Below are 44,404 nucleotides of genomic sequence, written 5' to 3'. Positions count from 1 at the left end.
CGCGCTCGAGGCGCGCCCAGCGCACCGCCGCGCCCAGCGAGATCGCCATCGCGATGACCACGATCACGGCGGCGATGATGGAGCGCGTGGCGGGGTCGATCCCCGGCAGGTCGAAGGCCTCGAGCGCGATGCCCCCGGCCAAGAACGCGAGGGCGGTGCGGGTCCAGGCGAGGAAGGTGCGCTCGTTAGCAAGCGTGAAGCGGGGGTCCGGCTCGGTGCCGTCCGGGAAGACCCGGCGCGTAAACCAACCGCGCTGCGTGTCCTGACTCATGCCCCCTACCCTAGGCGATGAACGCGGCCAGCTGGTTCGCGCCGAGCGAAAGATACGGCACGAGGATGACCACGGCGCAGGCGTTGAACAGCCACATCGCGGTGGGCGACTTGTGCAGGGAGGCGGCGGCAGCGCCGATGAGGCCGCCGGTGGTGTTGAAGATGAGGTCGTCCATGTCGCTGTAGCCCGCCGCGAGGAGGTATTGCAGGGACTCGACGGTGAGGCTGGCGAGGAAGCAGAAGCAGGTGGTGGCGGCGACGGAGCGTCGATAGGCGAGATAGCCCACGGGGACAAAGAGGGCGAGATTGCCAAAGAGGTTGAACCAGGGGCCCCACCACACGCGGTAGTGCTGGAAGGAGACGAGGGGGTCGAGGCGGATCTGCTGGATCTGGTGCGCGGCGGCGTCCCACAGGCCGGGGACGGAGATGTAGGCCTTGCCCACCGTGAAGGCGAGCACGAAGGCGGCCGCGACCGTGAGGCTCAGCGTGTACAGGGCGGGCGAGATTTTCACCTGGGCAACCCTAGCGCCCCGCATTGCCCTGCTACTGGGGGTTGGCTGCGTGGTTGCTGGGGACCTGGCCGCCCGAGGCCTGCAGGTACGCGTGCGCGAACGCGAGCAGCGCCACCGGCAGCGTGACCAGCAGGCCGACGCCGGCGAGCAGTGCGCCTGCGGCGTTGAGGAGCGTGAGCAGCACCGCCAGCCCCAGCAGCGGGGCGTAGTTGCGCGAGCCCGCGACGACACCGGGCCGGGTGGCGTCCCACATGGTCATGCCGCTTGCAGAGTAGTAGATGATCTGCGTCAGCCACGGCGCGAGCACGTTGAGCAGGACGATCGCGCCGCCGCCCAGCCACAGCGCGCCGGACGGGAAGAAGCCGTCCACCCTGCCAGAGAACGCCACGACCGTGGACCAGAGCGTGAAGCAGGCGACGAACACGAAGACGACGAGGAGCGCGGTGAGCAGCGTCTCCTTGTACAAGAGGGTGGTCATCTTCCGCAGGCGAGGGGCGCGCTCGCGAGTCTGGCGCAGCGCCGTGACCGTGGCGAATGGGATCACGAGCGCCGCGACGACCAGCGGCGTGACGTAGTAGCACAGCGCGAGGCTGGCCGCCGTGATGAGCAGCGCGACGGCGGTGCATGGGACCCAGAGCCGCCAGTTGGACGTCGCCGCCGCCCACCCCCACGTCAGCGCCGGGCGGATGCGGACCGTGCCCGCGCGTGAATGTTCCTCCTGCATACACCGCACGCTACCAAAGTTCCCAGGGTTTGCACGGGTACGTCCCCTATTAATTTCTGCCGCGGTATGTGCTGTGCTTATCGACGGGAACCGGTCCCCGCGACGCCTCCCGGTACGCGTGGGCGTACGCCAGCAGTGAGAGCGGGATCGTCACCAAAAGGCCCAGGCCAAGAACCGCGGCGCCGAGAATGTTGAGGACCGTGCACACCAGCGCAAGGGCGAGCAGCGGGAAATAGTTGCGCACGCCGCGCCGGAACCCGCGGCCGATCGCCTGGCCGATCCCGCTGCCGTCCGCCGCGAAGAACGGCATGAGCGCCCACAGCGGCGATACGGCAAGGTAGCACAGCAAACCGATGCCCAGCATGATGGGACCCATCGGCGTCCCCTCCGGCACGTCCCACGGCAACGTCTGGTGAAGCGCCCAGCGCACGGCGGAGGGCACTGGCCACGAAATCGCGGCGGCGAACAGCCCGGCCACCACAGTCTGCGCGAAGTGCAGGGGCTTCACTTCCCCGAGGGAGAACGTCACGCGGTCCGTCTGCCGCAGCGCCGCAGACACGGCAAACGGGACCACCACGGCAAACCACACGGCGGGGAAGAGGAACAGCGCGGCGATGAAGAGCAGCGGGTTGCCAGCCACGACACAGATGATGAGCAACGCGAACGTCAGCTGCACGCACGTGACCCAGTTTCCGGTGAACGCGGCCCACGCCCAGGAGAACGCGCGACCCACTCGGACCCGCCCGGTGCCGGGTTCGGTGGGCCAGGCCTGCGGGTCGATGTACGTGTTGCTGGCCTGGGCGTACGGGTTTTCGCCGGGGGCTGGTGTGGGGTCGGGTGTGGGTTTTTCGGGTTCTGTTGGTTCCGTGGGCTCTGTCGGTGCTGTCGGCTCTGTGGGCTCCTCCACTGTGCGGCCCACGGCCTGGCAGTACGCGTGGGCGAACGCACACACGACGATCGGCACCGCCACCAGCAGCCCGACGCCGATGCAGACTGTGCCGATGAGCAGGGTGAGCAGGGACAAGGCTTCGAGGGCCATGAGGCGCAGCCAGTTCGCGGCGGCGCGCTTCGTCGCGGCCAGCAGGCCGTACCCGTCAGCGGCGGCGAGGGGCAGGAAGCTGCACAGGGGCGCAAGCGCAAAGAAAGCCACGAATCCGCCGAGGATGAACCAGGCGGCCGGGTCGGCGTAGAGCGGGGTGGGTGGTCGCTCACCGTACGGGTCCACCAACGCGGCGAAGGAGGGGGCTGCAATACCCAGCCAGAGGGCGAAGCTCAGGAAGCCGATGAGCTCCACCACCGCCGTCGCGCCGAGCGTCTGGAAGGCGCGGGGGAACTCCAGCTCGGTCAGGCGCAGCCGGGGGTGCTGCGTCTGCTGCAGTGCGACGATGGCAAACAGGGCCGACGCCAGCATGAACACGAGCAAGTAGCCGTAAAACTGCAGCAGCACCCACAGGACAACCGACACGAGGAAGGTGGCGAGCGTGAGCGGCACCCACATCGCCCAGTTGTTCAAGACGGTGCGGATTGACCACTCGAAGGCGGCGCGGGCGTTGATGGTTTTGGGGTTAGCGGTCATTGTGGTGTGCGGTGGTGTCGATAAGCGGGAAGCCCCCGGTGACCTGACGGTACCCGTGCGCGAGGGCGAGGAACAGGAGCGGGAAGACGAGCGCGGCGACGCCGCAGGTGAGGTACCTGGAGCCGGGGAACATGGTGAGATCATTCCACACCGCCACGATCATCAAGGCGTAGGGGGCGGCGACCGCGATAAATACCTTGAACCAGTTTCGCACCGACGCGCGCAGGCCCAGTGTGACCGCGGAGCCGAAGCTGGTGCGACCGTCCGCCGCGGCGAACGGGACGAACGCGACGAAGGCTGTCGCCGCGGTGAAGATGAGTACGCCACCGAGCAAGACGTATGTCGTGCCGGCCTCGTACCAGGGCTGTTCCGGCGTATGCCCGCTCGGGTCGAACCTCCACATCGACGCGCCAAGGAACACGAAGAACAAGGTGATGGCGAATCCGCCGGCAAAGAGCCCGAAGAGGAACGCGAGGACCAGGAGTTTGGCAAAGCCGGGCACACCGATCTCATCTAGCTTGAGGCGCCGCACCGTGGTTTGCTGCATCGCGAGCGAAATCAACACCGGCACCGCCAGGACAGTAAACGTCTGCCAAAACCGCGTTGACAACCCGATGAAGCAGATGAGGCTCAGCGGACCCCAGATGATCAGGTTAGTTCCCCAGGCGCGCACCGCCCACGCGTAGGCGGGCAGGAGGCGCAGCCCGTCCGCGGGCTGCATCGGCGGCGGGTTGCTGTGCTCCGCGTACGGACTCTGCCCACCATTCGGGGTGCTCATGCGCCTGAGACTAGCAGCGATTGGGGGAAATGTTTGGGGTCGATACCAATCCGTGACCTCAGCCCTTTGCCGTTAGCGTACAGAGAGCGTGCTTTTCGACGGCACCGGGCCACCCGAGATCTGCCGGTAGGCATGCGCCCAGGTGAGGATGATGACGGGCACCGCGACGATGAGGCCGACGCCCACCGCTACCCCGCCGAGGACGAAGATGAGGAACGAGGCCACGATGAGCCCCAGCAACGGCAGGTAGTTGCGCTTCGCTGCCTTGAACCCCCTGACGATGCAGCCGCCGAAATCGGCGCCGTTGTCCGCCGCGTACCAGACCTGCAGAAGGAAGAATGGCAGGGTGGCCAAGAACAAGAAGGTGGCGACGTAATCAAAGGGGGTCAACTCCGGTTCCACAACCGGGTAACCCGCAGGTAGAGGAGGCGCAGGATTGCCAGTGGCCAGGCGCAGCAGCTCAGCAATGGTGACGATCAGCGCGAGGGCGCCAAGCGACATGATCCCGGTCAGCATATACATGCCGAGCGTCACCCAGTAGGTGGAAGTGCCCTGCTCCGGTGTCTCGTTCTTGTACACCAGCGTCTGCTTCAGCCCCAAGGAGAGGCAGAGCGGGTACAAGGCGGCTATGACTAGCCACCCGACGAACGGGATCGCGCCAGCCAACAAGGCCAACAGCAGCCCGAGCCCGCACGGAATCCAGAACTTCCAGCGGGAAAACGTGGTGTTCACGCCCCAGGTGAGCGCCTCGCCGATATTGAGCTTGCCGGTGCCCTTCATGTGGATCCACCCGTTGCGCTCAGGGGCGTTGATGGGGTGCGCGGTGCGGCCGTCGCCAAAGGTGTCGTCAATAAGCCGCTTGCCGTGGAACTTCATGGCGTTCACGGAATGGGAGAGGACGCTGGGCTGCGGTGCGTTCGCACCGGTCGCGGGGTACTGGTCGTAGCCGTGGAACGCTGGGTTGTTATCGGGGTTGTTATCGGGGCCGTACGGGAGTTCCGGTCTCGTCATAGTTCGGAGCGTAACAAGGTGCGGACCATTGCGCGACCGGAAAATGAGCGTTGTATCACATTGCAATATGAGTGATACATAGCGAACACCCCGCGCGGCCGGCAGGCTGCGCGGGGCGTTGCGGGGTTAAACGCTTAGAGTTGCGCCGGGAACTCGTCCTCCACCGGGACCGGGCCGCCGGAGATCTGGCGGTACGCGTGCGCCTGCGCGAGGAGCACGACCGGGGTGGCAATGATCATGCCGAGGAACGCAAGGACGTAGCCCACGAAGCTGAGCAGGCCAGCAAGCACAGCCAGCCCCAGCAGCGGCAGGTAGTTTCGCTTGCCGTCGGCAAAGCTCTTGCTAAACGCCTGACCGAAGGAGCCGTTGTTCTCAGAGGCGTACCACACGGTCATCATGAGGAACGGAGATACGAACCATGCGATGAGCATGAGCAGGCCCATGGAGCCGAGGAGCGGGCCGAGCAGGGGAAGCAGCGCCTCGAAGTCCTCCGGGCTTGTCGGGTTCTCTGGCAATGCGTTGAGGTCCACGCTGCTGAAGCCGGCAACCATGCCAATGGTGAGGAACACAAACATGCCGACGGTAACAACTGCAAAAAAGACCGCCAGAACACCCAGGGTCTTCCCGTACGCGGGAGTCTTGATGTCGCCCCACCCGAACGAGCGGGCCAGCGTCTGCTGCAGCGCGGCAGAGAAGAACACCGGGTACACAAACAACGGGACAATGCCGAGTACCCCTGTCGGGACGATCATCGTGAGCCACTGCCACGCACACGCAATGAGGCCGAGGACGATCCAGACCTTCCAGTTGGAGAACGTGGTCTTAAAGGCCCAGGAGAACGCGTCGGTAATGTTCAGCTTGCCGTTGCCCTTGGTGTGCGTCCAGCCGTTGTTGGCCGGGGCATTGATCGGGTGCGGGGTCGCGCCGTCGCCGTAAGTGCCGTCGGTGAGCTCCTGGCCGTGGTAGCGCAGCGCGGTCGCGCCGGCGGCACCAGCCGCGGCGTTCACATCGAACTGTTCGTACCCGTTCGGGCCGAAGCCGCCCTGGCCGTACGGCTCGGAACCGCTGGCGCCGTAGCTGTTGGAGCCGTACTCGTTGGAACCGTAGCCGTTCGCGCCGTAGGCGTCAGCGCTGTTCTGGCCGAAGTCGGACTGACCGGAACCGGTGGTGCCGGCGGAGCCGGCGCTGTCCGGGTTCCACGCGGAGGAGCCAGTGTTCTCCGGGTGGCTCCCCGCCGGGTTGTCGGGGTACGGCTCGTAGCCGTACGGGGAGTCCCCGCTCGGGCTATTGTCGCCCGGGGTGTTTCCATTGTTCGGTGTAGTCATGCGGCCGATGATAACAGCCGCCCCACCGATAACGCCCGCCTCGGCAGGGGACGGACAGGACTTCCCTACTTCACCACCAGGTTGACCATGCGGCCCGGCACGACGATCGTCTTGACGATCTGCTTGCCGCTGGTGAGTTCGGTCACGCGGGCGTCGTCAAGCGCTGCCTGCTCCATGGCCTCCTTGGAGGCGTCGGCGGCGACATTGATGCGAGCCTTGACCTTGCCATTGATCTGCACGGGGATCTCCACGGTGTCATCGGTGAGCAGCGACTCGTCGAAGGTGGGGAACGGCTCGAACGTGATCGTGTCGGCGTGACCGAGCTTGGCCCACAGTTCTTCGGCGATGTGCGGGGCGACCGGCGCAACCATCTGCACCAGCGGGGTCACCGCGGCGCGCGGGGCCTGCTGCGGGTACGCCTTGGTGAGGTAGTTGACGTACTCGATGAGCTTGGCCACCACGGTGTTGTCGCGCAGGTGCTCGTAGTCGTCGCGCACGCCGGCGATGGTGCGGTGGAGCTGCTTCGCGTCGTCGTCGGAAAGCTCCGCGTCGGTGACGTTGGCCTCGCCAGTCTCCTCGCTGACCACCAGGCGCCACAGGCGCTGCAGGAAGCGGTGCGCGCCCACGACGTCCTTCGTCGCCCACGGGCGGGAGGTGTCCAGCGGGCCCATCGACATCTCGTAGACGCGCAGGGTGTCCGCGCCGAAGTCGGTGGCGATGTCGTCCGGGGCGACCGCGTTCTTCAGCGACTTGCCCATCTTGCCGTACTCGCGGTTGACTTCGGCTCCGTCGAAGAAGAACTTGCCGTCCTTCTCCTCCACCTCGGCGGCCGGGACGTACACGCCGCGGGCGTCCGTGTAGGCGTAGGCCTGGATGTAGCCTTGGTTGAACAGGCGGCGGTACGGCTCCCTGGAGCTAACAAAGCCCAGGTCAAAGAGCACCTTGTGCCAGAAGCGGGCGTAGAGCAGGTGCAGCACCGCGTGCTCGACGCCGCCGACGTACAGGTCCACGCCGCCCGGGTCGTTCTCGCCGCGCGGGCCGGTCCAGTAGCGCTCGTTCTCCAGGTCGCAGAAGGCCTCCGAGTTGGTCGGATCGATGTAGCGCAGCTGGTACCAAGAGGAACCGGCCCACTGCGGCATGACGTTGGTGTCGCGCCAGTAGGTCTTCTCCCCGTCGCCCAGGTCCATGCGCACCTCGACCCAGTCCTTGGCCTTGGCCAGCGGCGGCGAGGGCTCGGAATCCGCGTCGTCCGGCTCGTAGGAGACCGGCTTGTAGTCCTCCACGTCCGGCAGCTCGACCGGCAGCTGGTCCTCCGGGATGGAGTGCGCCTGGCCGTGTTCGTCGTACACGATCGGGAAGGGCTCGCCCCAGTAGCGCTGGCGGGCGAACAGCCAGTCGCGCAGCTTGTACTGGATCTTCTCCGCGCCCTTTTGCTTCTCGACGATCCACCGCAGCGCCTGCTCAATCGCCTCGGCCTTACCCAGACCGTTCAGGTCAAGGCCATCGTTGTTGGCCGAGTTGATGTGCGTTGCATCGCCGGTGAACGCGGCCTCGGAGACGTCGCCCTCGATCACGGGGACGATGGGCAGGCCGAAGGCGGTAGCGAACTCGTAGTCGCGGTTGTCGTGCGCCGGCACCGCCATGACCGCGCCCGTGCCGTAACCGGTGAGCACGTAGTCCGCGATGAAGATGGGGACCTGCTCGCCGCTGACCGGGTTGGTGGCGTAGGTACCCAGGAAGACGCCGGTCTTTTCCTTGTTCTCCTGGCGCTCCACGTCGGACTTGGCGGCGATGGAGCGCTTGTAGGCGTCCACGGCCTCGCGCGGGGTGGCCTGGCCGTTGGTCCAGCGCTCGTCAGTGCCGGCGGGGTAGGCGTCGGCCACGAGGGCGTCGACAAGCTCATGCTCCGGAGCGAGCACGACGAAGGAGGCGCCGAACAGCGTATCCGGGCGGGTGGTGAAGACGGTGATGTCGCCTGCGACGGAGTTGAAGTTGACCTCCGCGCCGCGCGAACGGCCGATCCAGTTGCGCTGCATGCTCTTGACCTTCTCCGGCCAGTCCAGCAGGTCAAGGTCTTCGAGCAGGCGATCCGAGTAGGCAGTAATGCGCATCATCCACTGGCGCAGGCGCTTGCGGAAGACCGGGAAGTTGCCGCGCTCCGAGCGGCCCTCCGCCGTGACCTCCTCGTTGGCCAGCACGGTACCCAGGCCGGGGCACCAGTTGACCATCGAGTCGTCGAGGTAGACGAGACGGAATTCGTCGATAGCCTTGTGCTTCTCTGCCGTGGTGAGGTCGCGGAAGTTGCGGCCGTCTTTGGTCGTGCGCGCGCCGGTCATGAGGTCGCGCACCAGGTCCTCGATCGGGCGAGCCTTCTGCTGCTCCTCGTCGAACCAGGCATTGTAGATCTGCAGGAAGATCCACTGCGTCCACTTGTAAAACTCCGGGTCCGTCGTGGCCACGGAGCGGCGCTTGTCGTGCCCCAGGCCCAGCTGGTCCAGCTGGCGGGTCATGTTGTCGATGTTCTTCTCCGTGGTCGTGCGCGGATGCGTACCCGTCTGGATGGCGTACTGCTCCGCGGGCAGACCAAACGCGTCGTATCCCAGCGTGTGCAGGACGTTCTTGCCCAGCATGCGGTTGTAGCGGGCGAACACGTCCGTCGCGATGTAGCCCAGCGGGTGGCCCACGTGCAGGCCCGCGCCCGAGGGGTACGGGAACATGTCCTGGACGTTGAGCTTCTCCTTCGGCAGCTCCTCGCCGGTGGCCAGGTCGCCGACCGGGTTGGGGGCGTTAAACGTGCCGTGCTCGCGCCAGTACGACTGCCATTTCTGCTCAATGTCGTTGGCCAGCTCCGCGCCGTAACGGTACGCGGGGCCGTTGGCCTGGTTGGGGTTCTGCGTGGAGTCCTGCTCAGTCATAGGTATGCAGTGTAGTAGGCCCGGCGCGGTCAGGGGCCATTGCTTATCTGCGGCTTATCGACGCCCGGTGCTCCCGCTCCTGCGACGCATTTCCCCAGGGAATTCTTTTTGGCGTGATTTTTGGGGCCGAAAAGATATCGGAAAGAGATAGGACGGTTTTTGGGGTTTGTTTATGGCGTTTTGACTGGTAGACGAATTGTTTCGATATCTTTTTTAATTGTTTTTACGTCTTTGGCTGCGCCGCCCACGCCACGATCTCGTCGAGAAGCGAAAGATCGACCCGATCGGTGTCCTTCTTATACATCTCGATCATCGAGTGCTCGTTTTCCGACTTCCGTGGCTTCAACTTGAGCGCACCAATGATTCCGCGCATCACGCCCAGGTGTGCAGTGGTGAGCTCCGAGTAATTCAGTCGGCCCGGGAGGTAGAAACGCTGTACCTGGTCCGCCCGGTCGCCGAGCAGTTCCGCCGTGGGGTCTGCCTCTCTCACTACATGGTCGAGCGTCATGCCGACCGTGACCACACAGATGGGACGTGCCTGGATCGTTGTTTCCGGGAGCGACTTTACGAACTTGGCCGCCGCGTTCATCGGGCCGTGCGCCGGCGCGAGCGCAATGATCGGGCCTTCCGCGGCATCATCGGGCACTTCGGCAGGATCTGGAATCTCCTGCGCGGTCGTACTGAGACGACGCGCGAGCTCCTCGGCGTACTGCTTCGTGGAACCGTAGACAGAGGAGAAGTAGATGTGCATATTTACCTTCATTATTTCGATTCGGATTGCTCTAGCAGACCCTGAATGCGCATGCACCGAGGGCATGCGGCAAGTTTCTTTTGATCAAAACGAGCTGCGGCTGCCCCATCTCCGTCAGACCATCTTTCGACCAGCCTTTTGCCCTCTGCGTTGACCATCTTAACCACGGAAGATACCTGAGGGAAGTCCCACAAAATCGACAGGTAACCAGAGTTCTCTGCGCTTCAGTCGAAAGATGTAATCTAGCCCTAGCCATGCGGCCTTTCATTGAGGATCTCTCTACGCATAGCGAATCCAAGGGCCGAGCGGTTTGCCGCATGGTCATACTCATTATTTTTCTACTCTCTCTTCGCGTAGCGTCACTCGAACAATATGCTACTCTTGTACCCAAGCCAAGAACATTGGCCACGGTTTCAATCTAGGCACCCGACCGAACATCCGAAGCCGCACACCACACACTCATTCGAAAGGAAGAATCACAATGCAACTTCAGGACCTGCTCGACGCCTGCACTCCTGGCGGAGCGTCGGTACTCACTTCCGTCACCGAACTTTCCGCAGCTGCCGGTCCACACGCCTCAGTCACTCCCGCAAAATTCATCGATGGCAACACCCCTTGTTTCGGCTACGAACCACGTTTCATCGACGGCGCCCCCGCAGAGAGCGTCATCATCGACAGCATTCCTTCTTCAGTAAACCGAGGAGAGCAGGCCATCACGCGTGCGATCGAGGGCGGTGACCGATTGCTGTCTCGCATCCCACGCATCCTCGTCCACTATGGGAATGAGAGCTATACAGACATCGAACTTCCCCACCGCTTCGCCGACGGGCACATTCGCGCCAGCAGCTCAGAGGGGAAGCCGGTCACCAAAGCTGACTGGTACCGCGACATGAGGAATTCGACACCGCGGGATTACCGCGCAATCCTCAACACTTCCCCAATCGCGCTCCTCAACGGCGTTTGGGACTCGACACGCCCCTCAAATCAGGTCCGCATAAGGCGGTCAATCACCGGGGAGACCATTGGTATCCTCGCGGACCAGACGCGTCCAGGCAGTGAGCAACAGGGTGCCCGAAGCGGCGCTCGCGTCGACCCTGTCGGGGCAGCTGTCCACCTTGATCCGGCCTCGTTCCAGGAGATCATCGCTGGCCAGGGAGATGATCTTTCGAAGAAAAAACTCAAAGACATCAACGCCAAGATAAAGAAGGCGAAGAAGGGCGAAACTTTCTCCGGTGCAGGAGTAGGTGTGGGAGCACTTCCTCCGACCTTAGACCCTCTCGGAGGCGTGTCCTGCTCTCGCATCATCCGATCCTGGGTGATGAGCTTCACCGCTCTCCGCCAGCTGAACTTTGGCGACGACCCGGAGCAGAATGTTGCTGCAAGGGCGCTCATCGCGGCTCTTGGCCTGGCCCTCATTGCCAGGGCAGAACAGGAACTGTACTACCGCTCGAATTGCGACCTCGTCGAAGTAGCAGCTCCCGTGGTCAAGATCGATAAGCGATATGGCAATTTCCAGGAGCTACCTCCACTGAGCATCGAAGCTGCTGATGCTCTCTTTGAAGCGGCGCTCGAACACGCCGAAAAGCTGGGGGTTGCCGATTGGCACGGACAGGTTCGCGAAGTAGTCGGAAACCCTGCCATCATCGCCGGCGCGGTGGACGAAGCAGAAGATAAGGAATAACCAAAATGCCCCAATTAGCGTTGACTGCAACGTTCCCGTTGGGCACCTACTATGGGCATCGCAGTGATGGTTCTGTCGAGGCTTACCCTTCTCCTCTGCGGTTACACGCAGCCCTTCTTAGCGCTGCAGCCCTGGGCCACCTCTCGGAGGATGGAGAGCCTTCACAGGCCTCGCTCGATGCCCTTCAATGGCTTGAAAGGCATCCACCAAACGGGATCTATCAACCGGAAACTCGCCTCCTCAATAAAGGGAATCAGAGAATTGGGTACCGGGACGTCGGAACCGTCAATTCAGAAAGTATGCGAAAGAAAGTAGAAGCCCGCCCCATTTCAAATGGTGTGGCAGTGCAATCTTCTTACGGCTATATGTGGCACGACGTGCCGGAGGAGATTGCTGCCACGCTTACTCAACTCGCTGGAGATGTGCCCTATTTGGGGGAAAGCCACAGCGTTGTCACGTTAAGGGCGCAAAGTTTTACACCGAACCTGTGGTTATCCCCAACTGCGAACTGCTTCACCAGGGAGGCTTTCGCCCGGCAGGTTGCCGCAGAAGGACGTACGGCTGCCCTGATCGCTAACCACAAAGCGCGCCTCACGGCGAAACCACCGACGCCGGCACGCGACGCTTTCAAGAAGAGCCAAGTCCCCCACAGCGAACGCCCTACCGAAATTGGCATTGCGGAGACATGGTACGAGCCCGCAGAGACTCCCCCCGAAGATGCACCATGGGGCACCGTTTACCTTTTTGAGCTAGATCGTGAGGTTGAAAAACGAGACCGCGTCGCGTTGGCACTGAGCATGCACAAGGCACTCATTGCTCGTCTTGGCTACGGCGCTGCGCCCCTCATCACGGGTAAGTACAACGACGGGATCAAGCAGCCTCCAAATCGGCTTGCTATCCAGTATCTGCCACCACGTCTCGCTCATTTGCTGAACAAGGATGGCCCTCTTCTTGGATTATTCGTGCCGTCTGATGCAACTCCGGAGGAGCTCCTCCAAGTCCAGCGAGCAGTGGATATCCGCGAGCTCTGGTCGAGGCATCTCGGCAAGATCCGCATTCAGTTCTCCAATGAGACACGCTCAGGAACGCGCTTTTGGCCAGCGCCAGAACCTGGCACCTACCGGCTATGGGAAACGGAAATGCCAATCGTGCCTGAGGTGCGACGAATCCGTCGCAGTGGCAACGAATGGTCGCTGGGCGATTCCGCGTTGCTCTCCGCTGCTTACGTATGGCGGAACGACTTCGCCCTTAGCGGAAGCGGACCGACGCGATACATGAACCTCCGCGATCAGGCTGCACGCAGGGGAGTCGTTGCTCTCAACACGCACGCAGTTACTCGGCACGTTCGTGACTTTGCGCATCATTCGCACGAAAGCGTTCCTGTGCAGCCTTACCGCGCGGTGCTCGATTTAGGTGATCTGGCAGGCCCTCAGGCCGCAGTCATGCTAGGCCAATCTAGGCACCTTGGCGGCGGCCTGCTCCGTCCATTGGATATCAGCCTCAATTCGTCAGAAATCCTAGGAGAAAAGCCATGACGAAGTTATCTTTGAGTGATTTCGACGAGTTTTTCGCCGCCATGAATGACGGACACGTCCCCTTTACATGGCAGTGTGAGCTCCTCGAACACATTGTGCGTACCGGGCGGTGGCCAGACCAAATCATGGCCCCAACTGGTGCAGGAAAATCTTCTGTTGTCGACGTCCACATTTTCGCAAATGCTCTGTTTGCCGCGGGGGAAGCTCCACGCCTCCCACGCCGATTGCACACAGTGGTGAATCGACGCGGTCTCGTGGACAACCAGTACCAACGTGCCCTCGAAATACTGCAGGCACTGAGAGAAAGCCTCGCCGGTAACAGTGACCACCCAGACGTCGTACGCAAGGTCGCAGATGCATTACGTAGCCTGGTGCCCGCTGGCGGTAACGCGCCGTGCATCGTGTCTATATTACGCGGCGGGCTCAGCTCACGGTCGTTACCAGTAAGTGACCTTGCCAGCTGCGCTGTCATTGCCTCAACACCGGACATGTGGGGTTCGCGCGCACTCTTTCAAGGGTATGGTTCAACCAGGTACGCCCGCCCCAGGGAAACCGCTCTTGTCACTAGCGACTCGGTGATTGTGCTTGACGAGGCGCATTTGAACCGTCAACTACTCACCACGGCACGCCGGATTCGGGAAATTCAACTGACTGGTGCAGACACTGGTCTCCCTGCACTCCAAGTAGTCGAGACAACAGCAACTCCCGCAAACCAGTCTGAAGATTGGTCGGTAATCGGGGCTGATCCCGATGCACTCGACGAAAGCCGAGACTCAGCGCTGCAGCGCAGGCTCCATGCGACGAAGCAGTTGAAGCATATCCAAACCCCCAAGTGGAATGGCAAGAAGGCAAACCGTGGCGTAGTGGACGGTGCGCTCGAGCAGATTCACGCATGGCTGGAAGAAGACAATCGCGTCGGCCCGATTGGGTGCATCGTGAATCATGTTGATACAGCGCTAAAAGTAGCCAGCGCGCTCAAGAGGAAGAAAGTACGATACATCCTCCTCGTCGGCCGTATGCGCCCATTTGACCTCAAAAAACTCGAGGAAGACTATCCGGGCGTGCTTACTACTGCTGGAAACAAGCAGGTTGACGTCGTTGTTGCAACACAGACGCTTGAGGTTGGAGTAGACGTTGATTTCCAATACATGGTCACCGAGCTAGCTCCCGCTACTGCAATTCAACAGCGCAGCGGACGTGCCAACCGTCTCGGAAAATACGACACATCTGAGCTAGCAATTCTTGAGCCGGTTGCTCCGCCTGCGGCGAACAAGGAATTCGCACCATACAAGGGTGCCGATCTCCACGCAGCCTTTCAATGGCTTGCGGTCTTCGAAAGCGGCACTGACATGAATCCTGCGCTGCTCGCTTCGAACCCAGCCCCTGCGACAACTCCCACTCGCCTGCTGTACCAGCGTTTGGAGTACCGAGATGTAGAGCTACTCGCTAAATCAGCTGAGCGGCGCGCAAACCCAATCGAGCTTGATTTCTGGCTCCGAGACTCTCTAGAAGAAGAAACCCCTACCGCCGGTGTAGTTCTGCGCAAGAAGTTACCGCAAACGCAGGAAGCAACCGTAGAGCTGCTTGAGGCCTTGCCGCCTCGAGCTGAAGAGGTTTTCCCGGGCTCGCTATCTACCGTCAGAGAACTCGCCGTCAAGCTCCAGCAAGACAGCGAGGAACGTCACTCGACGACGTTGCTGTTGGTATACCGCGCGGGCGACATAGAGCTCCTTGACGAGCCGAATGAAATCAAGCCTGGCGATATCCTCATCGTAAGCGATCAACTACCGTTTACTACCCAGGGTGTACTGACAATTCCGGCTGAAGATGCTCAGCTCCCAGATGAAGTTCCAGCGGACGGGGTTACTGTTTACTTGCCCGATGAAGAAGATCTTGACCTGGATCTCTTCCGAGCCGCAAGCTCGATGACCCCCGCTGAGATTCTGGAATCATGGTACGACCGCTTTCCTGATGACGCCGAAGCCGGGATGAGCATCGAAGTCTCTGCATCATCGATCGAGGATCCCCGGGGCGATCTTGCCGCTTGGATTCTCCGCCGCGATTCCAAAACGCTGCGTACTGATGCGGAGGCGGTGCAAGAATGGACGCCTCGTGTGATCAAAAACGCCCCGCCCCCATCTCTGGCACAGCACCAAGCTGACGTAGCTGAGCGGGCACGGCTTATCTGCGACTCCCTGGGTGTCAGTCCAGCTCTTGCAGACCGGGTGGTTACAGCAAGCTTGCTTCACGACGAAGGCAAGCGCGATCCCCGCTTTCAGCGGATGTTGGGAAACCTCGATCTTGTCCAACCATGGGCTAAGAGCCGTACCCGGAGCCGACAAGAGATCCAGCGAGCAAAGGCTGGAAGTGGTTTGCCTGTTGGGTGGCGACATGAACAGCTCTCTGCAGCTATAGCTGAAGACCTTCGTCTCCAAGGAGACGAGCGCATCGATGAGCTGGTCGTACATATTATTGGCGCTAGCCACGGCCGCGGACGAGACCTATTCCCCCAAGTTGGAGAAGAACTCCTTGTTGGATCCGCAACCGCACAGAAGTTGTTCACGCAGGGTCAGTGGGAAAGCCAAGTACGCAAGCTCACAAGAGAATACGGTGCCTATGCCCTCGCTGCTTGCGAAGCGCTCGAGCGCGCAGCGGACGCGCAGATTTCAGGAGAAGGACGATGAAACACAGTCTTGTAGTTGGAGGGAATGTATATTCCGGATTATCCCATTTTGCTCTTGCTGGGCTTAGTCTCCTCGCACGGTCAATATGTGACGGTGTCGTTACCACTCACTGGAGCGACGAACCAACACCCCGCGGTGTCCTGGAAACAGAGGACATTACTCCCGAAGAGATAGCCGGAGAGATCAAGCGTCTCAGCCAGTCGTGGGTCCAGGGGTGGACGAGTATCCGAGTCCAATACGCAGAAGGAGAGTTTTCCCCCTTCAGCCCCAGATTCAAGCAGATTGACCCCCTTAAGAACCCAGGTGATTGGTCTAAGCACCAACAAGCGCGTACCGCAGCTCTCGATAAACTGTGCGTCGAGGATGACCACTTGGCACTGCAACTCATTCAGTCTTTAGGCGAAGCTGCCTATTGGCGATTCCTTGGAACAGATCCTCGCCCTGATCACGGTGCTTCCCGGTGGGAAATGAAGACCCGCAATCGAGGTGAAGAGTTTGTTTCGCAGAAACTCTTCAAGTATGTCGACGCTCTGAGCGATTGGGATAGCAATGATATTTTAGCCGGGTTGACAGGCCAGCGCGTTGAAGATCCTTTCGGTGAAGATGCTTCCAGGACGCCTTCGGGCTTTACTCCCCCGGCGCGTACAGACTTGGCTCTTGCGTTTGCAGCGCTGATCGGTATTGGTCAATTTCCGGTAAGCGCCCGAACACAGCTCATGGCGCTCACTCCATGTGCGTATCCGGACACGGCACTGCACACGAAGGTAGCCGTGCTTCCCGTGCCGGCCGCTCCTCTGACCCCCGAGAGATTCGAAAGCATTGTGCTTTCTCAGGAGTGGGCGTCCGTGGTCAACGCTTTTGGTGCCGACGAAACCGGTCGAACACCGGAGCGTTTGCTGCACGAGAGCGCCATTACCGCTCTCCAGCAGTTCAACGTACCCGCCGCAGCCGTATTCCGTGTCCACCTCGGAGGCAGCCCCTCAGCCCGGGAGCGTTACTTCGAAGGAGGAAAGGTACGCCTGTTGTGACACGGGAAGAAGATTTTCTGCCAATTAGCCTCGTCCTTCATACAGTGTTTTGCGAGCGAAGGGCCTGGCTCGAGGCAAATGGCGAGTCAACGCTGACATACCAAATGCAGGCCGGGGACTATGCTCACGAAGCGGTCGATACCGTAACTCACTCACGCAAACACCGTTTGACGTCGTACCCCCTGCGCTCAGAGCGTCTCGGCATCGTTGGTAAAGCTGACGTAGTCGAGGTATTCGAGAACAAGGAAGTGGGTCTGGTCGAGCATAAAGCAACACCGGTTCGACGCAAGGCGCAGGTGACTCCGGCGAATCGTCTACAGCTGGCACTACAACGCGAGTGTTTGCGCGATGCAGGCTTTGAAGTCATCGAGCAGGCGATATATTTCACCGACCACCGTCGACGGGTTGACGTGGAGCTTACCGATGAGGACAACCACGCCGCTGCTGAGACAATCGCGCGTACTCGAGAGATCGTTGATTCCACGCATGCGCCTATTCCGCTTCTCGACGATGAACGGTGCTCCCAGTGCTCCCATTTTTCGATTTGCTTACCCGATGAACACCACGGCGGGAACGCGAGACGACGAATCCATGCTGCTGACCCCGATGGTCAGGTCCTACACCTCACTGTGCAGGGATCTCGCGCCAGCATTCGCAAAGGACGGGTCGTCGTAGAAAAATCCGGTGAGAGACTCGCAGACGCACCGCTCGCCCGGGTTCACGGAGTTGTTGTCCATGGCAACATCGACCTGTCTAGTGCCTTGCACCGAAACCTCCTCTGGAACAATGTTCCGGTCGTGTGGTGCTCCTCAACGGGAAGAGTCTACGGATTCTCAAAACCCGCTGACGGACCCAATGGCGGAGCTCGCGTGGAGCAACACGTCCTAAGCAGCCGAGGCTGTCTACCGATTGCGCGTGGAATGGTCCAAGCGAAGATTTGGAACCAGGCAACTCTGCTGCGGAGGAACGGCGACGCACCTGACGTTGTCAGATATCTGCATACAGAAGCCGAGCACGCAGCAAAAGCCGCGGATATACCAGAGTTGTTTGGAATCGAGGGAGACGCCGCTGCACAGTATTTCCGTGAATTCGGGTCAATGTTGCGCCCAGCGCAAATGGAAGCTCTTGGTTGGCAGTGGGAAGGACGACATGGTCGCGGTGCAAGCGATCCGCTCAATATCTTGCTGAATTACAGCTATGGGTTGCTCAGGGCTGAAGTGCTCCGAGCAATTCTCAGCTGTGGATTAGACCCACACGCAGGGTTCTTGCATAGTAGCGGCCGTAACAAGCCAGCGCTCGCACTGGATCTCATGGAAGAATTTCGAGCCCCGCTAGCTGACTCTGTAGTGCTTTCCCTTGTGAATCGGCGTGAGATTAAAGCTAGCGATTTTACCTACGTCAACGGAGCTGCTCGCCTTCGTGACCAGGCGAGAAGAAAAGTGATTGCGGCCTTCGAACGGCGAGTAGAGACGAGCATTCGCCATCCGCTCTTTGGCTACGACGCGACTTGGCGTCGGGTAATAGAAATCCAGGCCAGGATGGTACTCGGCGTAATCACGGGCTCCCAACCATCCTACGAAGGTGTGAAGGTGCGATGAGCCGGGACGATACACGTCGAACGCTTATCTGTTATGACATCATCAATGATCGTCGACGCACACGCATCGCAGATGCACTGTCGGAATTCGGAGACCGGGTGCAGTACAGCGTTTTTGTCGTGGACACCTCACCCGCCAGACTTCTACAAGTGAAGTCCCGCCTGAACACGATTATCGATCCAGGCGAAGACTCCATTCTTTTCTGCGATCTAGGTCGAGTAGCGGAACTGAGTGAAACAAAGTTTGGGTATCTTGGAAAATCACGGGAAGTCACAGACAATGACGCATTGATTCTCTAGCAAAATCGGCAGCATAGTTTCGAGCGCGCCGGTGTCACGCAAAACCCGGTTTGCACTCGCTCAGGGAATCGCCTGATCAGCATCGTGAACTCAATAGTGGATGACTTTTATAGCGCAACGTCTTGTAGGATTGTCGTCACGCTCGCAAAGCGCTAGATTTACCCTGTTCACTGGTGCTGTTTTTCAGCCCCAGTCGCCGTCCTTTACTGGACGGCCTTTCATTGAGGGGCCGGAACGGTGTCCGGGCCGGTCACGCCTGGGAGGTCGCCGTCCTTTACTGGACGGCCTTTCATTGAGGGAGCACTGAGGGCCAGCGGAAAGTGTGGGTCGCGGAGTCGCCGTCCTTTACTGGACGGCCTTTCATTGAGGGGAGACCGGCATCTTCTCCATCGAGGGGCTGACCGAAGCGGTCGCCGTCCTTTACTGGACGGCCTTTCATTGAGGGTTCGACGCCGAATCAACGCGCGTTTTCGGCGTTGTGGTCGCCGTCCTTTACTGGACGGCCTTTCATTGAGGGTTAACGGGGGTGCCGTGTGTGTAGGCCCAGCTCAAGTCGCCGTCCTTTACTGGACGGCCTTTCATTGAGGGCAGTCGAGCCGTGCTGCGGGCGTTGTAGATCCCGAGGTCGCCGTCCTTTACTGGACGGCCTTTCATTGAGGGGACGCCCGATTCCCCGACGGCGGCGCACCGCTCGCCGTGTCGCCGTCCTTTACTGGACGGCCTTTCATTGAGGGGGGGCGCACGCTGCGGCGGTGGCTGCACTTTTGCGAGGGTCGCCGTCCTTTACTGGACGGCCTTTCATTGAGGGAGCAGCAAGAAAGTGGACTACCACAAGCGAAAATTAATGTCGCCGTCCTTTACTGGACGGCCTTTCATTGAGGGTCGGCATTTTGGGTGTGTCAGACGACCTACCGGGCAGTCGCCGTCCTTTACTGGACGGCCTTTCATTGAGGGACCAATGGCGCACCATTGACAGTCCGTCGCGCAGCGTCGCCGTCCTTTACTGGACGGCCTTTCATTGAGGGGAGAGCACGCGGGACTACCAGCTGGTGCCCCTGCACGGTCGCCGTCCTTTACTGGACGGCCTTTCATTGAGGGTACCGCGTCGGAAAAGCTGATTACGGGCCAATCGGACCGTCGCCGTCCTTTACTGGACGGCCTTTCATTGAGGGGGTTCGGTACCTTCGGTGAGCTCGTGGACGAGGATGCGGTCGCCGTCCTTTACTGGACGGCCTTTCATTGAGGGACTCCTGGCCGCGATCCGTATACATTTGTCGAGCCTCGAAGTCGCCGTCCTTTACTGGACGGCCTTTCATTGAGGGCACACCAAGAAGCGCCTGCCGATCAAGTCGCACGTGCGTCGCCGTCCTTTACTGGACGGCCTTTCATTGAGGGAGAATGCAACCGCCTAACCTCGGCGTGTCGCTGGCAAGTCGCCGTCCTTTACTGGACGGCCTTTCATTGAGGGACGTTCACGCGTACATTCTCAGTCGATGTCGCGCGGTCGCCGTCCTTTACTGGACGGCCTTTCATTGAGGGGTGGCTACCGGCACACCGGGGCGGGAGACGCTGACCTGTCGCCGTCCTTTACTGGACGGCCTTTCATTGAGGGGCTTCGACCAGGTCACCGGCTTCTTCGATCAGTGCGTCGCCCTCCTTTACTGGACGGCCTTTCATTGAGGGACGCTGCCACCGAAGCAGAAACTCACCGACGCGCTGTCGCCGTCCTTTACTGGACGGCCTTTCATTGAGGGGACATGCCACGTCCCGGCCCGTTCTGGCGGAGGTAGGTCGCCGTCCTTTACTGGACGGCCTTTCATTGAGGGTCCGGGGTGCCCGGCTCAGGAAGAAAGTCCTCCACCTGTCGCCGTCCTTTACTGGACGGCCTTTCATTGAGGGTGGGAGCACATGCCAGGCGGCGAGCCGTCCATGCACGGTGTCGCCGTCCTTTACGGGACGGCCTTTCATTGAGGGCCGTAAGCAACCGCTCGCTGACTTGGCGGCGTATATGTCGCCGTCCTTTACGGGACGGCCTTTCATTGAGGGCTGCGTGCAGAGCTCGACAAGACCGCACACCGACACGTCGCCGTCCTTTACGGGACGGCCTTTCATTGAGGGGAGAACCCGCTCGAAGCAGGTGATCTCGTCCGGCAGGAGTCGCCATCCTTTACGGGATGGCCTTTCATTGAGGTTCCATGCTGCGGCATTTCGCCCTTGCTAGAAACGTTCGCCGCCCCTCTGTGGGGCGGCCATTCGTTAAGGTCAGCGGCATGAGTCATCCTAGCGACCGCGGGCGCAGCGTCGGAAGTAGGGGAGGAGGTGAGGTGGGGACAACGGGGCGTCGATAAGCGATGGCCCCTGCGGTAGCGTTGGGAGCATGCATGATGACATGGCACCGAAACCCGAAGACCTCTCTATCGACGCGCCGCCGGCGGTGCGCGCGCAGCTGACGCACCGCACGATTCGCGAGTTCACCGACCAGCCCGTCAGCGACGAGACGCTGGAGACGCTGTACCGCGTGGCCATGCGCACGGCGAGCTCGCGCGGGATGCAGCACGCCAGCGTGATCCGGGTGACGGATCCGGAGCTGCGGGGGCGGCTGGCGGAGATCGGTAATCAGGAGTACGTCAAGCGCGCGCCGGTGTACCTGCTGTTCATCGTGGATTCCGCGCGCAACGCCGCCATCCTGCGCGAACAGGGCTACGACCCGAGTGGCGCGGGCAAGACGAAGGTGTTCGTGGAGGGGTTTACCGACGCGTGCCTCATGGCGCAAAACGTGGTCAACGCCGCCGAATCGCTCGGGCTCGGCGCGAACTTCCTGGGCAATATCCACAACGACACGGCCGCGGTGATCGAGACGCTGAAGCTGCCGCGTTACACGTTCCCCGTCGTCGGCCTCACGCTCGGCTGGCCGGGGCAAAACCCGCAGCTCAAGCCGCGCATGGCGCCGGAGTTCCGCGTCATGGAGAACGGCTACCAGCACCGCACGAGCTGGTCCGAGGCGCTCGCGGACTATGACCAGGAGATGACCACGTACTACGACCTCCGCAACGCCAACCAGCGCGTGGACAGCTACATCAACCAGGTGGTCAAGCAGCTCACGCCCAAGCGCGAGCTTCTCGACGAATCGTTGCAGGCCGCCCGCTGGCAAGGATTCATCATTTAATGCGGATCTACACACTCGGGTTTTCGCACAAAAGCGCCGAAGAGTTCTTCGACATCCTGCGCGAGTCCGGCGCCCGGCGCGTAGTGGACATCCGCCGCTCCAACACGAACCAACTCGCCGGTTTTACCAAAAAGGACGACCTTCGTTACTTCCTCAAGGTCATCCTGGACATGCCGTACACGCACGAGGTGTCGCTCGCGCCCAGCGCCGACCTCATGCACGCCTACCGGCACGACGAGATCGAGTTCGAGGAGTTCTCGCGCAAGCTCCGCGCGGAGTACGACGACGGCGAGGTTTCGTCGCTCGATCGCCAGCTTTTCAGCGACGCCGTGCTCCTCTGCTCCGAGGCCGACCCCAGCACCTGCCACCGGCTCGTCGCCGCCGAGTACCTCGCCGACGCGTGGGACGACGTGGAGGTCGTACACCTGTAACTTAGTGGCGTTCGCCGGTGAGCATGCTGAGCAGGAGCACGTTGCCCTCCTCCGGGGCGCTGTCTGGGCAGTACACCGCGTGCGGCACGTAGGCGCGCAGGTGAACGACCTCGCCCGGCTGCAGCGGGAACCGGTCGCCGCCGCACTCGAACTCAAGCGATCCGCTGACGCACTGCAACATGCGCTTGACCGCTGGGCGCGCGCCGCCCGGCTTCGGTTCCACGGCGTTCACGGTATCGATGCGCGTTGCGCGGTCGGCATCGTCGGTGGAGTCGGTGTCGCCGAACACCTCCGGGCGATTGACGGGGAGATCCTGGTTCATCGCTGCTCCTGGGGTGGTTTCTGGATTTGTGGGTAATTTTACCGGGTCGAGGCGTGGAATATCGGGGAGTGTGGGCAGTGTGGTTGGCGGAGCTGGTGGGGCTGGCCGCAAATGGAGCTAGCGCCGTCTGGGTGGCGGCCTCGGTTGCCGGCGAAACGTCACACCCAGCCGTTGTCCTCAGCAAGCCGGGCCGCCTCGAAACGGTTTCCGGCACCCGTCTTGGCAATGATGCTGGACACATGGTTGCGCACCGTGCCGGAGGAAAGGTGCAGCGTGGCGGCGACGTCGGAGGCGCCGAGGCCCCGGAGCAGGAGGCGGGTCACGTCTTGTTCGCGGTCTGTGAGTGGATTGTTCGGCGCGAAGAGGCTTTCGCTGGCGAGATGGGGGTCGATGACTCGGTAGCCGGCGTGGACGCGGCGGATGGCGCAGGCCAGTTCCTCAGGCGGGGTGTCCTTCACCACGAACCCGTCAACGCCCGCGTCCAAGGCCCGCTTCACGTAGCCGGGGCGACCGAAGGTGGTGACGATGAGCGTGCGACAGGGGTGACTGGCGAGGTCGGCGGCGACGTCGAGGCCGTTGCGGCCGGGGAGTTCGATGTCCAGGAGTGCGACGTCGATAGGCGATTGCTCAAGCAGCCCCGCAACTTCGGTGCCGGTGGAGCATTGGGAGACGACCTCGATGTCCGGTTCGGCGCCGAGGAGCGCGACGAGTGCGCCGAGGACGAGCGCCTGGTCTTCGGCGATGAGGACGCGGATCATGGGCGGCCCATCGACAGGGTGACTGTAGTGCGCCCCGGCTCGCGGGTGATGAGGAGCGCGCCCTCGGTGGCGCGGGACCGCAGGCCGGCCAGACCGCCGGTGTGGTCGGCGGGGGCGGCAGCGAAGCCGGCGCCGTCGTCGGCAACCGTGAGCGTATCGGGGGTCAGCGTGACCCAGCAGTTGCGAGCTCCAGAGTGGCGGATCACGTTCGTGGTTAGCTCGCGCAGCGCCCAGGAGAAGAGGGCATCGTGGTTCGTGGGCGCGCACTCGGGCAGGTGGGCGGCTATCCCGCTGGTGGACAGCGCCCGGCGCGCAGCCTCCAGCTCGCCGGCGAGGGTGGGCGTGCGCATGCGGGTGACGGTAGCGCGGACCTCAGCGAGGGATTGGCGGGACAGCTGCGCAATCTCCGCGAGTTCGTGTTTTGCCTGTTCGGGATCATTATCGACGGCCCGGCGAGCCACCTCCGATTTCAGGTTGATCACGGTGAGTGTGTGACCGAGGAGATCGTGGACGTCGGTGGCGATGTCCTCGCGCTGGCGAGCCAGGTCCAGGTCACGCTCGAGCTCGGTGGTGGCTTCCTTGCGGCGCGTGAGCACGCCGAGGACCAGCACCAAGAGTGGTAGTCCGAATGCGATGATGGCGGTACCGGGGGCGTCGGCAGGCGAAGTGCGCCACACCACCGCGAGGACGACGGTACCGGTGGCCAGGATCGCGGGCAGCGCGGCTCGGACGGGCGCGAGATACGCCAGTAGGGCGCCCAAGTACGGCACGAAGATCACTGCCCACACGCCGAACACGGGGATCGACGCCAGCGCAACAAGCACCAGTAGAGCCCAGCGCGCAGCCACGCGACTGCGGCTAGACCAGCCGCGCGGGAAGTAGGAGGCGGAGCCGATACTGAACAGGTAGGCGACACAGAAGATGAGGACGACACCGGCCTCTGCCGAGAGGAACTCGGGCGCGTGCGCATGATCCGCGGTCACGGCGATGATGGCGGGCGCGAGGAACACCAGCCACACGCCGGCAAACAGGGTGTTGCTGGTGTTGAAGCCACGCAACGGCGCAGACAACACCCCGGCTACTTCCGGTTCTTGTCGCGGCGTCGGAGGAGCAACACCGCGGTGACGAACACCGTTGTCCATACCGCGATGTTAGCCCAGGCCCACCACATTGGGTCGGTGGTTGTACCGTTGGCCAGCAGCTGCGTGCCGCGCGAGACAGGCCAACGCGCCAGCGCCGCCGCGCCATACATCGGGGTGAAGCGGCCGATTTCCAGCAGTGGCTCCTTCAGCGGAATGAACAGGTTGCCGGCAAAACTGAGCAAGACTATCGACGTCGACGCTATCGCCACCGTATTACTCCCCGGCACCGCCATCGCGCAGGCCATCCCATAGAACCCGAAGGGGATGCACACCAGTACGCAGGTGATGAACGCGAGGAGCCACAGGTGCGGCTGCATCTCCGCCCTGGTCAGCGCCCCGACGATAAAGACGGCGGCGATGGGCAAGATGGCGCGCAACGCCACGTTGCACATGTTGGACAGCGTGAGCTGCCACGGGCGCAGCGGGGTGAGCGCCAGCTGCCGGGACCAGCCACTCTCCGCCTCGGTGATCGTGGACCCCGCGGCGCCGACGGCGCCGGTGACGCCCGCGTAAACCGCCATCCCCAGCATGACCAGGGCGGAGATGTTTCCGCCGTTGACCGGCTCGTCGGCGTAATCGTCCATTGCGCCGAACAAGAGGTAGAAGAAGATGGGTAGAACTACGCTGAAGACCAGGACGGTGAGCTCTCGGCGCAGGCGAAGCAGGTCGTGGCCGATGTAGGACAGGGTGTTGGAAAACGTCGGGGTGTGCGTGGTGGTCATGGGTCACTCCGTTTGGTTGGCGTTCTTGCGCGTGAGCTCGAGGAACGTGTCCTCGAGGGTGTGGGCAACGATGGTGAGATTGCAGGCGTCGGTGCAGGTAAGCAGGGCGCGAGCGAGCGAGTCGGCGTCGGCGGTGCGCACGCGCAGGATATTGCCGTCGCGCTCCAGCTCCGCGTCGGCCGGTAGGTGGAGGTCGTCGGGGATGCCCGCGGGGAACTCGGCGGTGAGCAGGCGGGTGGGGGAGGTGGCCAGGAGGGTGTGCGAGGGGGCGTCGATAAGCACTTGGCCCTGGTCGAGGAGGATGACGCGCTCGCTGAACTGGTCGGCTTCTTCGAGGTAGTGGGTGGCGAAAATGATGGTGCGCCCAGCGGCGGCCTCGAGTCGCATCGCGTCCCAAAATGCGTGGCGCGCGCCGGCGTCCATCCCGGCGGTGGGCTCGTCCAGGATGATGATGTCCGGGTCGCCCAGCAAGGCGAGCGCGAACCGGAGTCGCTGGCGCTCGCCGCCAGAGCACTTGCCGACGCGACGCCTCAGAATCGGTTCCAGATTCGCCCGCTCGACGACGCTATCCAGCGGCCGGTGCGTGGGGAACGCCGCGGCGACCAGGTTGAGCGTGTCCTTGACGGTGATGTCCGTGAGCAGGCCTCCCGTTTGCATCACTGCGCCGATGCGCGCGTTCCCCGTAGCCTGCTTGGGCGTGCCGCCAAGAACGCTCACCTGGCCCGACGTGGCCGTGGTGAGCCCCAGGATGATGTCGATGAGCGTGGACTTACCCGCGCCGTTCGTCCCTAGCAGAGCGACGATCTCGCCGACACGGATGTCGAAGGAAACGCCGCGCAGCGCGTGGACCGGATGCTTGCCACGCGGAGTGAACGTCTTCGTCACGTCCGCGACGTGGATGGCGACGGGGCGGGAGCTGGGAGCGACTGCTGTGGTGGACATGATTCGCAGCCTATGTATGGGCGACTCGGCGCACACTGGTTTTTGTCATGAGGTGGGCATGACAATTGTCATGGGCGAGTGCGGGGGGCGCGCCGGCCGGTACTGTGAGGGGTGTTCGAAGCGTTGCCGCGCCCGGCGCGGCCTCGCCGGCCCTCCCGAAAGGACCAGCACATGAGCAGCAAGAACCCGAATCCGTACAAGAACTTCTCGTACCAGCCGAGTTCGAACCAGCCCGGGGCCGGCGGGTCCGGTGTGTTCGGGCCTGGCGAGTTCGGGTCGGGGCAGCACTGGCGCGACGACGTCCCTTCCGACCCGGAGGAAAGAACGCTGTTTGAGTTCAAGAACTGGTGGGTCGTCATCGTGTTGGCGCTGGCGGTGGCCGGGGCGATCGGGTTGATCTACACCTCGATGACCGATGGGCCCGGCGGGGCGGAGACTACGGAGGGTCGGGAACAGTCGCCGACGGCAGAGGCTGAGTTCCCGAATTTCGGGGCGGTGGATGAGCGGATTTCGCAAGCCAAGGAGGCGGGCGAGGAGCCCGCCATGTACCGTCCGGACGATTACGACCCAAGATCCGGGGTGCAGGATCCGGTTCCGGTGAGTCCGAGGGGGATGGAGGCTCCGTCGAAAAGCGCCTTCGAGCTCACGCCACTCGAGGCCGGCGAGGTGGCGAACGTCGGGGGCTTGCGCATCGGCGTCGGGCCGGTGCGCGACATGGGGAAATACGGCGAGGACAGCTTCCTTTGCAACGACGTGTCGATCCTCAACATGACCAATGACGAGCTGTGGATTTCCAAGAGCGACTTCGTGCTCACCATGCCGAGCGGGAAGACCGTGGAGCCCAGCTACGCGCCCGGTTTCAACCACTTGAACTTGACGTTTGAGCACGGGCAAACCAACAGCGGGGTGCTGTGCTTCAAGGCGGAGGCGGAGCCGGGGGCGTACACGGTGAATTTCGCGCCGCGCCCGCTGCACGCGACGCTCGCAGCGTGGAAGTCTGGGATGGGCGGGTAGTTGGCTGGCTTGGCTGGCTTGGCTGGCGTTTCGTGGGCGTTGCGTGGGCGTTTCACCAGGCCAGGCGACAGGGGCGGCGCTGGTGCAAACGGAGCTAGCTCCATCTAGGGTTTCTGGTTTCTCGCGACCTGGGGTCTTACCCTCGAGTCCGGTGTAAACGGAGCTAGCGCCGTTTGATCATAGGCGCCGCCTCCGCTCTGCAAACTCGTCCAGCAACTCGAGCACGTCGGGGGCTCGCCACGAACGCGTCCGCTTATCCAGTTGTGCCCCGACTACAATGCCAGCTCGTTCGAGAGTTTCCAGCGCATTTCCCGCTGAGACCAGAGACGCTCCAAGCTCGTCGACCACGATGCGTGTCGTAAGCACTGGACGCTGCAAAAGCAACGGCAAGACCTTCCACGCCAGGGCGTCGGAGCGGGCAGTCAGCTGCTGCCGCCACTCCCCCAGCACCGAGTCCAACTCATGCGCAATCCACGTCCCATGTTCAACAGCCTCGAGCGCACTTGCTGCGAACAGCGCCACGATCTGATCGGCGTCGCCTTGCCGGTATGCGTCCAACGCAGCAAAGTAGTCATCAACACGGGACAGCAAACCTGCAGAGATCGGCACCGGCCCGTTCACGCTAAGCCCTCTCGACTTCAGCAACACGTGTACCAGCGCACGCCCCGTGCGCCCGTTGCCGTCAGCAAAGGGGTGAATCGTTTCAAGCTGGGCGTGCGCGATCGCCGCCTGCGCCAGCACCGGGACATCGCGGCGAGCCATGAAGGCTTCTAAATCCTCCAACAGTGCTGGAACATGCTTTTGGTGTGGCGGCACAAAAAGTGCACCACCCGGATGGTGATCATCCGGCCCACCGATCCACACCGCTTGCTCGCGCAACTTACCCGCGATCTCGGGCGCGGAGTCCTGCAGAAGCACGCTATGCATTGCCAATAGCGTCCTAGTCGTCGCTGAATCGACCTCAATCGCGCGCTGCATCTGCCGAACATTCGCCACGATCAACTTGGCGTTCGCGGACCCGGCGCCGGAAAGTTCAGCTTCAAAAATTTTCCTAGACGAGGAGGTCAGCTGTTCGATTCTGCTCGATGCCACCGACTCCCCGCGCAGCAATAATGGAATGAACGGAAAAAGATCTGTGGCATGCGTAGCGTCATAGCGCGTCACTGCAATAGTCGCTTTATCCGCTGCGGCAAGTGTCTCAGGACGAAGCTGCACTTCTTCGCCAGCGATATGCGGCACGATAGCGCTCTCGTATTGGCTGGGCGTGCGCAGCTGAGCGCGCCTCGACAGGTTCTCAGCCACAGCACGCCACGGCAATGTCTCAAAAGAGATACTTGGCCAACTCATGAAGCAAAGTTAGCACGCGAAGCTTTATAATTTTACTCGACGTTAAAGCTTATTGGCCTAAGTTTTGACATCTACAAAAACCCTAAAGTTTATTCCGCTACCCTCCGACAGCATCGTAAAGCTTGCTTACTAGCTATTGGTCAAAGCACCTCAATCTACGCTTTCCTCGAGCTGAAAATGGAGCTAACTCCGCTTGCAACCCCCCTCATCGCTACGGTGGCGTGTGGACCAGACCAAATCGCACGCTGTGCAAAGGACCTCGCATGACACTGCACCAGAGCCACGTTCAACCGCCAACCGACAACGCCCGCACCGACGTCGCCGTCATCGGCGGCGGATTCGCCGGCACCGCCGCAGCGATCACCCTCGCGCGCGCCAACCGCCAGGTCACGCTCATCGACGCAGGCCAGCCCCGCAATCGCTTCAGCGAACACGCCCACGGCATCCTCGGCATGGACGGCGTTCCGCCGATGGAGCTGCGCGATCGGGGCCTCGCCGAGTTCCAATCCTTCGGCGGCACCCTCGTGCGCGCCACCGCGGACGCCCTCTCCCCCGCCGACAGCGGCTGGCGCACCATGCTCTCCACCGGCGAGGCGCTCCGCTCCCGTCACGTTCTCGTCGCCACTGGCATCACCGACCGCCTCCCCGACGTCCCTGGCCTGCGGGAACTGTGGGGCACGCGCGTCTTCCACTGCCCCTACTGCCACGGCTGGGAGGTCCGCGGCCGCAGCATCGCGCTGATCGGCGGCGCGAACCCGCCGTTTACGGTGAACGTCGCAAAGCTTTTGACCAAGTGGACCGACCGCCTCACCTTCTTCCCCAACGGGCTTTCGCTTGACGACGCCACCCGCCACCTCCTCCACGCCCTCGGCGCCACCATCAACGACGCCCCGGTCACCCGCGTGGCCCCCGACGCCGACTCCGCAACCGGCGTGGTCGTGCGCGCCGGCGACGACGCCACCGCGTTCGACGCCTGCTTCACCGGGCCCGACTTCCTCCCCAACGACGCGCTGCTCAAGCAGGCCGGCTGCGCTACCGTCGACGGCACGGCTGACGGCTGGGTGCGGGTGGACGGCGGTGGGACGTCGATAAGCGGGCTCTGGGCCGCGGGCAACGTGGTGAGCTCGCCGGACCAGGTGTCGCAGGCGATGGGCGCGGGCGCGGCCGTGGGCATCAAGGTGGACCAGGCGATGCTGGCGGAGGATGTCGCGGGGCTGTAGGCGCGGGTGCGCTTGTCCAGCTGCGCTGCGCAGGCTGGATTGCGACGCAATTTTACCGTGAGAAGTTTTGAGGTTTCGGGAAACGTGAAACTTTAGGGGCCTAAGGTTTCACGTTTTGCCAGACGCGAAAGGTTAAGCCACCAAAGTTTAAGGTTCTCGCAGCGGCTGGCCTCATGGGGTACACCACTCCGGGTTTCCCCACTTCGCTGCCGCACCGAGTAGATCGGTCGCGAGCTCCGCACTGTGGAAGCGCCGGTACATCGTGCCTCCGTGCCGCATCATCCGGACGTTGAGGGCGTACGCGCTCTCCACCATCGCGTCGCGAGCAGGGAAATCCTCTGTACCTGCGAGGATGTCGTACAGGAAGTAGGCGTTGAAGGTCCACCGCGTTGTTTCCGCAATCGGGTAGTCGACCTCGTCGACCTGCCAGCCGTCGTGGTCCCCGTAGTATTTCTGCAGATCCTCGTTCCGCTCGGTGTTGATCCACACCTGCGGATGCTCTCCGTCGTACATCTCCCCGACCATCACCTCGATGTTCCCCGTGCTGATGCAGAAGGTGCGGAAGTAGTCGCGCTGCCGATTGGTCGAGGGCATTACCGTCGCGGTCCAGAGCTTTCCTTCTGTGGCCACCGGGTCCGGAATCGTCTCATGAATAAACCACCCGGCGATCTCGCGGGTGAAGAAGTAGTCGGGACGGCGAGCAAGTTTGAAAAACTTTGCTCGGGAAGCCGGCTGCACGAGATCAGACACCGCCGTCCGCTTCGAACGGTCCCACGGCAGGGATACGCTGTTGCCTTCGGTCACCTCGATGACGTAGTCTTTGTCGCCGCGCGGCCGCTTCGTATCCACCACGTTGCGCACCGGGCTCACGCGTTCGGTCTCTGCGATGAGGATGCGCTCTGCCGCCAGCAGCGGTTCGGGCTCGGGCACCGGGAAGAATTCGAGACCAACGATGTCATCCCATCGACGGTGGTGGTTAGCAAACCTTCGGACAACGTCTACGGCCTGCCCGACGTACGCCTCACCGTTTTCAAAGCTTAGCCGATAGATCCCGCGTTTTTCCTTCCCCGCGAACAGGATCGCGACCGAATCGAGGTCATCCACCTGATACGCCGTGCCACGGAAAGACGCCTGCTCAAACTCGATGCTCATGTTCCGAGCATGTCACGGATAGCAGGCCTCCTCAGCCGAAATCAGGAACGATCTACTCGCTCAGGCTCCGTCCTTGAATGCCCTTCTGAACCCCGAGAACGCCGAGGAGGGAAATCAAACACACGATAGCGATGTACACACCGATGTAGATTGCGTTACCGCTGCGTTCCAAGATCATCTGCGAGATCATCGGAGCAAACGCACCACCAATAATCGAGCCCAGGGCGTACCCGATATTCAAACCGGAGAGACGTACAGAAGCTGGAAACATTTCCGCATATAGCGCCGGCTGGCCACCGTAGGTGAACCCGAGCAGGCTCCCGAGCACGATAGTGCCCATCGCAAACAGAAAGATTTGCCCCGAGTCAACGAGCACCCACGTTGGGAGCGCCCAGAGGATCAGTGCAAGGTAGCCCCAGATGAAGATGGTCCTTCGCCCCACTACATCAGAGAGCAAACCGCCGATGAGCGTTGAGAGGAACCATGCGCCGCTCGCCAGCAGCATGATTCCTAGGACCGTTGCACGCGGAAAGCCAAGCACCTTTGACCCATACGACACGAAGAATGCAATCACGAGGTACCCAGCCGCATTGTTACCTGCGAAGATCAGTGCGCACAGACCCACCAACTTTGAATGCCCAGCAAAGAGATCTTTGAGCGGCGCGGAGGAGCGCTCGCGCAACTCTTCGATCTCCGTGAACACCGGAGATTCCTCGACGCTCTTTCGGATAAAGAATCCAACCAGAATGAGCACCAACGACGAAAGGAATGGGATTCTCCATCCCCACGCTTCAAACTGCTCGGGTGACATCGCAGCCGTTAGCGTCAGCATCATAATGGTCGCCAGCATCATTCCTAGTGGGACACCGAGCTGCGGGAAGGCACCAAAATAGCCACGCCGCACCGCGGGTGCGTGCTCGACCGCGATCAGCGCAGCACCGCCCCACTCCCCACCAGCAGACATGCCTTGGATGATTCGCAGCACCACGAGAAGAATTGGCGCTGCAATGCCCCACGCGGAATACGTCGGCAAGAGCCCCATGAGAAACGTAGCTATCCCCATACCCATCAGCGTGATGACCAGGACAGGTTTTCGTCCCATACGATCACCCAGATGGCCAGCGATAATCGCACCAAACGGGCGGAAGAGAAAGGAGATGCCTAGTGAGGCCCACGCGATAATCTGCGCCAGCCCCGGGGAGTCATTCGAAACGGGGTTGAAAAACTGCGTCGCGAAAATCAATCCCGCTGCTTGGGCGTAAATGAAGAAATCGAACCACTCGATCGTGGTGCCGACGAGAGCACCACCCAGTACGCGTTTATGCTCATTCGTGAGTTTCTCGCGTGTGGTTGGCTCATTTGCGATGAGGCTGGATTCTTTTCTGGGTGAAGTTGTCACTGTTGGTCCTTTCAGGCCGTTTGCTCAGGGGCTACCCTTTCGGGCGGTTGTCCACCAGGCGCTTCGCCTTACCTTCGCCGGTATCCACGTGTGGCTTGATCACTACATCTACCGTGATTCCGATGCGGTCCTTGATGGCTTTCTTCAAAGTCCGCGACGACAGTTCAATGTCAGCCTCACTCGCTTCCGGCGAATGTTCGACCACGAGAGTGAGATTGTCCATGCGGCCCTTCCGGTCAAGTACACACTGGTAGCGCGGTCGCAGCTTAGAATCCTCAGTGATGATCTCTTCAAATTGGCTGGGGAAACAGTTCACGCCGCGAAGGATGATCATGTCGTCGTTTCGCGCAGAAATGCGGTCGATGCGTCGCATCGAGCGGGCTGTTCCTGGAAGCAATCGGGTGATGTCGTGGGTGCGGTACCGGATGACAGGGAATGCTTCTTTGGTCAGTGGGGTGACAACCAGCTCGCCGAACTCACCGTCTTCAACGGGCTGTCCAGTTTCCAAGTCCAGGATTTCCGGGTAGAAGTGGTCCTCCCAAATGGTCAGACCGTCTTTGGTCTCGATGCACTCCTGCGCAACACCCGGCCCCATGACCTCGGACAGACCGTAAATGTCGGTTGCGTCGATGCCCCATCCGTTTTCCAGCTCCTCGCGCATACCTTGGGTCCACGGCTCAGAGCCGAAGATGCCGACGCGTAGCGACGATTCACGCGGATCCTGCCCTTCGGCGCGCATCCGGTCGAGCACGTTAAGCATGTACGAGGGCGTGCCGAGGATGGCGTCTGGCTCAAAGTCGCGCATGATCTGGATCTGGCGCTCCGTCTGGCCACCTGAGGTAGGAATGGCGGTTGCTCCAAGCTTCTCCACACCATAATGGGCACCAAGTCCGCCAGTAAAAAGTCCATACCCGAAGGTAACCTGCACCTTGTCGCCGGGTCGGACACCGCCCGCGCGCAGGGACCGCGCCATGAGTTCTGCCCAGGTTTCCACGTCCTTGTGCGTGTAAGCAACCACTGTGGGCAGGCCCGTCGTGCCGGAAGAAGCGTGGACGCGGGCGATCTGGTGCTGCTGCACTGCAAACATTCCGAACGGGTAGTTTCGACGCAGGTCAGATTTGTCCGTCAGCGGGAACTTGGAGAGGTCAGCAAGCTCCTTGAAGTCGTCGGGGTGCACCCCCGCTTCATCGAACGCATTGTGATAGTGGTCAACGTGGTAGTACGCGTGGCGCAGCGTGTTCTTCATACGGGCTGTCTGGAGCGCTGTGATCTCGTCCCTTGAGGCGTACTCAATCGAGGTCGAAGGGCCGGCGTATGTGGAAGTGATGTCGTAGTTTGCAGTCAAGGGGATGCACCTTTCTCGCTGTAGCCGGATGGCACCGGCCAATGTTTACTGACCAATCGGTCAGTTCCTTGTGAGTTAGGCTACATCGCGAAGTGAGTGTTTTCCACAACATTTTCAAAATGATTTGCAATGCACACCACCCCTTTCGTTCAAAAAGGCTTCGCTATCTGCGACAGGAGACCCCCTCCCATACAAAACGCTGCACCATATCGGCCAATTCATCCAGCGGCGACTCCCCTTGCGGCTGGTACCAATCCACCATCGAGTTCACCACACCAAAGATCAGCCTCGCCGCCACGCCTGGCAAGATGTCGCTTCGAATTACCCCCGCTTCTTGCCCCTCTGCGACTAGTTCGACCATCGTCCCTGTGATCGCGCGGCGACGGTCAAGCGCACGTTTTTCCACGTCGGAGTTCCCCCGGAGACGTAGCAAAAGCGCAATCTCGGCCTGCCGCTCCCCTAAAACCTTCACCGCACCGTCGATGAGAAACCGCAGCTTGTGTTCGATCCCCCCATCAAGACCTTGCGCCTGGTCAACCACACTGGAAAGCGCATCGAGGGCAACCGTCGTGGCCTCTTCGAGGAGCTGCTCCTTAGAGGAAACATGGTGGTAAATCGCCGACTTTGACACCCCCAACCGCTGAGCCAAACTTCCCATCGATGTCGCCTCATACCCCCGGTCCAAGAATTCATCAATCGCCTCAGCGATTACCTCGTCCCTGGTATAGCCGGGACGCCCGCGCCCAGGCGAAGTATCCGTTTGCCCCACGTCGAATCCTCTTTCATCTCTATTTCCTCAACACCACCCATCCTAAGAGCACTTCCCGCCTGCCCAACACGTCGAGCCTACAGTTCCCCAAATCCTGCGCACACCGCCTTCAATCTCTCTATGCTTACGCAATTAACAACCCAGCCAATACCTCAGAGGACACACCATGCACACGATCTTTGGTCCTAATGTCATGTTCACACCAGACACCGAGCAGGTGAAATCGATGTATGAGCAGGATAATTCGCTTGCCCTTCTCGGCATCACCATCACAAAGGTGGAGCCAAACCATACCGAAGGTGAAATGACCATCACGAAGGAAATGTGCAATGGCTTTGACACCATCCAAGGTGGAATCTTGTTCACGTTCGCAGATGCTCTCTTCGCCGGCGCGTGCAACACCACAACTGCGACCCCTACCGTCGCCTCCCAGGTGAATATCCACTTCATCGCCCCAGGCAAGATCGGCACCACCCTGCGCGGCGTCGCCCGCCAAACCCAGACCTGGGGCCGTAATGGACTTACCGACGTCACCATTTACGACGGCGAACGCGCCATCGCAGAATTCCGTGGAATGTCGCGCACCACGTCTCGTCCGCCCACAGAAAAGTAGCTCCTCACTCCCCATTCCTCCAATGTGGTTGACGCCACACGTGTACCGACATAGACTTACCGAACGATCGGTTAGTAATTCACACTCGAGGAGGACTCGATGACCCCCGCTCACCTCTCCCCCGTGACAGAAACAAAAGCCGCCCAGCAGGTAGCGGCTGACGGGCAAGCCCTCTTTGACCAGCTCATCTCAGAGGACTCCCGCATCGAGCCCACAGACTGGATGCCTGAGGCCTACCGGAAGACATTGACACGCCAGATCTCCCAGCATGCTCACTCCGAGATCATTGGCATGCAACCCGAAGCCAACTGGATCACCCGAGCACCATCGCTCAAGCGTAAAGCAATCCTCATGGCCAAGGTTCAGGACGAGGCAGGTCACGGCCTGTATCTCTACTCTGCAGCAGAAACCCTTGGCACCTCACGCGATGAACTTGTTCGCCAACTCCTCGAAGGTCGCGCCAAGTACTCCTCCATTTTCAATTACCCCGCCCGAACCTGGGCAGACATCGGCGCGATCGGTTGGCTTGTCGATGGCGCTGCGATCTGTAACCAAGTCCCGCTTTGCCGTGCTTCGTATGCGCCGTATGGACGTGCGATGGTCCGCATTTGCAAAGAGGAATCATTTCACCAACGCCAGGGTTGGGAGATCTTGTATGAGCTCTCGCACGGCACGCCCGAGCAGAAGCAAATGGCTCAAGAGGCGATCAACCGTTTCTACGGCCCTGCGCTCCAAATGTTCGGCCCTCCGGACGCGGACTCGCCAAACTCCCAGCAGTCCATGGCCTGGAACATCAAGCGTTTCTCCAACGACGAGCTGCGTCAGCGATTTGTAGACATGATTGTCCCGCAGGCGGAAGCTCTTGGCCTATCCTTCGAGGACCCGGACCTGAAATGGAACGAGGAACGAGGTCACTACGACTATGGCGAGCTGGACTGGAGCGAATTCAAATCCGTCATCAAGGGCAACGGCCCGCTGAACTCCCAACGCCTGAAGCGTCGCCGGGAAGCCTTTGATAACGGCGCCTGGGTCCGTGAGGCAGCCGCCGCGTACGCGAAGCGTAAGGCAGCGACGGACCACGCGCTCGTCGTTTAGCAATTGCCCCTATTTGGAAAGACAGGAACCCCCATGAGCAACAGCACAGACCGCAACGAATGGGTCCAGTACGAAGTATTTGTCCGCTCTAATCGCGGCCTCTCACACGTTCACGCTGGATCGCTGCACGCCGCCGATGACACCATGGCGCTACGTAATGCGCGCGATCTTTACACCCGCCGCAACGAGGGCACCTCGGTATGGGTAGTCCCATCCGAAGCGATCAGCGCCTCCGACCCCGACTCCAAGGGAGGCTTCTTCGAGTCCTCTAACGGTAAGGCATATCGCCATGCGACATACTTTGAAAAGTCTGAAGGGGTGCCGCACCTATGAGTTTCACCTCCCAAGATTCTGCAACGAAGCAGACGCAAGGCGACGCGATCACACCGGAGGACGTGGGCGCTGCCGGCAAGGTCGCCGATAGCGTCACCGCCGAGTACGCCACAATGCTCGGCGACGATGCCCTGATTCTCGCCCAGCGTCTCGGCTGGTGGATCTCGCGCGCACCAGAGATGGAGGAAGACGTCGCGCTGGGAAACATCGCTCTCGATCTGGTCGGGCACGCCCGCTTTTTCTATACCTACGCAGGCACCGCAACCGGGAAGACCGAAGATGACCTCGCCTACTTCCGCAACGAAGAGGAGTTCCGCTCCGCAGCGATCGTTGAGCAAGAAAACGGCGACTTCGGCCAAACCATCGCCCGCCAGCTGATTGTGTCGTACTACATGTACGGCCTCTATACCGCGCTGGTGAATTCATCGGACAGCATGATCGCATCCATCGCGTCCAAGGCCGTGAAAGAACTGCAGTACCACGTAGATCACTCGAACCAGTGGGTCCTGCGCCTAGGCCTCGGCACGGACGAATCAAAGCGCCGCATGCAGGCAGGCCTGGAATACATGTGGCCGTACGTGGACGAACTGTTCGAGGATCTTCCGATCCACCACGAGGTCGCTACCGCCGGCATTGGCGTGCTTCCATCCTCCTTGCGCGACGAGTTTGATACGCGGATGAGTGCGGTCCTGGATCACGCGGAGCTCGGTGTCCCCGACGTTGCACAGGCAATGAGCGGGCACCGGACCGGGCAGTTCTCCGAGTACCGCAGTTACATCCTCGGCGAAATGCAGTTCCTAGCCCGGCAGCACCCGGGCGCGACTTGGTAAGCAGGCCCTGCTTAACCCCCACCACGGAAGGACAGGTTCGTTGGCTACCACCGAACAGGCTCACCGCCCCACAGACGAAAGCGAAGCGCGGCTCTGGGATGTCGCCGCGCAGGTTCCCGACCCGGAGATTCCCGTGATTTCAATTGCGGACCTAGGCATCCTGCGCGACGCGCACTTTGAGGGCGACACCGCGGTCATCACCATCACTCCAACCTACTCCGGATGTCCGGCCATGGGCCACATCACCAACGATGTGGAGTTGGCACTGGCTAAGGCCGGTTATAGGGATTTTCGGGTGGACCTTGTACTCAACCCGGCGTGGACTACGGACTGGATCACGGAAACCGGCCGCGAGAATCTCCGTAGCTTCGGCATCGCGCCGCCACAGGGGCGCGCTGAGCAATCGTCCGGACCGGTCCTGCTCAGGTTGGGAACGCCGCCGCGCATCACATGCCCGCAGTGCGGCTCCGATGACACGAAGGAGATCACTCCCTTCGGCTCCACGTCTTGCAAAGCCCTCTATTCCTGCAACACCTGTTTTGAACCCTTCGACTACTTCAAGGTGCACTAGATGACTTCCACCACAGACGCCAAAACCTCGGCGCGCAAGAAAGCCAAGTTCAACTCCCTCGAGGTAGCGGAGGTGAGGCAGCTAACCGACGAAGCTGTCGAGGTAAGCTTCAGCGTCCCCGAGGATCTACGCAACGACTACAACTACGCACCGGGCCAATACGTCGCCCTACGCGCCACCATCAACGGCGAGGAGCTGCGGCGCTCCTATTCACTGTGCTCCGCGCCTACCGATGGGACTCTGAGCGTAGGCATCAAGAAAGACTTCGGCGGCAAGTTCTCTACCTGGGCCAACGAGCAGCTCAAAGCTGGTGACCGTATCGACGTGATGAACCCACAGGGCGCGTTTACCTCGAAAATCCGCATGACTGGCCTGAATGACCCGGCTGCTGTTGAACACGAGCTGCGTCAAATCGAACGTCCACGCGTTGTTGCTATCGCGGCTGGATCCGGCATCACGCCGATCATGGCAATTGCCACAGCCGTTCTGCGTGGCGTAGAAGATGCCTCAGTGGAACTTGTCTACTCCAATCGGGGCGGCGGCGACGTAATGTTCGCGGACAGGATTGGTGACCTCAAGGACAAGTTCCCATCACGCTTCGCCGTCCACCACATCCTGACACGAGAACAGCGGATCAACCCGCTGTTTTCGGGACGCATCGACCATGAAAAGCTCAATTCACTGTTGGACAACGTCATCGACGTCGATGGCGTGGACGAGTGGTTCCTGTGCGGCCCCTTCGAGCTGGTGCAGCTGTGTCGCGACGCCCTCGCGGATCGGAATGTAGACGCCCAGAAAGTCCGCTACGAGCTGTTCACTACCGGCACGCCGACTAAGAATGACGGCAACAAAGGTCGCGCGGTGGAAGCGGATCCGGACGGGGACAACGTCCAGATTGATTTCACCCTTGATGGTCTATCTGGCCAGGTCCAGTCACCTGTGTCCGCGCACGAGACCATCCTCAACGCTGCGCTTCGTGTGCGGTCCGACGTCCCATTCGCGTGCGCGGGTGGCGTGTGCGGTACTTGCCGCGCCAAGGTCATCGACGGCGAGTACAAGATGGACGAAAACTTCGCCCTCGAACCCGACGAAGTAGAGCAGGGCTACGTGCTGACCTGCCAGACCCACGCCACCGGATCATCAATCACCGTTGACTACGACGCATAGGAGCTCAACATGATCGATCTGACTATCCACACTCACGACGGCGAACACTACGCCGAGGTCGTGCTGAACAACCCGAAGGCCATGAACTCACTCGGGGAGGATGACCTCGCTGAACTTGGGGCGATTTACGACGAAGCCGCAGAGCACGGAGTCCGCGCCCTGCTTCTTCGAGGCGAAGGAAAGGGCTTCTGCGCCGGCCGCAACATCAAGGGACTCGACCCTCGCAATGATGACGCCACTGACTACCTGGCCAACAAGGTCACCCCCGTGTTGAAGAAGATGAGCGAGTTCCCGGCACCCACGTTTGCTGCAGTACACGGACCGTGCCTCGGGGTCGGACTTGGCTTGGCCATCGCCACCGACATTGTCTACGTGGCTGACGATGCAACGGTTGGCTCCCCGTTTGCCAACCTCGGGGCCACGCTCGATTCTGGTGGTCACGCACTGTTTTTCGAGCGACTTGGCGCGCACCGCACCATGGATCTCATCGTTACCGGGGAAATGATGAGTGGCACCGAAGCGGTAGAGGCGGGATTGTTCTCCAGGGCTGTCCCCAAAGATCAGCTGTTCGACTTTACTCGGGAAAGGGTTGAACGAGCCTCACGCGGCGCAACCCAGGCATTTCTCGCCAGCAGAAAGCTGGTCCACACCATTCGTGATCACGGCACTGGGCTTTGGTCCTCGATCGAACAGGAGAACCTAGCCCAAGGTCAGCTTTGCTCATCAAAAGACTATTTCGAGGGCTTCCAGGCCTTCAACGAAAAGCGCACGCCGAAATTCAGCGGCGCGTAGCCACGACAGCAAACCAGTACTTGATATAGAAGGAACACCCCATGAATGCACTCTTAGTTTCCGGCAAACGCACCCCGGTCGGCCGATATGGCGGGGCTCTTTCATCCGTACGCCCCGATGACATGGCCGCGCTCGTGATTAAGTCGGTCGTTGAGGACGCGGGCTTGCCTCCCGAAGCCGTCGACGACGTGATCATTGGCAACGCAAATGGTGCAGGCGAAGAGAATCGCAATGTTGCCCGAATGGCCTGGCTTCTCGCCGGCTACCCGGATACCGTCCCAGGTATCACGGTCAACCGTCTCTGTGCTTCCAGTATGTCCGCGATCTCGCTGGCAGCAGCGATGGTGGAGACAGGACAGGCCGATGTAGTCGTCGCAGGCGGCGTGGAGTCTATGTCACGCGCACCGTGGGTCATGGAGAAACCAGACAAAGCGTTTGCCAAGCCCGGCGCAACCTTCGATACTTCCATCGGCTGGCGTTTCATCAACCCCACGTTTGCTGACCAAGAAAAGACAACCTTCTCCATGCCTGAGACCGCCGAAGAGGTCGCTCGCGTCAAGAACATTACGCGCGAAGAGGCTGACGAGTTCGCTGTACGCTCGCAGAAGTTGGCGAGCGAGGCCATCAAGTCTGGTCGCTTCAGTTCCGAAATCGTTCCGGTTGAGGTACAGGACCGCAAAGGCAATGTGACCGTCGTGGACACAGACGAAGGTCCTCGGCCCGGAACGACCACCGAGGTCCTGGCCAAGCTGCGCCCCGTCGTCGCCGGCGGCAGCGTCGTGACTGCAGGAAATTCCTCCGCGCTAAACGACGGCGCCTCCGCCATCCTCGTCGTTAGCTCGCGAGCTGTAGAGAAGTACAACCTGAAACCGCGCGCTGCAGTGCGCGGCTCCTCTGCGGTCGGTCTTGCACCGGAGATCATGGGAATGGGCCCGGTGCCTGCAACGAGGAACGTGCTGGAGCGAACCGGCTGGGATCTCAACGACGTCGGGGCGATCGAACTCAATGAGGCTTTCGCCACGCAATCATTGGCTTGCATCCGTGAGCTTGGGTTGGACATGGAAAAGGTCAATCGTTGGGGCGGTGCCATCGCACTTGGCCACCCGCTTGGCTCATCCGGTGCGCGCATCACGATCACCCTGCTCAACCGCATGGAACAGGAAGATTCGGAACGTGGCATCGCCACGATGTGCGTGGGGGTCGGGCAAGGTACCGCCATTGCGATCGAAAGGGTGTAGACGTTGAGCAACCAATTTTCTAGGTTTTCTGCCCTCACTGTTGAGGACAGCGGGGCAACCCTGATCATTCGTCTTTCCCGCCCCGAGGTGAAAAATGCCATCGACCAGACCATGGTGGACGAGCTACACGCTGTGTGTGCCTACCTAGAAGAGAACCCCCAGGTAGCAATCATCGTCGGCACCGATGGGATCTTCGCGTCCGGCGCAGACATCGCGCAGTTGCGTGAGCGCCGCCGCGATGATGCGCTGCGCGGAATTAACAACACAATCTTCCACCGGATCGCCAAGCTTCCCATGCCCGTCATCGCGGCTATCGACGGCTACGCCCTCGGAGGAGGACTCGAGCTCGCACTCGCTGCCGACTTTCGGGTAGCTACCGCACGTGCCAAGTTCGGCCAGCCAGAGGCTGGGTTGGGCATCATCGCTGCCGCGGGAGGCACCTGGCGGCTACGTGCTGCGGTCGGTGAGCCACTCGCCCGCGACATCCTGTTAGCCGGCCGGGTCCTCGATGGCGAAGAAGCTCTGCGACATCAGCTGGTTTCCTCGTTGGCAGAACCGGAGAAGCTCGAAGCCGAAGCGCTCGAGCTGGCCGGACGGATTGGCAAACAGGACCCGCTTGCAGTGCGCATTACCAAGTCCGTTCTGGCCATGCCGGAAGGCGCACATCCGCAGGTAGACAATCTTGCCCAGGCCATCCTGTTCGAGTCCGAAGCGAAGTTCGACCGGATGCAGGCTTTCCTGGACCGGAAAAAGAACAAGAAGAAGTAGACCCCATACCTAAGGAGATCCCACCTATGAGCGTGCCCACCAACATCGGAGTTCTTGGCGGCGGACGAATGGGCGGCGGCATCGCCCATGCTTTCGTCCTCGCCGGGGCGAACGTCCACGTTGTAGACATCAATGAAGACGCAATTGAAGCCGCGCGGGGTCGAATACACAAGGACATCAAGGGGTCTTTGGCACGCGGCGCTGAGGGAACCTTCGAGGAATACGCATCACGGCTGACGTTGTCTACGGACCCCGCAGATTTTGCCAACTGCGAGGTTATCGTCGAGGCCGTCCCTGAGTTGCTGGACCTGAAGCGGCAGTCGTTCTCGTCGATAAGCGAACATGCGCCGAAGGCTGTTATTGCCACGAATACTTCTTCACTTTCGGTGTCCGAACTCGCCAAGTCGGTGGAGAATGACGTCATCGGTCTCCACTTTTTCAACCCGGTGCCGGCGTCCAAGTTGGTTGAGATTGTTGTCGCGGACTCGACACCTGATGCATTGGTGGAAAGCGCGCGCGATTGGGTTGCGGGCCTAGGCAAGACACCCATTGTGGTCAAGGACGCGCCAGGCTTCGCGTCTTCCCGGCTGGGCGTGGCAATCGCACTCGAGGCTATTCGCATGGTCGAAGAAGGTGTGGCCTCTGCAGAGGACATCGACAACGCAATGGTGTTGGGGTACAAGTTCCCTATTGGTCCTCTGGCGCTGACAGACATCGTTGGGCTGGATGTCCGGCTCGGCATTGCGGAGTACCTCGAATCCACGCTTGGTCCGCGCTTTGCCCCGCCGCAGCTCATGCGCGACATGGTTGCTCGCGGCGAGCTTGGACGAAAAGCCGGAAAGGGCTTCTACGATTACTCGGAGTAGGAGCCTTTAGCCGCGCTTTTCTACGATCGCGTTTGTGATTCGAGCGGTGCACAGGCGCTTTCCAGCGTCGTCCACAACCACCACCTCATGGCTCGTCAGCGTGCGGCCGAGCCGGATTGCCGTCGCGGTCGCGGTGACAAAGCCTTCCCTTCCCGACGAGTGGTGGGTGGCGTTGATGTCCACCCCCACCGCTACTTTGCCCATCGTGCTGGCGTGGATAAGCGCCGCCCAGCTGCCCACCGACTCTGCCAGTGCTGCCATTGCGCCGCCGTGCAGGAGTCCGAGGGACTGCCGGTTTCCGGCAACTGGCATTCGCGCCACGACGCGTTCGGCAGATTCCTCGAGGACTTCCACGCCCATGTGCTTGTCCAGTTCCCCAAGCGTGATCTTCCAAACCTCGTTCATCATGTCCTCCCACCAATGCGTTGTGTCCGTTATACTCGCCATACATTACCGACTGACCGTTCGGTCAGGACCCTCGCGTTTTTGACACCACCGAAAGGATCCCCAATGACCGTAGTCCCCAGCTTTCTTTGCGACCAGTGGGTAATACCCGACAACACCACAAACGCTCGCGAGGTTCGCGATGCGTCGACAAATGAGCTCATTGCGAAAGTCACCACTGAGGGGCTTGATCTTCCCGGTGCGCTTGAATATGCGCGCACGACGGGGCAGCAGCACTTGCAGGCACTAACGCTGCACGAGCGCGCGCTCAAGCTCAAAGAGCTCGCCATGTTCCTGAACGAGCACAAGGATTCCCTCTACGCTGAGGCGGCCAAGGCGGGCGCGACTCCTCGCGACAACTCCGTAGATGTGGACGGAGGCATTTCCACGCTGTTCACGTTCTCTTCCAAAGGCCGCCGCGAGATGCCAAACAACAACGTTGTCGTTGACGGCCCGCCGGAAGTCTTTACCCAAGATTTCTCGTTTCAGGGGCGCCACGTATACACGCCGCTGCAGGGTGTTGCACTGCAGATCAACGCTTTCAACTTCCCGGTCTGGGGCATGCTGGAAAAGTTTGCGCCCGCGTTTATCGCCGGCGTTCCCACGCTGGTAAAACCTGCAACAGCCTCTGGCTTCGTCACCGCAGAGTGCGTGCGACTTATGACAAAATCCGGAATCCTTCCTGCGGGGTCCTTGCAACTGATCTCCGGCTCATTAGGAGACCTGCTAGATCGCCTGGATTACAACGACAACGTTGCATTCACGGGGTCCGCAGCGACAGCGAGCACCCTGCGCAACCGCGAATCTGTGCGCGATCACGGCGTCCGGTTCACCTCCGAGGCAGATTCACTCAACGCCGCAGTACTCGGTCCAGATGCCACGCCCGGCACTCCCGAATTCGACGCGTACATTTCCATGTTGTTTGCAGAGCAGACCTCGAAAGCAGGCCAAAAGTGTACGGCAATCCGGCGCGCAATCGTGCCGGAGGCGCTCGTAGATGACGTCGCCAATGCCCTAGCGGCCAAGCTCGAGCAGAAAGTCGTCGTTGGCGACCCCCGCGACGATGTCACCACGATGGGACCGCTCGTGTCCGCTGATCAGGCGCAAGATGTTGCCAACGCTGTGCAGACGCTTATCGACGCCGGCGCCACCGTCATTACCGGCGGCCCCAACACCGTCGACGGCGCATTCTTCCAGCCCACTGTGCTCACCTTTGCGGACGCCCGCACAGAACGCGTTCACGACACAGAAGCGTTCGGCCCCGTTGTCTC

Annotated in this window: 41 protein-coding genes and 1 CRISPR repeat array (1 of these 42 cut by a window edge); of the genes, 21 read left to right on the top strand and 20 right to left on the bottom strand. The window is 61.2% G+C overall.

The window, feature by feature from the left end; genetic code table 11:
- The 9 genes from CKJ84_RS00860 to CKJ84_RS00820 form a co-directional block, all read right to left on the bottom strand.
- Positions 1 to 271: DUF202 domain-containing protein (locus CKJ84_RS00860; RefSeq protein WP_095545652.1), on the bottom strand; the 271-nt coding region annotated here is incomplete at its 3' end.
- Positions 272 to 281: 10 nt separating this feature from the next.
- On the bottom strand, positions 282 to 782 hold the full coding sequence (locus tag CKJ84_RS00855) for a VanZ family protein (RefSeq protein ID WP_158221656.1): 501 nt from the start codon (positions 780 to 782) through the stop codon (positions 282 to 284).
- A gap of 31 nt (positions 783 to 813) precedes the next feature.
- Positions 814 to 1,506 (bottom strand): hypothetical protein, encoded by a 693-nt coding sequence (locus tag CKJ84_RS00850; protein ID WP_095545650.1) that lies wholly within the window; start codon positions 1,504 to 1,506, stop codon positions 814 to 816.
- 49 nt (positions 1,507 to 1,555) lie between these two features.
- The gene (locus CKJ84_RS00845; RefSeq protein WP_095545649.1) at positions 1,556 to 3,082 is read right to left on the bottom strand and encodes a hypothetical protein; all 1,527 of its coding nucleotides are present in this window, start codon (positions 3,080 to 3,082) and stop codon (positions 1,556 to 1,558) included.
- Positions 3,072 to 3,860 (bottom strand): hypothetical protein, encoded by a 789-nt coding sequence (locus CKJ84_RS00840; RefSeq protein ID WP_143340293.1) that lies wholly within the window; start codon positions 3,858 to 3,860, stop codon positions 3,072 to 3,074. The genes CKJ84_RS00845 and CKJ84_RS00840 overlap by 11 nt, the downstream gene beginning before the upstream one ends.
- Before the next feature lie 72 nt (positions 3,861 to 3,932).
- Complete coding sequence (locus tag CKJ84_RS00835) at positions 3,933 to 4,871, bottom strand: hypothetical protein (protein WP_095545647.1); 939 nt, start codon at positions 4,869 to 4,871, stop codon at positions 3,933 to 3,935.
- A gap of 134 nt (positions 4,872 to 5,005) precedes the next feature.
- On the bottom strand, positions 5,006 to 6,196 hold the full coding sequence (locus tag CKJ84_RS00830) for a hypothetical protein (RefSeq protein WP_095545646.1): 1,191 nt from the start codon (positions 6,194 to 6,196) through the stop codon (positions 5,006 to 5,008).
- Positions 6,197 to 6,261: 65 nt separating this feature from the next.
- On the bottom strand, positions 6,262 to 9,111 hold the full coding sequence (gene leuS, locus CKJ84_RS00825; RefSeq protein WP_095545645.1) for a leucine--tRNA ligase: 2,850 nt from the start codon (positions 9,109 to 9,111) through the stop codon (positions 6,262 to 6,264).
- Positions 9,112 to 9,334: 223 nt separating this feature from the next.
- The gene (locus CKJ84_RS00820) at positions 9,335 to 9,862 is read right to left on the bottom strand and encodes a flavodoxin domain-containing protein (protein ID WP_233125430.1); all 528 of its coding nucleotides are present in this window, start codon (positions 9,860 to 9,862) and stop codon (positions 9,335 to 9,337) included.
- Between the two features lie 481 nt (positions 9,863 to 10,343).
- Between CKJ84_RS00820 and cas7u the strand changes: the two genes are divergently transcribed.
- The 8 genes from cas7u to CKJ84_RS00780 all read left to right on the top strand — a co-directional run bounded on the left by cas7u (position 10,344) and on the right by CKJ84_RS00780 (position 22,284).
- A complete protein-coding gene (gene cas7u / locus CKJ84_RS00815; protein ID WP_095545643.1) occupies positions 10,344 to 11,543 on the top strand; it encodes a type I-U CRISPR-associated RAMP protein Csb1/Cas7u in 1,200 nt (399 codons plus the stop codon).
- A 5-nt stretch (positions 11,544 to 11,548) separates the two neighbouring features.
- Entirely contained in the window at positions 11,549 to 13,078 is a 1,530-nt protein-coding gene (gene csb2, locus CKJ84_RS00810; RefSeq protein ID WP_095545642.1) for a type I-U CRISPR-associated protein Csb2, read from the top strand.
- A complete protein-coding gene (cas3u, locus tag CKJ84_RS00805) occupies positions 13,075 to 15,762 on the top strand; it encodes a type I-U CRISPR-associated helicase/endonuclease Cas3 (protein WP_095545641.1) in 2,688 nt (895 codons plus the stop codon). Before csb2 ends, cas3u begins: the two co-directional genes overlap by 4 nt.
- Positions 15,763 to 16,133: 371 nt before the next feature.
- Positions 16,134 to 16,790, top strand: a complete 657-nt coding sequence (locus tag CKJ84_RS12395) for a hypothetical protein (protein WP_233125429.1) — start codon at positions 16,134 to 16,136, stop codon at positions 16,788 to 16,790.
- The gene (cas1, locus tag CKJ84_RS00795; RefSeq protein ID WP_233125428.1) at positions 16,787 to 18,388 is read left to right on the top strand and encodes a CRISPR-associated endonuclease Cas1; all 1,602 of its coding nucleotides are present in this window, start codon (positions 16,787 to 16,789) and stop codon (positions 18,386 to 18,388) included. Before CKJ84_RS12395 ends, cas1 begins: the two co-directional genes overlap by 4 nt.
- Positions 18,385 to 18,687 carry a CRISPR-associated endonuclease Cas2 gene (gene cas2, locus CKJ84_RS00790; RefSeq protein ID WP_095545638.1) on the top strand — a complete coding sequence of 101 codons (303 nt, stop codon included), beginning with the start codon at positions 18,385 to 18,387 and terminating at the stop codon, positions 18,685 to 18,687. Before cas1 ends, cas2 begins: the two co-directional genes overlap by 4 nt.
- Before the next feature lie 192 nt (positions 18,688 to 18,879).
- Positions 18,880 to 20,879: a CRISPR direct-repeat array (repeat unit 36 nt; unit sequence GTCGCCGTCCTTTACTGGACGGCCTTTCATTGAGGG).
- A gap of 197 nt (positions 20,880 to 21,076) precedes the next feature.
- Entirely contained in the window at positions 21,077 to 21,853 is a 777-nt protein-coding gene (locus CKJ84_RS00785) for an NADPH-dependent oxidoreductase (protein WP_095545637.1), read from the top strand.
- The gene (locus tag CKJ84_RS00780) at positions 21,853 to 22,284 is read left to right on the top strand and encodes a DUF488 family protein (RefSeq protein ID WP_095545636.1); all 432 of its coding nucleotides are present in this window, start codon (positions 21,853 to 21,855) and stop codon (positions 22,282 to 22,284) included. Before CKJ84_RS00785 ends, CKJ84_RS00780 begins: the two co-directional genes overlap by 1 nt.
- A 1-nt stretch (position 22,285) precedes the next feature.
- On the opposite strand, the gene CKJ84_RS00775 is transcribed toward CKJ84_RS00780, so the two are convergent.
- The 5 genes from CKJ84_RS00775 to CKJ84_RS00755 form a co-directional block, all read right to left on the bottom strand.
- A complete protein-coding gene (locus CKJ84_RS00775) occupies positions 22,286 to 22,606 on the bottom strand; it encodes a LuxR family transcriptional regulator (protein WP_233125427.1) in 321 nt (106 codons plus the stop codon).
- A gap of 158 nt (positions 22,607 to 22,764) precedes the next feature.
- Positions 22,765 to 23,364 carry a DNA-binding response regulator gene (locus tag CKJ84_RS00770; protein WP_095545635.1) on the bottom strand — a complete coding sequence of 200 codons (600 nt, stop codon included), beginning with the start codon at positions 23,362 to 23,364 and terminating at the stop codon, positions 22,765 to 22,767.
- Positions 23,361 to 24,437, bottom strand: a complete 1,077-nt coding sequence (locus CKJ84_RS00765) for a sensor histidine kinase (protein ID WP_369801141.1) — start codon at positions 24,435 to 24,437, stop codon at positions 23,361 to 23,363. The genes CKJ84_RS00770 and CKJ84_RS00765 overlap by 4 nt, the downstream gene beginning before the upstream one ends.
- Positions 24,438 to 24,442: 5 nt before the next feature.
- Complete coding sequence (locus tag CKJ84_RS00760) at positions 24,443 to 25,228, bottom strand: ABC transporter permease (protein WP_095545633.1); 786 nt, start codon at positions 25,226 to 25,228, stop codon at positions 24,443 to 24,445.
- A gap of 3 nt (positions 25,229 to 25,231) precedes the next feature.
- Positions 25,232 to 26,170, bottom strand: coding sequence for an ABC transporter ATP-binding protein (locus CKJ84_RS00755; protein ID WP_095545632.1), 939 nt, complete (start codon positions 26,168 to 26,170; stop codon positions 25,232 to 25,234).
- Between the two features lie 171 nt (positions 26,171 to 26,341).
- On the opposite strand from CKJ84_RS00755, the gene CKJ84_RS00750 reads away from it, so the two are divergent.
- Positions 26,342 to 27,184, top strand: a complete 843-nt coding sequence (locus CKJ84_RS00750) for a hypothetical protein (RefSeq protein ID WP_095545631.1) — start codon at positions 26,342 to 26,344, stop codon at positions 27,182 to 27,184.
- Positions 27,185 to 27,361: 177 nt separating this feature from the next.
- Here CKJ84_RS00750 and CKJ84_RS00745 read toward each other — a convergent pair whose 3' ends face one another.
- The gene (locus tag CKJ84_RS00745; protein WP_233125425.1) at positions 27,362 to 28,486 is read right to left on the bottom strand and encodes a Fic family protein; all 1,125 of its coding nucleotides are present in this window, start codon (positions 28,484 to 28,486) and stop codon (positions 27,362 to 27,364) included.
- Between the two features lie 308 nt (positions 28,487 to 28,794).
- On the opposite strand from CKJ84_RS00745, the gene CKJ84_RS00740 reads away from it, so the two are divergent.
- On the top strand, positions 28,795 to 29,751 hold the full coding sequence (locus tag CKJ84_RS00740; RefSeq protein ID WP_095545629.1) for an NAD(P)/FAD-dependent oxidoreductase: 957 nt from the start codon (positions 28,795 to 28,797) through the stop codon (positions 29,749 to 29,751).
- A gap of 171 nt (positions 29,752 to 29,922) precedes the next feature.
- Here the strand turns inward: CKJ84_RS00740 and CKJ84_RS00735 are convergent, their stop codons facing one another.
- The 4 genes from CKJ84_RS00735 to CKJ84_RS00720 all read right to left on the bottom strand — a co-directional run bounded on the left by CKJ84_RS00735 (position 29,923) and on the right by CKJ84_RS00720 (position 34,416).
- Positions 29,923 to 30,903: a GIY-YIG nuclease family protein gene (locus CKJ84_RS00735; protein ID WP_095545628.1), complete on the bottom strand. Its 981-nt coding sequence runs from the start codon at positions 30,901 to 30,903 to the stop codon at positions 29,923 to 29,925.
- A 52-nt stretch (positions 30,904 to 30,955) separates the two neighbouring features.
- Positions 30,956 to 32,302 carry an MFS transporter gene (locus CKJ84_RS00730; protein WP_095545627.1) on the bottom strand — a complete coding sequence of 449 codons (1,347 nt, stop codon included), beginning with the start codon at positions 32,300 to 32,302 and terminating at the stop codon, positions 30,956 to 30,958.
- Between the two features lie 31 nt (positions 32,303 to 32,333).
- Positions 32,334 to 33,647 carry an AMP-binding protein gene (locus tag CKJ84_RS00725; RefSeq protein ID WP_095545626.1) on the bottom strand — a complete coding sequence of 438 codons (1,314 nt, stop codon included), beginning with the start codon at positions 33,645 to 33,647 and terminating at the stop codon, positions 32,334 to 32,336.
- Between the two features lie 163 nt (positions 33,648 to 33,810).
- Entirely contained in the window at positions 33,811 to 34,416 is a 606-nt protein-coding gene (locus CKJ84_RS00720; protein WP_095545625.1) for a TetR/AcrR family transcriptional regulator, read from the bottom strand.
- A gap of 166 nt (positions 34,417 to 34,582) precedes the next feature.
- On the opposite strand from CKJ84_RS00720, the gene CKJ84_RS00715 reads away from it, so the two are divergent.
- The 10 genes from CKJ84_RS00715 (at position 34,583) to CKJ84_RS00670 (ending at position 42,689) form a co-directional block, all read left to right on the top strand.
- On the top strand, positions 34,583 to 35,029 hold the full coding sequence (locus CKJ84_RS00715; RefSeq protein WP_095545624.1) for a hotdog fold thioesterase: 447 nt from the start codon (positions 34,583 to 34,585) through the stop codon (positions 35,027 to 35,029).
- Between the two features lie 99 nt (positions 35,030 to 35,128).
- Positions 35,129 to 36,124: a 1,2-phenylacetyl-CoA epoxidase subunit PaaA gene (gene paaA / locus CKJ84_RS00710; RefSeq protein ID WP_198949223.1), complete on the top strand. Its 996-nt coding sequence runs from the start codon at positions 35,129 to 35,131 to the stop codon at positions 36,122 to 36,124.
- 33 nt (positions 36,125 to 36,157) lie between these two features.
- Positions 36,158 to 36,457, top strand: a complete 300-nt coding sequence (gene paaB, locus CKJ84_RS00705) for a 1,2-phenylacetyl-CoA epoxidase subunit PaaB (protein WP_095545623.1) — start codon at positions 36,158 to 36,160, stop codon at positions 36,455 to 36,457.
- Positions 36,454 to 37,287, top strand: coding sequence for a 1,2-phenylacetyl-CoA epoxidase subunit PaaC (gene paaC / locus CKJ84_RS00700; protein ID WP_095545622.1), 834 nt, complete (start codon positions 36,454 to 36,456; stop codon positions 37,285 to 37,287). The genes paaB and paaC overlap by 4 nt, the downstream gene beginning before the upstream one ends.
- Before the next feature lie 40 nt (positions 37,288 to 37,327).
- Entirely contained in the window at positions 37,328 to 37,858 is a 531-nt protein-coding gene (gene paaD / locus CKJ84_RS00695) for a 1,2-phenylacetyl-CoA epoxidase subunit PaaD (protein ID WP_095545621.1), read from the top strand.
- Positions 37,859 to 39,025: a 1,2-phenylacetyl-CoA epoxidase subunit PaaE gene (paaE, locus tag CKJ84_RS00690; protein WP_095545620.1), complete on the top strand. Its 1,167-nt coding sequence runs from the start codon at positions 37,859 to 37,861 to the stop codon at positions 39,023 to 39,025.
- Between the two features lie 9 nt (positions 39,026 to 39,034).
- Positions 39,035 to 39,817, top strand: a complete 783-nt coding sequence (locus CKJ84_RS00685) for an enoyl-CoA hydratase/isomerase family protein (protein WP_095545619.1) — start codon at positions 39,035 to 39,037, stop codon at positions 39,815 to 39,817.
- A 41-nt stretch (positions 39,818 to 39,858) separates the two neighbouring features.
- Positions 39,859 to 41,055, top strand: a complete 1,197-nt coding sequence (locus tag CKJ84_RS00680; protein WP_095545618.1) for a thiolase family protein — start codon at positions 39,859 to 39,861, stop codon at positions 41,053 to 41,055.
- Positions 41,056 to 41,058: 3 nt separating this feature from the next.
- A complete protein-coding gene (locus CKJ84_RS00675; protein WP_095545617.1) occupies positions 41,059 to 41,823 on the top strand; it encodes an enoyl-CoA hydratase/isomerase family protein in 765 nt (254 codons plus the stop codon).
- Positions 41,824 to 41,849: 26 nt separating this feature from the next.
- Positions 41,850 to 42,689, top strand: a complete 840-nt coding sequence (locus tag CKJ84_RS00670; protein WP_095545616.1) for a 3-hydroxyacyl-CoA dehydrogenase family protein — start codon at positions 41,850 to 41,852, stop codon at positions 42,687 to 42,689.
- A 6-nt stretch (positions 42,690 to 42,695) separates the two neighbouring features.
- Here the strand turns inward: CKJ84_RS00670 and CKJ84_RS00665 are convergent, their stop codons facing one another.
- Positions 42,696 to 43,097 carry a PaaI family thioesterase gene (locus tag CKJ84_RS00665; RefSeq protein WP_095545615.1) on the bottom strand — a complete coding sequence of 134 codons (402 nt, stop codon included), beginning with the start codon at positions 43,095 to 43,097 and terminating at the stop codon, positions 42,696 to 42,698.
- A 102-nt stretch (positions 43,098 to 43,199) separates the two neighbouring features.
- Here CKJ84_RS00665 and paaZ point away from each other — a divergent pair, with 102 nt between their 5' ends.
- Positions 43,200 to 44,404, top strand: partial view of a phenylacetic acid degradation bifunctional protein PaaZ gene (gene paaZ / locus CKJ84_RS00660; protein WP_095545614.1) — the 5' portion only. The gene runs 856 nt beyond the window's last position; 1,205 of the gene's 2,061 nt are visible here — the first part of the coding sequence; the start codon lies at positions 43,200 to 43,202; its stop codon lies beyond the right edge, outside the window.

Source organism: Corynebacterium sp. NML 120412, from assembly GCF_002285155.1.
GTDB lineage: Bacteria > Actinomycetota > Actinomycetes > Mycobacteriales > Mycobacteriaceae > Corynebacterium > Corynebacterium gottingense.
The sequence above is the reverse complement of the archived record's forward strand: the minus strand, read 5'-3'. Positions and strand labels throughout refer to the sequence as shown.

Bases quoted from the DNA above. Each gene is read 5' to 3' on its own strand.
- CKJ84_RS00850 (WP_095545650.1), bottom strand. From the start codon at position 1,506: ATGCAGGAGGAACATTCACGCGCGGGCACGGTCCGCATCCGCCCGGCG.
- CKJ84_RS00845 (WP_095545649.1), bottom strand. From the start codon at position 3,082: ATGACCGCTAACCCCAAAACCATCAACGCCCGCGCCGCCTTCGAGTGG.
- CKJ84_RS00840 (WP_143340293.1), bottom strand. From the start codon at position 3,860: ATGAGCACCCCGAATGGTGGGCAGAGTCCGTACGCGGAGCACAGCAAC.
- CKJ84_RS00835 (WP_095545647.1), bottom strand. From the start codon at position 4,871: ATGACGAGACCGGAACTCCCGTACGGCCCCGATAACAACCCCGATAAC.
- CKJ84_RS00830 (WP_095545646.1), bottom strand. From the start codon at position 6,196: ATGACTACACCGAACAATGGAAACACCCCGGGCGACAATAGCCCGAGC.
- leuS (WP_095545645.1), bottom strand. From the start codon at position 9,111: ATGACTGAGCAGGACTCCACGCAGAACCCCAACCAGGCCAACGGCCCC.
- CKJ84_RS00820 (WP_233125430.1), bottom strand. From the start codon at position 9,862: ATGCACATCTACTTCTCCTCTGTCTACGGTTCCACGAAGCAGTACGCC.
- cas7u (WP_095545643.1), top strand. From the start codon at position 10,344: ATGCAACTTCAGGACCTGCTCGACGCCTGCACTCCTGGCGGAGCGTCG.
- csb2 (WP_095545642.1), top strand. From the start codon at position 11,549: ATGCCCCAATTAGCGTTGACTGCAACGTTCCCGTTGGGCACCTACTAT.
- cas3u (WP_095545641.1), top strand. From the start codon at position 13,075: ATGACGAAGTTATCTTTGAGTGATTTCGACGAGTTTTTCGCCGCCATG.
- cas2 (WP_095545638.1), top strand. From the start codon at position 18,385: ATGAGCCGGGACGATACACGTCGAACGCTTATCTGTTATGACATCATC.
- CKJ84_RS00785 (WP_095545637.1), top strand. From the start codon at position 21,077: ATGGCACCGAAACCCGAAGACCTCTCTATCGACGCGCCGCCGGCGGTG.
- CKJ84_RS00780 (WP_095545636.1), top strand. From the start codon at position 21,853: ATGCGGATCTACACACTCGGGTTTTCGCACAAAAGCGCCGAAGAGTTC.
- CKJ84_RS00775 (WP_233125427.1), bottom strand. From the start codon at position 22,606: ATGAACCAGGATCTCCCCGTCAATCGCCCGGAGGTGTTCGGCGACACC.
- CKJ84_RS00770 (WP_095545635.1), bottom strand. From the start codon at position 23,364: ATGATCCGCGTCCTCATCGCCGAAGACCAGGCGCTCGTCCTCGGCGCA.
- CKJ84_RS00760 (WP_095545633.1), bottom strand. From the start codon at position 25,228: ATGACCACCACGCACACCCCGACGTTTTCCAACACCCTGTCCTACATC.
- CKJ84_RS00755 (WP_095545632.1), bottom strand. From the start codon at position 26,170: ATGTCCACCACAGCAGTCGCTCCCAGCTCCCGCCCCGTCGCCATCCAC.
- CKJ84_RS00750 (WP_095545631.1), top strand. From the start codon at position 26,342: ATGAGCAGCAAGAACCCGAATCCGTACAAGAACTTCTCGTACCAGCCG.
- CKJ84_RS00740 (WP_095545629.1), top strand. From the start codon at position 28,795: ATGACACTGCACCAGAGCCACGTTCAACCGCCAACCGACAACGCCCGC.
- CKJ84_RS00735 (WP_095545628.1), bottom strand. From the start codon at position 30,903: ATGAGCATCGAGTTTGAGCAGGCGTCTTTCCGTGGCACGGCGTATCAG.
- CKJ84_RS00715 (WP_095545624.1), top strand. From the start codon at position 34,583: ATGCACACGATCTTTGGTCCTAATGTCATGTTCACACCAGACACCGAG.
- paaA (WP_198949223.1), top strand. From the start codon at position 35,129: ATGACCCCCGCTCACCTCTCCCCCGTGACAGAAACAAAAGCCGCCCAG.
- paaB (WP_095545623.1), top strand. From the start codon at position 36,158: ATGAGCAACAGCACAGACCGCAACGAATGGGTCCAGTACGAAGTATTT.
- paaC (WP_095545622.1), top strand. From the start codon at position 36,454: ATGAGTTTCACCTCCCAAGATTCTGCAACGAAGCAGACGCAAGGCGAC.
- paaE (WP_095545620.1), top strand. From the start codon at position 37,859: ATGACTTCCACCACAGACGCCAAAACCTCGGCGCGCAAGAAAGCCAAG.
- CKJ84_RS00685 (WP_095545619.1), top strand. From the start codon at position 39,035: ATGATCGATCTGACTATCCACACTCACGACGGCGAACACTACGCCGAG.
- CKJ84_RS00680 (WP_095545618.1), top strand. From the start codon at position 39,859: ATGAATGCACTCTTAGTTTCCGGCAAACGCACCCCGGTCGGCCGATAT.
- CKJ84_RS00670 (WP_095545616.1), top strand. From the start codon at position 41,850: ATGAGCGTGCCCACCAACATCGGAGTTCTTGGCGGCGGACGAATGGGC.
- CKJ84_RS00665 (WP_095545615.1), bottom strand. From the start codon at position 43,097: ATGATGAACGAGGTTTGGAAGATCACGCTTGGGGAACTGGACAAGCAC.